General features: G+C 55.2%; 60 protein-coding genes, 4 tRNA genes, 2 rRNA genes and 1 pseudogene (1 of these 67 running past the window's edge). 2 read left to right on the forward strand and 65 right to left on the reverse strand.

What is annotated here, in order from left to right:
* The 11 genes and pseudogenes from BFP99_RS02830 to BFP99_RS02880 form a co-directional block, all read right to left on the reverse strand.
* Window positions 1–205: the 5' portion of a TIM barrel protein gene (locus BFP99_RS02830; protein ID WP_256097719.1), read on the reverse strand. The gene continues 164 nt to the left of window position 1, outside the view; only the first 205 of its 369 coding nucleotides appear in the window; the start codon lies at window positions 203–205; its stop codon lies off the left edge, out of view.
* Window positions 184–507, reverse strand: a complete 324-nt coding sequence (tnpB, locus tag BFP99_RS31660; RefSeq protein ID WP_065925102.1) for an IS66 family insertion sequence element accessory protein TnpB — start codon at window positions 505–507, stop codon at window positions 184–186. The genes BFP99_RS02830 and tnpB overlap by 22 nt, the downstream gene beginning before the upstream one ends.
* Window positions 504–836: an IS66-like element accessory protein TnpA gene (locus tag BFP99_RS02840; protein ID WP_065925101.1), complete on the reverse strand. Its 333-nt coding sequence runs from the start codon at window positions 834–836 to the stop codon at window positions 504–506. The genes tnpB and BFP99_RS02840 overlap by 4 nt, the downstream gene beginning before the upstream one ends.
* A gap of 244 nt (window positions 837–1080) precedes the next feature.
* Complete coding sequence (locus BFP99_RS02845) at window positions 1081–1827, reverse strand: hypothetical protein (RefSeq protein ID WP_065925100.1); 747 nt, start codon at window positions 1825–1827, stop codon at window positions 1081–1083.
* A gap of 97 nt (window positions 1828–1924) precedes the next feature.
* Window positions 1925–2758 (reverse strand): thymidylate synthase, encoded by an 834-nt coding sequence (locus BFP99_RS02850; protein WP_065925138.1) that lies wholly within the window; start codon window positions 2756–2758, stop codon window positions 1925–1927.
* A 216-nt stretch (window positions 2759–2974) separates the two neighbouring features.
* A complete protein-coding gene (locus BFP99_RS02855; protein ID WP_065925099.1) occupies window positions 2975–3475 on the reverse strand; it encodes a hypothetical protein in 501 nt (166 codons plus the stop codon).
* A gap of 2 nt (window positions 3476–3477) precedes the next feature.
* Window positions 3478–5625, reverse strand: coding sequence for a site-specific integrase (locus tag BFP99_RS02860; protein WP_065946600.1), 2148 nt, complete (start codon window positions 5623–5625; stop codon window positions 3478–3480).
* 2 nt (window positions 5626–5627) lie between these two features.
* Window positions 5628–8000 (reverse strand): tyrosine-type recombinase/integrase, encoded by a 2373-nt coding sequence (locus BFP99_RS02865; RefSeq protein WP_065946601.1) that lies wholly within the window; start codon window positions 7998–8000, stop codon window positions 5628–5630.
* Window positions 7997–9226, reverse strand: coding sequence for a tyrosine-type recombinase/integrase (locus tag BFP99_RS02870; RefSeq protein ID WP_065946602.1), 1230 nt, complete (start codon window positions 9224–9226; stop codon window positions 7997–7999). Before BFP99_RS02870 ends, BFP99_RS02865 begins: the two co-directional genes overlap by 4 nt.
* A gap of 135 nt (window positions 9227–9361) precedes the next feature.
* Window positions 9362–9733: pseudogene (locus BFP99_RS02875) on the reverse strand (DUF3182 family protein); the annotation flags it as partial.
* Between the two features lie 171 nt (window positions 9734–9904).
* Window positions 9905–10864, reverse strand: a complete 960-nt coding sequence (locus BFP99_RS02880; protein ID WP_065925359.1) for a GlxA family transcriptional regulator — start codon at window positions 10862–10864, stop codon at window positions 9905–9907.
* 96 nt (window positions 10865–10960) lie between these two features.
* On the opposite strand from BFP99_RS02880, the gene BFP99_RS02885 reads away from it, so the two are divergent.
* Entirely contained in the window at window positions 10961–11524 is a 564-nt protein-coding gene (locus tag BFP99_RS02885; protein ID WP_065925358.1) for a cysteine hydrolase family protein, read from the forward strand.
* Between the two features lie 21 nt (window positions 11525–11545).
* Here the strand turns inward: BFP99_RS02885 and tam are convergent, their stop codons facing one another.
* The 3 genes from tam to BFP99_RS02900 form a co-directional block, all read right to left on the reverse strand.
* Window positions 11546–12307 carry a trans-aconitate 2-methyltransferase gene (gene tam / locus BFP99_RS02890; RefSeq protein ID WP_065925357.1) on the reverse strand — a complete coding sequence of 254 codons (762 nt, stop codon included), beginning with the start codon at window positions 12305–12307 and terminating at the stop codon, window positions 11546–11548.
* A gap of 205 nt (window positions 12308–12512) precedes the next feature.
* A complete protein-coding gene (locus BFP99_RS02895) occupies window positions 12513–13028 on the reverse strand; it encodes a single-stranded DNA-binding protein (RefSeq protein WP_065925356.1) in 516 nt (171 codons plus the stop codon).
* Between the two features lie 9 nt (window positions 13029–13037).
* Complete coding sequence (locus BFP99_RS02900; protein WP_015886131.1) at window positions 13038–14432, reverse strand: MFS transporter; 1395 nt, start codon at window positions 14430–14432, stop codon at window positions 13038–13040.
* Window positions 14433–14610: 178 nt separating this feature from the next.
* Between BFP99_RS02900 and uvrA the strand changes: the two genes are divergently transcribed.
* Complete coding sequence (gene uvrA, locus BFP99_RS02905; protein WP_065925355.1) at window positions 14611–17445, forward strand: excinuclease ABC subunit UvrA; 2835 nt, start codon at window positions 14611–14613, stop codon at window positions 17443–17445.
* Between the two features lie 63 nt (window positions 17446–17508).
* On the opposite strand, the gene bfr is transcribed toward uvrA, so the two are convergent.
* From bfr to BFP99_RS03150, 51 genes are all read right to left on the reverse strand, one after another.
* Window positions 17509–17973, reverse strand: a complete 465-nt coding sequence (gene bfr / locus BFP99_RS02910) for a bacterioferritin (protein WP_017525959.1) — start codon at window positions 17971–17973, stop codon at window positions 17509–17511.
* Window positions 17974–18128: 155 nt separating this feature from the next.
* On the reverse strand, window positions 18129–19577 hold the full coding sequence (locus BFP99_RS02915; protein WP_065946603.1) for a catalase: 1449 nt from the start codon (window positions 19575–19577) through the stop codon (window positions 18129–18131).
* Window positions 19578–19814: 237 nt separating this feature from the next.
* Window positions 19815–20201, reverse strand: coding sequence for a 50S ribosomal protein L17 (gene rplQ, locus BFP99_RS02920; RefSeq protein ID WP_003176402.1), 387 nt, complete (start codon window positions 20199–20201; stop codon window positions 19815–19817).
* Between the two features lie 41 nt (window positions 20202–20242).
* Window positions 20243–21244, reverse strand: a complete 1002-nt coding sequence (gene rpoA, locus BFP99_RS02925; RefSeq protein ID WP_003176403.1) for a DNA-directed RNA polymerase subunit alpha — start codon at window positions 21242–21244, stop codon at window positions 20243–20245.
* A 22-nt stretch (window positions 21245–21266) separates the two neighbouring features.
* Window positions 21267–21887 carry a 30S ribosomal protein S4 gene (rpsD, locus tag BFP99_RS02930; RefSeq protein WP_003176404.1) on the reverse strand — a complete coding sequence of 207 codons (621 nt, stop codon included), beginning with the start codon at window positions 21885–21887 and terminating at the stop codon, window positions 21267–21269.
* An 18-nt stretch (window positions 21888–21905) separates the two neighbouring features.
* Complete coding sequence (gene rpsK / locus BFP99_RS02935) at window positions 21906–22295, reverse strand: 30S ribosomal protein S11 (protein ID WP_002555466.1); 390 nt, start codon at window positions 22293–22295, stop codon at window positions 21906–21908.
* 30 nt (window positions 22296–22325) lie between these two features.
* Window positions 22326–22682 (reverse strand): 30S ribosomal protein S13, encoded by a 357-nt coding sequence (gene rpsM / locus BFP99_RS02940; protein ID WP_024077676.1) that lies wholly within the window; start codon window positions 22680–22682, stop codon window positions 22326–22328.
* Window positions 22683–22811: 129 nt separating this feature from the next.
* Complete coding sequence (gene rpmJ / locus BFP99_RS31665) at window positions 22812–22928, reverse strand: 50S ribosomal protein L36 (RefSeq protein ID WP_002555468.1); 117 nt, start codon at window positions 22926–22928, stop codon at window positions 22812–22814.
* A gap of 27 nt (window positions 22929–22955) precedes the next feature.
* Window positions 22956–24284, reverse strand: a complete 1329-nt coding sequence (gene secY, locus BFP99_RS02945; RefSeq protein WP_003176406.1) for a preprotein translocase subunit SecY — start codon at window positions 24282–24284, stop codon at window positions 22956–22958.
* Window positions 24285–24722: a 50S ribosomal protein L15 gene (gene rplO, locus BFP99_RS02950; protein ID WP_003176407.1), complete on the reverse strand. Its 438-nt coding sequence runs from the start codon at window positions 24720–24722 to the stop codon at window positions 24285–24287. It abuts the gene before it with no gap.
* Window positions 24723–24725: 3 nt separating this feature from the next.
* Window positions 24726–24902: a 50S ribosomal protein L30 gene (rpmD, locus tag BFP99_RS02955; RefSeq protein WP_003176408.1), complete on the reverse strand. Its 177-nt coding sequence runs from the start codon at window positions 24900–24902 to the stop codon at window positions 24726–24728.
* Between the two features lie 2 nt (window positions 24903–24904).
* Window positions 24905–25405 (reverse strand): 30S ribosomal protein S5, encoded by a 501-nt coding sequence (gene rpsE, locus BFP99_RS02960; protein WP_003186035.1) that lies wholly within the window; start codon window positions 25403–25405, stop codon window positions 24905–24907.
* Window positions 25406–25408: 3 nt separating this feature from the next.
* Window positions 25409–25759: a 50S ribosomal protein L18 gene (gene rplR, locus BFP99_RS02965; protein ID WP_003186037.1), complete on the reverse strand. Its 351-nt coding sequence runs from the start codon at window positions 25757–25759 to the stop codon at window positions 25409–25411.
* Between the two features lie 10 nt (window positions 25760–25769).
* Window positions 25770–26303, reverse strand: a complete 534-nt coding sequence (gene rplF / locus BFP99_RS02970) for a 50S ribosomal protein L6 (protein WP_003176412.1) — start codon at window positions 26301–26303, stop codon at window positions 25770–25772.
* A gap of 12 nt (window positions 26304–26315) precedes the next feature.
* Entirely contained in the window at window positions 26316–26708 is a 393-nt protein-coding gene (gene rpsH / locus BFP99_RS02975) for a 30S ribosomal protein S8 (protein ID WP_003176413.1), read from the reverse strand.
* Window positions 26709–26914: 206 nt separating this feature from the next.
* On the reverse strand, window positions 26915–27220 hold the full coding sequence (rpsN, locus tag BFP99_RS02980; protein WP_003176414.1) for a 30S ribosomal protein S14: 306 nt from the start codon (window positions 27218–27220) through the stop codon (window positions 26915–26917).
* Window positions 27221–27233: 13 nt separating this feature from the next.
* Window positions 27234–27773 carry a 50S ribosomal protein L5 gene (gene rplE, locus BFP99_RS02985; protein ID WP_003194642.1) on the reverse strand — a complete coding sequence of 180 codons (540 nt, stop codon included), beginning with the start codon at window positions 27771–27773 and terminating at the stop codon, window positions 27234–27236.
* A 22-nt stretch (window positions 27774–27795) separates the two neighbouring features.
* Window positions 27796–28110 carry a 50S ribosomal protein L24 gene (gene rplX / locus BFP99_RS02990; RefSeq protein WP_003176416.1) on the reverse strand — a complete coding sequence of 105 codons (315 nt, stop codon included), beginning with the start codon at window positions 28108–28110 and terminating at the stop codon, window positions 27796–27798.
* Window positions 28111–28121: 11 nt separating this feature from the next.
* Window positions 28122–28490 carry a 50S ribosomal protein L14 gene (gene rplN / locus BFP99_RS02995; protein ID WP_002555479.1) on the reverse strand — a complete coding sequence of 123 codons (369 nt, stop codon included), beginning with the start codon at window positions 28488–28490 and terminating at the stop codon, window positions 28122–28124.
* A gap of 23 nt (window positions 28491–28513) precedes the next feature.
* Complete coding sequence (rpsQ, locus tag BFP99_RS03000; RefSeq protein ID WP_003176419.1) at window positions 28514–28780, reverse strand: 30S ribosomal protein S17; 267 nt, start codon at window positions 28778–28780, stop codon at window positions 28514–28516.
* A 2-nt stretch (window positions 28781–28782) separates the two neighbouring features.
* A complete protein-coding gene (rpmC, locus tag BFP99_RS03005; protein ID WP_002555481.1) occupies window positions 28783–28974 on the reverse strand; it encodes a 50S ribosomal protein L29 in 192 nt (63 codons plus the stop codon).
* A complete protein-coding gene (gene rplP / locus BFP99_RS03010; RefSeq protein ID WP_003232424.1) occupies window positions 28974–29387 on the reverse strand; it encodes a 50S ribosomal protein L16 in 414 nt (137 codons plus the stop codon). The genes rpmC and rplP overlap by 1 nt, the downstream gene beginning before the upstream one ends.
* A 12-nt stretch (window positions 29388–29399) precedes the next feature.
* Complete coding sequence (rpsC, locus tag BFP99_RS03015) at window positions 29400–30086, reverse strand: 30S ribosomal protein S3 (protein ID WP_003176422.1); 687 nt, start codon at window positions 30084–30086, stop codon at window positions 29400–29402.
* A 13-nt stretch (window positions 30087–30099) separates the two neighbouring features.
* Window positions 30100–30432, reverse strand: coding sequence for a 50S ribosomal protein L22 (rplV, locus tag BFP99_RS03020; protein ID WP_003103908.1), 333 nt, complete (start codon window positions 30430–30432; stop codon window positions 30100–30102).
* 11 nt (window positions 30433–30443) lie between these two features.
* Window positions 30444–30719 (reverse strand): 30S ribosomal protein S19, encoded by a 276-nt coding sequence (rpsS, locus tag BFP99_RS03025; protein ID WP_003232420.1) that lies wholly within the window; start codon window positions 30717–30719, stop codon window positions 30444–30446.
* A 16-nt stretch (window positions 30720–30735) separates the two neighbouring features.
* Complete coding sequence (gene rplB, locus BFP99_RS03030; RefSeq protein ID WP_003210080.1) at window positions 30736–31560, reverse strand: 50S ribosomal protein L2; 825 nt, start codon at window positions 31558–31560, stop codon at window positions 30736–30738.
* 14 nt (window positions 31561–31574) lie between these two features.
* The gene (gene rplW / locus BFP99_RS03035) at window positions 31575–31874 is read right to left on the reverse strand and encodes a 50S ribosomal protein L23 (protein ID WP_002555488.1); all 300 of its coding nucleotides are present in this window, start codon (window positions 31872–31874) and stop codon (window positions 31575–31577) included.
* Window positions 31871–32473, reverse strand: coding sequence for a 50S ribosomal protein L4 (gene rplD / locus BFP99_RS03040; RefSeq protein ID WP_003176424.1), 603 nt, complete (start codon window positions 32471–32473; stop codon window positions 31871–31873). Before rplD ends, rplW begins: the two co-directional genes overlap by 4 nt.
* Window positions 32474–32485: 12 nt before the next feature.
* Window positions 32486–33121, reverse strand: coding sequence for a 50S ribosomal protein L3 (rplC, locus tag BFP99_RS03045; protein ID WP_007253310.1), 636 nt, complete (start codon window positions 33119–33121; stop codon window positions 32486–32488).
* A gap of 81 nt (window positions 33122–33202) precedes the next feature.
* Complete coding sequence (gene rpsJ, locus BFP99_RS31670) at window positions 33203–33514, reverse strand: 30S ribosomal protein S10 (RefSeq protein ID WP_003186070.1); 312 nt, start codon at window positions 33512–33514, stop codon at window positions 33203–33205.
* A gap of 157 nt (window positions 33515–33671) precedes the next feature.
* Window positions 33672–34865, reverse strand: coding sequence for an elongation factor Tu (gene tuf / locus BFP99_RS03050; protein WP_027605166.1), 1194 nt, complete (start codon window positions 34863–34865; stop codon window positions 33672–33674).
* Window positions 34866–34895: 30 nt separating this feature from the next.
* Complete coding sequence (gene fusA, locus BFP99_RS03055; protein ID WP_003210087.1) at window positions 34896–37001, reverse strand: elongation factor G; 2106 nt, start codon at window positions 36999–37001, stop codon at window positions 34896–34898.
* A 30-nt stretch (window positions 37002–37031) separates the two neighbouring features.
* Complete coding sequence (gene rpsG / locus BFP99_RS03060; protein WP_002555493.1) at window positions 37032–37502, reverse strand: 30S ribosomal protein S7; 471 nt, start codon at window positions 37500–37502, stop codon at window positions 37032–37034.
* A 118-nt stretch (window positions 37503–37620) separates the two neighbouring features.
* The gene (rpsL, locus tag BFP99_RS03065; RefSeq protein WP_002555494.1) at window positions 37621–37992 is read right to left on the reverse strand and encodes a 30S ribosomal protein S12; all 372 of its coding nucleotides are present in this window, start codon (window positions 37990–37992) and stop codon (window positions 37621–37623) included.
* Between the two features lie 217 nt (window positions 37993–38209).
* A complete protein-coding gene (rpoC, locus tag BFP99_RS03070; RefSeq protein ID WP_065924112.1) occupies window positions 38210–42409 on the reverse strand; it encodes a DNA-directed RNA polymerase subunit beta' in 4200 nt (1399 codons plus the stop codon).
* A gap of 64 nt (window positions 42410–42473) precedes the next feature.
* Window positions 42474–46547 carry a DNA-directed RNA polymerase subunit beta gene (gene rpoB, locus BFP99_RS03075; protein WP_027605164.1) on the reverse strand — a complete coding sequence of 1358 codons (4074 nt, stop codon included), beginning with the start codon at window positions 46545–46547 and terminating at the stop codon, window positions 42474–42476.
* 219 nt (window positions 46548–46766) lie between these two features.
* Window positions 46767–47132, reverse strand: coding sequence for a 50S ribosomal protein L7/L12 (rplL, locus tag BFP99_RS03080; RefSeq protein ID WP_053138313.1), 366 nt, complete (start codon window positions 47130–47132; stop codon window positions 46767–46769).
* Window positions 47133–47210: 78 nt separating this feature from the next.
* The gene (gene rplJ, locus BFP99_RS03085) at window positions 47211–47711 is read right to left on the reverse strand and encodes a 50S ribosomal protein L10 (protein WP_003176433.1); all 501 of its coding nucleotides are present in this window, start codon (window positions 47709–47711) and stop codon (window positions 47211–47213) included.
* 199 nt (window positions 47712–47910) lie between these two features.
* Window positions 47911–48606, reverse strand: coding sequence for a 50S ribosomal protein L1 (gene rplA / locus BFP99_RS03090; protein WP_003176434.1), 696 nt, complete (start codon window positions 48604–48606; stop codon window positions 47911–47913).
* Window positions 48606–49037 (reverse strand): 50S ribosomal protein L11, encoded by a 432-nt coding sequence (gene rplK, locus BFP99_RS03095; protein ID WP_003176435.1) that lies wholly within the window; start codon window positions 49035–49037, stop codon window positions 48606–48608. Before rplK ends, rplA begins: the two co-directional genes overlap by 1 nt.
* Before the next feature lie 117 nt (window positions 49038–49154).
* A complete protein-coding gene (gene nusG, locus BFP99_RS03100) occupies window positions 49155–49688 on the reverse strand; it encodes a transcription termination/antitermination protein NusG (RefSeq protein WP_003176436.1) in 534 nt (177 codons plus the stop codon).
* 9 nt (window positions 49689–49697) lie between these two features.
* The gene (secE, locus tag BFP99_RS03105; protein WP_027605162.1) at window positions 49698–50066 is read right to left on the reverse strand and encodes a preprotein translocase subunit SecE; all 369 of its coding nucleotides are present in this window, start codon (window positions 50064–50066) and stop codon (window positions 49698–49700) included.
* A 45-nt stretch (window positions 50067–50111) separates the two neighbouring features.
* Window positions 50112–50187 (reverse strand) — tRNA-Trp (locus tag BFP99_RS03110).
* A gap of 159 nt (window positions 50188–50346) precedes the next feature.
* A tRNA-Thr gene (locus BFP99_RS03115) sits at window positions 50347–50422 on the reverse strand.
* A gap of 26 nt (window positions 50423–50448) precedes the next feature.
* A tRNA-Gly gene (locus tag BFP99_RS03120) sits at window positions 50449–50522 on the reverse strand.
* Between the two features lie 23 nt (window positions 50523–50545).
* A tRNA-Tyr gene (locus BFP99_RS03125) sits at window positions 50546–50630 on the reverse strand.
* 142 nt (window positions 50631–50772) lie between these two features.
* The gene (locus BFP99_RS03130; RefSeq protein ID WP_065946604.1) at window positions 50773–51219 is read right to left on the reverse strand and encodes a hypothetical protein; all 447 of its coding nucleotides are present in this window, start codon (window positions 51217–51219) and stop codon (window positions 50773–50775) included.
* 7 nt (window positions 51220–51226) lie between these two features.
* Complete coding sequence (locus BFP99_RS03135) at window positions 51227–51976, reverse strand: pantothenate kinase (RefSeq protein WP_065924111.1); 750 nt, start codon at window positions 51974–51976, stop codon at window positions 51227–51229.
* Window positions 51966–52925: a bifunctional biotin--[acetyl-CoA-carboxylase] ligase/biotin operon repressor BirA gene (birA, locus tag BFP99_RS03140; protein WP_065924110.1), complete on the reverse strand. Its 960-nt coding sequence runs from the start codon at window positions 52923–52925 to the stop codon at window positions 51966–51968. The genes BFP99_RS03135 and birA overlap by 11 nt, the downstream gene beginning before the upstream one ends.
* A 166-nt stretch (window positions 52926–53091) precedes the next feature.
* Window positions 53092–53207, reverse strand: a 5S ribosomal RNA gene (gene rrf / locus BFP99_RS03145).
* 152 nt (window positions 53208–53359) lie between these two features.
* Window positions 53360–56251 (reverse strand): 23S ribosomal RNA (locus tag BFP99_RS03150).
* Window positions 56252–56279 lie beyond the last annotated feature (28 nt).

The raw sequence follows: 56279 nt of genomic DNA on the forward strand, positions 1-56279 counted from the left end.
AGTCTGCAATCTGTACATGCTCAGTTCGATGATGATAGGCCCGAAGTATGCCTATCGCATCCTGCGTCAGGATCTGAGCATGGTAGAGATCCAGAATCAGACGAAGGTCTGGGAAACGCTCAAGGGCGTCCTGCGCCTTGTGGAAATCCGAGAAGAAGTAACCCGGCGCGGCTTCTGTGCAGATCACTTCAACCAGCGGTACCAAGCCATGATCACGTAGGTACTTACCAGGGCCTGAAGTTGCTCGGCATCCAACTCAACTTCGGAGCCGTGTCGCACACCAGGCCAGAAGAAGCGTCCTTGATTCAAACGCCGGGCGGCAAGCCAAATTCCTACACCGTCATGCACCAACACTTTTATACGATTGGCGCGGCGGTTGGCGAACAGATAAGCACAGTGCGGCTTCGCCGCACCGAACACCGCTACGACCCGCGCCAGCGCGGTTTCAGTGCCGGCCCGCATGTCCATGGGCTCGGTGGCGAGCCAGATGGAGTCGATGCGAATCATCGCAGCAGGTCTCGCAAGAAAGCGGAGCATGCCGCTGCATTTTCTGCCGGCCAGCTCACCACGACTACGCCTTTTGAATGAGGCACTTCGATTCGAATCGTGGCAGGAAGAACTTGAGGTACCGCTGTCGACGACAATGCCTTGACCGGAACAAAGGCGGTTTGCAGTGCCAGGTTTTTCTGCGCATGCACCCGAATCCATTTATGGACAAGGTTGGCGTTGAGGTTATGGGTCAAGGCGACATTGGCAATCGAGGTGTCAGCCTGTGCGCACTCGGCAATGACCTGGGCCTTGAAGGACTTGGAATAGGAACGGCGTTCTTGTGGCATGGGCGTCCGCTTAAAAGGCTAAAAATGGTGTCCACTTAAATTTAGGTGGACACCATCGCCTCATGCGACGGCGTCAGGAAGGTGTGTTGGCCGGACGGTTACTGCAAATCCTAGGAAGCCTGGTGTCCACCGGCATGGACACCATGGCCTGCTATGGCAAATCATAGGTTTGTATTGCCCGGACGGAGGACTATCCCTGGGGCGGTGGGGACATTGAGTGTTCGATGACCCGCAGTGCTATTGCTCAGTTAGGTGCTGAGCCCTCAGGAATGTGATATCGCTTGGCCAACGCAGCAATCTCCTCAACAGTGATTGTGCCTGCATGCTGGGCACGAGCCACAGTGTCAAAGATTGCGTGAATGACCGCCTCAACATCGGGAATCTCGGTGCGGGTGTCGCGGCAAAATGCTGAGCGAACACGCTGACCTTTCTTGATTTGCCGCACAAGGATTTCCCAGCGATGACCTTCAGGGATGGCAGCATCCTTTATCTCGGGCGGAAGTGTCTCCTCCTCACCCGGATGCATTGGCCGCAACCGATGAGAGCGACCGGGATGGCTCTCGAACCATTGAGCGTCATCGGTTTTCCATGGTGTGTCAGTCAGTGAAATCCGTTGGACGGGCCCTGTAACACCCGCACGCTGCTTTGCGCGCTCGACAAAATCCTCCAAGCCTCCAATACCCTTCTGGAGGCGCTTGGAAGCTTCCAAAGCGTCAGACACAGGCTCCCCACCTGAACGACCTTTCATTTGGCCCAGGGCATCCATGATGGCATCAGTGTTCTGGTTAATATAAATCCCAGACCCCATGACGACATCAAGCTGGTTCTGGCAGCACTCCCCTGCCAGCGCAGCCTGCCCATCAGCCAGCACCCCGCCAAAGGTACGGGAGTTGTGTTGCAGTGGCTTGCGGCAGATCCCGCAATTGTCACCCGCCTTTTTGAGGGCTTTTGGAAACTCTTTCTCGTACCTGCGGCGCTCTGATCGGTTCATTCCTTGGAGACCTCGTGTGTGGACGAAGGAAGCGCTTGCGCCGCACGATCACGGCGCTCTGAATGCATCTGCAGTTGATCGCTGGTCAAGCTAGGGGTTAAACGGCCACCGGGGCTTTGATACTCGGGTAGGCGTCGTATCCAACAATCTCGAAGTCCTCAAAGCGATAGTCATAGATTGATTCTGGACGGCGCAAGATCTTGAGCTGAGGAAGCTGACGAGGCGTGCGGCTGAGCTGTTCCTGGATCTGCTCCATATGATTGGCATACGCATGCGTGTCTCCGGTGGTGACAATGATCTCGTGAGGGATCAGATCGCATTGCTGAGCCAGCATATGTGTCAGTAGGGCAAGAGCAGCCGTGTTGTATGGCAGCCCGAGGAACACGTCAGAGCTGCGAATGTACAGCTGCATCGACAGGTGCCCTTCATGGACGAAGGCCTGATACAGGAGGTGGCAGGGCGGCAGAGCTTGAAGGCCATTCTTGGCATTCTCCTGAGGACTCTGGCGCTCATCTGGGAGGTACTCAACATTCCACCCATGGAAGAGAATGCGGCGGCTATTTGGGTTAGTCTTGAGCGTCTCAACCATGTAATCGATTTGATTGATGGTTCGACCATCCTTCGTTGGCCACGCAGTCCACTGTTGTCCATAAACCGGCCCGAGATCCCCCTCCTCCGTGGCCCACTCATCCCAAATGCTGACACCATTTTCGTTGAGCCATTTCACGTTCGTATTGCCACTGAGCATCCAGATCAGCTCATTGGCAATGCTTTTGAAATGCAGATTTTTGGTGGTTAACAGCGGAAAACCATGTGCGAGGTTGTGCCGGAATTGGCGGGCGAACACCGCTTTGGTGCCAGTGCCCGTCCGATCACCTTTGACCAATCCATTGGTGATGACATCGGTCAGGAGGTCTAGGTACGCTTTCATGATGGCCTCTAGTCTGTCGAGCGTCGGACGCACGCGTCTAAAAATTAGGATGATACCGAAATTGGAGAGACAGGGTCTGTCCCAGGCGAGCAACGGAGGTAGCCTCCCGATCCACGTTGATTTCAAAATGACAGGAAGGTAGCGGAGCCTGGCCATTTACCTCTGCTCGCCGCCTACACACTGGCTGACGTTGACCAAGCTCTCTAGTCATGAAAGTCATTCCGCCCGAGCCGACTCTAGAACTTGGATGACGCCTCGTAGTTTTTCGATCTCGGCCTCTTTCTCCCAGACTTCTTGCCGTGCTTTCCGCGAAGACTCCATGTAAGTGTCACGGGATGATTTCATCAACGCCAACTGACCCTCAGTAGTCCGATTGTTTTTCTCGGCGGCAAGGTACTTATTGAACCAATGAATGACTTCTACACGCGAAGCTTCAAGACGGTCAGACAGGACAGATAGTGGATCAACTGACTCCTCTTTCTCCATCTTCTGACGGTAAACATCGAGCTTGCGGCTCTTTTTGATGGCATTGATCCGCTCCACCGGCCATCCTCGATCTCGAATGGTATTGCGATGGAGCCCACTCAATCGCGAGAGCTCGCAGATAGTGGCCTTGATTTTAGAATCCCCAGCCATTTTCATGAGCGCATCCGTGAGAATGGCGGTATTCCGATCTAGGTCTTCCTTGTTCTTCTTATCAAACTCTCTGGCCGTCATGATTAAACTTCGACCTCTTCTTCAGATTCCAAAACGAAGTCCTGGGGTAGATCAAGATCAACCTCAACCACCTCACCGAGATGTTCCAATACACCTTTCGCCTCTTCCATAGCCTCAAGCATCTGGGCCCGATTGTGGGCAAACTCAGGCTTTTCGAGGTTCATTTTGTTCTGGTGATAAACGTCACGCCAACGTGGGGCATTGGACGCACTTACGACGGAGTTCTTGCAACGGTTAGGATTGCAACGCAGGCCGCCGATGCAAGGCAACTGGTCATCAAGCTCCGACCCGCCATTACCGTAGCAATAGCCACGCCCTACACTAACAATTGCAATCTTTTGAGAGGCCATCACTTCAAAGATGTCCTCTCTGCTATAGCCGGCTGCCATATACCCCTGGAAGAGATTCTGGAGATTAGCCTTATGCGCCTCGGCGTTCACGCCAGCGTAGTTGGCATCAGGGTCGTACAGGCTCTTGACTGACTCCAGTTCCGCCTGATGACGGAGCTGGGTGGGCTGCCCTTTTTTGGCTCCTCCCTTGGCCAGCATGTCTCCAATCTCACCATAGGCGAGGGTTGTCTTACTGAAGCCCTTGGTCGGATCAGGACTGCCAGTGATCTCACCAAAATGCTTGAGCTGGTGAGAAATGAACGGCAATCCCAAGTCGGCTCTGTACAAGTGATATGCAAGCGTATGTCGAAGCATGTAGGGATAGAAGTGCCCCGCCTTCTGCCCCTCTGGAGTGATCCGACCAAAAAACTTGGTCATCATCGGTAGAATGGTGAGTGCTGGCTTAGCCACCTTACCCGGCTCCGTAGTAAACGCACCGGAGAACAGGTAGGGATTATTTTTGTACTTGCTAATCAGTGCCCCTACACGCATCGCATCGCGCACGATGGGAATCGCTACCCACAGGTCATCGAACAACATCACAGAGTTTTCCTGATGTTTCATGACCTGACTTTGAATAGTCCACAAGTCTTTGCTGGTTTCTTTAGGCGGTCGATTCACATCGACCTCAGCGAGTTCAGATGGGCGCATACCTGTGTACTGAGCCACAATGTACTGGGTGCAATAACTTATGAAGTTTAAATAGTCCCGAAAATCATCGTCAAACGACAAGCCTTTAGCGGCGAGCTTTCTGAGCGTAGTAGTTCCCTCGTAGTCAAACAGGCTTTCGACCATCGGATTGGTGTAGCCAATTGCAGCCACAACCTCTTGCTTGGTGTAACCCTTATTCATTAGCCTTTTGTAAATATAGACATCAAACTTATCACGGCTTAGGGATTGGCCGGCGGATAGTCGATAACCCTTGGCATTGCGTCTTTCCAGTGAGGCCCGGTCAATGACCGGCTCTCCAAGGGTATCGAGAAAATCGACGATGGCTAGGGAGCTGATGAGTGAAGCCCGCTCAAACGTATTGTTCTCCAGCACCTTTTCTACGGATGTGTTGCGCGAGGGCTTGCCACCCATCCCCTTCCCAACTTTTTTCCATGGCAATTTGACCAAGGCAACATTGGGCAGTGGCGCATCAAAAATGGCATCCGCATACTCCGGCGAGCGAACCAGATTGAAAAACTGATTCATGACTGGCTCATACGCATAGTCATACTCGCGCGCCGCCTGCTCGTAGTAGCGAGAGGGGATATGCGAGATCGAGCTGTGATGCAGCGCAACGTGCTCGGCGCCCAAATCGGCGCTAATAAGCTCGAAGAGCTTGTCGAAAAACCGAAGTCCGTCAGTGAAGATCCCAATAAGCGTTCTGGGCTTCATGGGCCGCTCAGTAGAGCCCCCGCTGACCCTCCCAACCTGCGCCAAGCCAGGTGCCATCAAGCGCAGGATGAACACAGCTTTGAGCTCCCAGCACGCACAGAGAGGGAGGTGAGTGAATTTCGAGAAATGGAGCTGCTGGGGCCTGCCTTTGGCCGAGAAGGCTACATTGGGAAAATCGGCATTGAAGTCCCACATCTCGTCTATGAACGACGATAGCTGAGAGACCTTGAGGGCTCCTAGATAGGAAATGAACCCAAGCGCCTCCTCATCGAATACCTGGCGTACGGCTGTACGCTCATCAAAAGCCTGAAGACCCTGCAGCTGCTTTTGGATCGACGCAAGCGTCAGCAATGGCGAGAATCTCTTCATATCTTCCATGCTCACAGGCTCACCCCATCAACCAAAATTGTGGTTTCGACAAACTCGGACAGTCGCTTGGCATTCTCCAATTCTTCTGGGAAAAAATCGGATAGCGCTGGATTCAAAATGCCATCGAGCAGAGCCAGGTTTTCTCGCACCACTCGACCATATGGGGTATCCATGATGCGGGATACGGTGGTCAGCTTTAGATAGTCACGTTGCATCGCGAACAGCTCGGGCAGGTCGGAAACGGTCAGCAGGACGTTGTCGCAGCCAAGGCACATGTTGTATAGCGAGCACGGACGGCCCGGCACGTAAGAGCTCAGCTTTTTGACGAAATCCGGGGGATCGAAAACGTTGGCACAGGAAGCCAAAGGTGTCTTGAAAATCACCCCTTCATTCTTGGGCTGAGGCCTGACCTTCCGGCGTTGCTCTTCGAGCTCAGCTTCGGTGAGCTTCTCCTCCATTGCATCGCCGTGCAGATCCTTCAGGGCGACATCAAGCTTGCGCCTAGCGATGTGGTTGAAGTCCAGGCTGTCCAGATAGCCGATCGTTGTAGTGATCTGTGCATGGCCAAGGATCAACTGAATCTCCCGAATAGACACGCCCTGCTCGATCAGCTCACTGACAAAGCTCGGACGCAGCCTGGCCGAGGTAATGCTTAGACGCTCACCTTGGTCATCCAGAAGCCCCCGACGAGTGACATACGCCGCGAACATATTATTCAGGATTGCTGACTTGGCACTTTCCAAGGATTTGATCTCGCCATAACCCAGACCACCAGTGCCTTGGAAGATGAACAGCTTAGGGCGAATTTCAGGCTCGGCCTGCTCACGAATACCAGCAGTCAGTCGTTCTACCGCGTCAAAAATCTTCGCGACTTCGGATGCCTGGGATGTGGTCAGCCAGGTAATCTCCGCGTGGAACAGATCAAGATGGTAGAGCTTCTCCCCCGTTGAGCGCTCTTTCCAGTAACGCAGACACGGACGCCCGGTTGCTGGATGGGACTTCACGAAATCATCGAGATCCAGGGTCTTGACCGAGTCAGCGTTGAGGCCGGTCACCTGGGCCAGCTTGATGACATAGGGCGCAAGGATGGCAGTGTCGACACGCCACATCACACCCCAGCTTTCAATAGTGCCCCGCAACCCATCCTGCGATTGCCCCATGATCTTAAGAAAGGCTCGCTCGTAGTGGGAATCCGGGGTCAGCTCCGTGGCGGTAACCACCCGGCACCCAAGGCGATTCTCGAAAATCCATCGAGCGTTATCGATCTTCCCCCACCCATTTTTGATGGTGCCCTCTGGAGTAAGGGGATCCTCCCCCACACCTGACATCACGTAGGGTTTCATCAGGCCTTCGTTGTAGAGGATGTCCTTGTCGATGATTTCAGCGATTCGCGCCCGCTCAGTTTTGCTGTAGGGCCGGTAGTTGTTAGTGGCACGGTCAGGACTGAACCCTTGCACATCTACGTACCGAATGTGCTCCAGCCCAACGATGTCACGGGTCACTTTGAAAGTCTTACGCAAAGCGCTCAGCAGAGTATTGGCAGAGGCCGGTGAGCACTCCTTCGACAAGATCTTCTGCTGGAGATGGTTCCGAAATCGAGACAGGAGGTACTGATCTAGGATCTGCTCCAACGACTCGGTACCGGTCTTCCCTGCATTGGTGAGCATTCCCACAACCCACTGGAAGGAGAGCTGATGATTGCTCATGCCCGACTCACTGGAAGCAGTCAGTGAAGCGATCGCGAACAGGTGCAGCAGGTTGGCGAATGGCGATTCGGCGCTCGGCTCAACAATGTCGTCACGGGACTTAACTGGCACACCCTGTAGCTTCGCAAGCTCCAACAAACGGCCAACTGGACGTTTAGCCACAGCCTCCTGCTGAAGACGCTTCTTTTCCTTTTGAGTCAGGTAGGTATCGCCAATGCCCCCCAAACGCTTGAGCTCAGAATTGACATAATCCATGGCCAGCCGCGCACCATGATGATGCTCCATCGCACGATCAATGCTCTTCATACCTGGAATGGTCTTTACAGCGCGGCGATAATTCACACTGTTTTTAATGACCGGCAATGCCAGCTTCTGCTCATCTGTCAGGCGGTTGAACCAACCAAGAATCCTAAGGCGCCAGTTACAAGCAGCGGCGGTTTCACCTTTGATGATGATGTCGCGATCCAGCATTTCATGAATGACTGCAGCCTCAAACTCCTGAAAAGGCTCAGCCCCCATATCCAGGCCCTTCTCTTCGCAAAACGAGGGGCACAGTTGCAAATCGGACTTCATAGTCCTTACCGCGAACCTTACATCGTAGTAACCCATGGGCTCATTACGAAAGCCTTGAATAACCGCAACCAAGCTGTCTTTGGAAAAAGATTCAAAATTTGTCATTTCTTTGCCGCCAAATCGATTTTCAGCTTGGTTTGCGAGTACAGCTCAGCCATGAAAGTGGCGCGAGTGATTACTTCACCGGTCTCAGCCGAGAGAACCTTGTAAAGGTCATGGGGAACCTGGGTGTAGACCTCAGTAGTTTCCGTGCGGGCATGCCCCAGAGATTTCTGAGTGATCACAAGACGCTCAACGAAGTCGGATCCGAGATCTGGACTATTGAGAATGGCGTAAGCGTTACCATGCCGGAGTTTGTGAGGAGAAATGCTCTTGGAGATCAGCCGCTTCGCCACTGCCTTTTCAGACAGGCGCCTGAGGAGCTGACTAATTGCATCGGCTGTATACCTGCGCCCCTCTGCATTAAAGAAGCAGGGCGCCTCACCATGTACGTAACCACGCGCATATTTGCGATACAGCGGCGACGCCATGTATTTTTTGACCCGTTCCAGCGTAATGCGGCTCACCAGCGCCCAGCGCGGCTTCTCTTCATTGCCTGAGCCCTTGCTGCCATGGATATAGAGTGGGCAGTACTCGGGCTTGATGGGCATCTCATTGCCATCGCAAATGAAGTTGGACGTCGCAAATGCCAGCGCTGTATTGATCGCACCGGCAGTCACTCGACCAACCTCTGACCTCCGCACACCGCTATCAAAAATGAACTGCAGCAATAGCCTTTCACGCTCATAGCGCGACCGGAGCATCAGTACTTTGAGGTCACTCAGGGAGCAAGGATTCACCAGCCTCCGCTTGGGTTTTGGAGAGATGAATCCCAACGAATAGGGATCAGTCGTCCTGAGGGGAGGACTGTCATTCTGTGCGACACAGAGGAAGCCGCTTATGTACGTCCGCAGGCACGCGTCACGGTTGCGGATAGTCGTGGAGTCGAGACCCTCAACGTTGCGCAGGTGCTCAAGATACTGGGCGATGGTGAGTCGATTGACCGTTAGCAACGCCTCATCATGGCTGAGGTGCTGGTAGGCCCCCTGGCGTCGAATGTGGGTCAGGAAGTAGCCAATGTTGCGGCCATAGGTTCCGACGGACTGGAACGCTAGGGAGTGGTCTTTGGCTGCATTAGTCAGGAACTCCGAAACCAACGGGACTATGCACTCGTTCTCATCGAACAGCGCCGCACCTACGACGGACTCCTCACCAGAGACTACAGGGCCATCCTCGTTCAGGAGGGACTCCCCAAGGTCTAACCTTCGCTGATTGACCACCACCACTCTCATCCGACTACTCCTGTGCCATTCACTCTATGGCTATGCATTATGTGCAATTACTGCTGCTACATATAAAATGGCAGTAAGGGCAAATTTTTTTCACGCAGCTATTGCGTACTGTGCACAATCAGAATTGTCATATAAAAGCACAACGTCGCGCACGCGCTCGCAGAACAAGGGCGACCAGCCTTCGGGGGCTGCAGCGTCCGGGCCCAGCAGGCCGTGACTGATGGCTTTGGTGCCGATGAAATCATGCTCCACATAACCGCCCCACAGGTCTTCGGGGCCCTTGATATCAAGGGCCCGCGCCTGTGCAGGGCCAATCAGCGTTTGCGTGGGAAGCAGGTAGCGCTCACGGCCGGCGTGTTTGCGTGGATCGTAATCACCGCCGTACTTGAGCCCAAGGATTTGTGCCAGCCAGCGCGCAAGGGCTCGGTTGGTTTCGACTTCATGCCGGGGAGCGCCCTCTCGCGTGGAGTGAGCGACTACCCATTTCTTGCGTTGAGTCGGGGTCATGCATCCCCCTTGGCCATCCCGCCATGTGTGTGGGTGGAAGGTTGCAGGGATCAGGCCAAGGCAGGTTCAAAAGTGATGCCTTTGAAATCAATCGCTTGCGCAAAAAGCGATAGCAGTTGGCCTGTATTATTCTGCACGACACCACCTTGACCGTGGGGCGTTCTGCACGATTCACACGCCAAAACGGCTGCGGTAATCACTGGGTGCCAAACCGGTGATCTTCTTGAAGGTGGCGCGAAACGCACCAGGGTCCTGATACCCCACGGTCCAGGCGATGTGGTCGATGGTGGCGGTGGTGAACTCCAGCATTTGCCGCGCCTTGCCGACACGTAAATGCTGGCAGTATTCGGTGGGTTTCAATCCCGTGGCACTGCGAAAACGCCGTAGGAACGTGCGTTCTTCCAACCCCGCCTCTTGCGCCATGGCGGCCACGGACACATCCACCGCGCCACTGGCTTGCAACCAATGCTGGACCTTGAGGATGGCCGCATCGCCATGGCTGAGGATCGGCGCAAAGTTGCTGCCGCACTGGCTGGCACTGTCGCTGTGCTCGATCACCAGGAAACGCGCGGTATCGGCAGCGACGCTGGGGCCCATCAGGCGGTCGACCAGGCGCAGGCCCAGCTCGGACCAGGCCATCAGCCCGGCGGTGGTGATCAGGTCGCCGTCATCGACGATCGGTTTATCCGCCTCAAGGCGTACAGCCGGATAACGGGTCGCGAAGGATTTGGCTGAGGACCAATGGGTGGTGGCGCTGCGCCCGTCCAACAGACCGCTGCGCGCCAGCAGGATCGAACCGATGCACACGCCACCGAGCACGGTGCCTGCAGCGTGTTGCTGGCGAATCCACTCGAGCAGTGCGGGCGGCGCCTGGTCTTCGGTGAACTCGCCGATTGAAGGCGGCACCAGCACCGCCATCATCGGTTGCTCAGGCCCTGGGTAGCTGTCGAATACCCGCGTGGGTGTGCCATGGCCATCTACCTGCCAGTGGCTCACCCGCAGCAACGGCAGTTGTGCGGATTGATGCTCGGCGGCGATCCGGTTGGCGACACCGAACAGATCGGTCAGCCCATGCACCGCTGCCAACTGCGCCCCCTGGTAGATCAACACGCCCAGCTCAACAACCGCCATTGTCAGTTTTCCCCCTGTTATTGTCGGTGCAGCCAATCCCCCGCTCCGGCGCCAGCTAACATACTGGCCCCATCAACCCATCACGAGGCAATACCCATGGCCAAGCAAGCGCTCATCCTAATCGATATCCAGAACGACTACTTCCCTCAAGGCAAGTGGCCGCTCGATGGCGTGGACGCCGCCGCGGACAAGGCTGCGCAGGTGCTCCAGGCGTTTCGCCAGAACGGGGATGCAGTGATTCATGTGCGCCATGAGTTCACGTCCGAGGATGCACCGTTTTTCACGCCGAACTCTGAGGGTGCCTATTTGCACCCCAAGGTGCTGAACGAGGGCAGCGAGCCGGTGGTGCTTAAACATTTCGTGAATGCGTTCCGCGAAACCCCTCTACGCGCCCTTCTGGAACAGCGCAGCATCACCGAACTGGTGGTGGTCGGCAGCATGAGCCATATGTGCATCGATGCGGTGGTGCGGGCCGCAGCGGACCTGGGCTACAAGGTCACGGTGATTCATGACGCATGTGCCACCCGCGATCTGGAGTTCAATGGGCAGGTGATTCCGGCGGCGCAGGTGCATGGCGCGTATATGGCGTCGTTGGCATTTGGCTACGCGGGCGTAGTGTCAGCGGATGAGTATTTGAAGGCGCAGGCAGCAGCGGCGTAAGCGCTGCTTGCTTCTGTGCCGTCAGCGGGTCGCGATGATAAACAGGCGCGGGAAGGGCAGTAATACGGTGCCATCGCCTAGTGCTGGATAAGCCTGTGTAATCCGCGCCTGGTATTCCTGTAGGAAAGCGGCTTTTTCGCTATCGGTCAGTGGCGCGAGAAAGGGTCGCAAGCCCGAGCCCTTGAACCACTCCACCACAGCGGCATGATCCGCCAGCGGGTGCTGGTACGTGGTGCGCCACACATCCACGGTACTGCAGTGTTGGCTCAGCAACTCGTAGTAGTAGCTCACCGAGTGGCGCTCATTGTGTTGGAACGCGCCGATCTTTGCCGCCCATGGGCCATCTGCCGCCACTTCGCGTGCCAGCCGGTGGGCGGGTTCATTGAGGTTGTCTGGGGTTTGTACGGCGAGCGTGCCGCCAGGCGCCAACTGGTCGACCAGATGCGGATAGAGCGTGGCGTGGTTTGGCAGCCATTGCAGCGAGGCGTTGGCGAGGATCACGTCGAATGTCTGCGACGGACTCCAGGCACCGATGTCCGCCAGCTCAAAGTTCAGCGCGGGCAGGCGCTTGCGGGCGTCGACCAGCATGTCGTCGGAACTGTCCAGGCCCGTCACCTGCGCCTGCGGGAAACGCTCGGCCAATACCTGGGTGGAGTTGCCGGGGCCGCAACCCAGGTCCACCGCTGTGTGCACCACGGTATTCGGAATGGCCGCGACCAGGTCACGGACCGGACGAGTGCGTTGTTGTTCAAACATCGTGTATTGCTTGGCAGACCAGGTCATCGCGGCTCTCCTTGTTCTGTGGAAGTGGGTTACAGCCTAAATCGAGTGGCCCCCGGAGACAAATGCCAGGGCCGGCGATCGTTCCATCCCGTCATTTAATCCGTTGCGGGTGCAGCTTCATGCATCACGAAATTACAAAAAAGCCCCGAGAGCAGGGCTCACGGGGCTTTTTGGGAAAGCTATACGGATTGCGCCGAGCGATATCCTAGAACGGAATATCGTCATCAAAGCTGTCGAAATCCGGAGCCGGTTGCGGAGCGGCCTGTTGCGGTGCTGGACGCGACTCACGCTGTGGCTGCTGGCTTGGCTGCGGACGCGTCTGCTGTGGACGCGGTGCCGAGTTGGACATACCGCCCTGGCCTTGTTGGTCGCCCTGTGGACGGCCGCCCAGCAGTTGCATGGTGCCTTGCATGTCGACCACGATTTCAGTGGTGTAACGCTTGATGCCGTCTTTTTCCCACTCGCGGGTTTGCAGCTTGCCTTCGATGTAGACCTGCGAACCTTTGCGCAGGTATTCACCGGCGATCTCTGCGACCTTGCCGAACATCGACACACGGTGCCATTCGGTTTTCTCGACCTTCTGGCCGGTCTGCTTGTCGGTCCATTGTTCGCTGGTCGCCAGACTCAGGTTGGTCACGGCGTTACCGTTAGGCAAGTAGCGAACTTCGGGATCCTGGCCGCATGTACCGACCAATATGACTTTGTTAACCCCACGGGCCATAACGTTCTCCTATGCTGGGCGCGCTGTCGGCACTGGGTTGACCAGTTGCTCGAGCGTCGCGCGATCCAATAATTCGGTGTCCAATTTGATGTAAATGGCCGCCTCTTCAGCGACCACGACTGCATCTGTTACCCCTACGACTGCCTTCAGGCGCTCTACCAGACCGCTTTCACGGATCGCCTCAGGCGATAGCGGCAAACGCAGGCTTGTGACGTAGGGAGGTTCGCGCATGGTAACAGCAAAGGCCAACCAAAGTGCAGCCAGCCCGGCGCATCCGAGGAACACAACCGACAAACCGCCATGCTGGAACATCCAGCCGCCCATGATGCCGCCCAGCGCCGAGCCAAGGAACTGGCTGGTGGAATACACCCCCATCGCCGTGCCTTTGCCGCCGGCCGGTGAAACTTTACTGATCAGCGAAGGCAATGAAGCCTCCAGCAGGTTGAACGCGGTGAAGAACACCACCGTGCCAATAACCAGCGCCCGTAGGCTGTCGCCGAACTGCCAGAAGAATAGTTCAGTGAGCATTAATGTCGCGACGGCACCGAGCAAAACTCGTTTCATTTTGCGTTTCTTCTCGCCATAGATGATGAACGGGATCATGGCGAAGAACGAAATCAGCAGTGCGGTGAGGTAGACCCACCAGTGCTGTTCCTTGGGCAGCCCGGCTTTTTCCACCAGCGCCAGGGGCAAGGCGACGAAGCTGCACATCAGCATTGCGTGTAAGACGAAGATACCTAAATCCAGGCGCAACAGATCCGGGTGCTTGAGCGTCGGCAACAGGGCCTTGCGTGCGACGCCCGACTCACGGTGCTGCAACGTGCCAGTGGAGCGCGGCACCATGAAGGCCACGATCACGATCCCGAACAACGCCATGCCGCCGGTGGCAAGGAACAGGCCGTGCAAGCCAAAGGCACGCGTCAGCAATGGGCCCACGACCATGGCCACGGCGAACGACAGACCAATGGTCATACCGATCATGGCCATGGCCTTGGTCCGGTGTTGCTCGCGGGTGAGGTCGGAGAGCAGCGCCATGACGGCAGCGGAAATCGCCCCGGCGCCTTGCAGGATGCGCCCGGCGATCACGCCCCAGATCGAATCGGATTGCGCCGCGAGCACGCTGCCGAGGGCGAACACGATCAGCCCGAGGTAAATCACCGGGCGCCGGCCAATCCGGTCGGAAATGATTCCGAACGGGATCTGAAAAATCGCCTGGGTCAGGCCATAGGCGCCAATCGCCAGGCCGATCAGTGCGGGGGTCGCGCCTGCCAGATCCATTCCATAGGTCGCCAGTACCGGCAACACCATGAACATGCCAAGCATACGGAACGCGAACACCAGGGCCAGACCGCTTGCTGCTCGGGTCTCGCCGCTACTCATGCGTTCGCTGTGGGGATCGTGCATGGAAAAACCTCGTGTGAACCGGCGGCGATTCTACCAGTCCCATCGATTGAGAGGGTATATGCGGCGCTTTGCCGCGCAGCTTTCATGTAAGGCTGCACCCGGCACTTTGACAGTGTATATTCATCCAGTCTTTAGCCGTATACTCCTGCATTATTTACGCCCGCCGTGCGAGGCCATCTTGGACAAGATCCTGATTCGTGGGGCTAGAACCCACAACCTGAAGAACATCGACCTGACCCTGCCCCGGGACAAACTGATCGTCATCACCGGCTTGTCCGGCTCCGGCAAATCGTCCCTGGCGTTCGACACGCTGTATGCCGAAGGTCAGCGGCGCTATGTGGAATCGCTGTCGGCCTATGCCCGTCAGTTCCTGTCGATGATGGAAAAGCCGGACGTCGACACCATTGAAGGCCTGTCGCCGGCGATTTCCATTGAGCAGAAGTCGACCTCCCACAATCCGCGTTCCACCGTGGGCACCATCACCGAAATCTACGACTACCTGCGCCTGCTGTACGCGCGGGTGGGTATCCCCCGTTGCCCGGACCACGACATTCCGCTGGAAGCCCAGACCGTCAGCCAGATGGTCGACCTGGTACTGGCCCAACCGGAAGGTGCCAAGCTGATGCTGCTGGCGCCGGTGATTCGCGAGCGCAAGGGCGAACACCTCTCTGTATTCGAAGAGCTGCGTGCTCAAGGTTTCGTACGTGCGCGTATCAACGGCAAGCTCTATGAGCTGGACGAAGCGCCGAAACTCGACAAGCAGAAGAAGCACTCGATTGATGTCGTGGTCGATCGCTTCAAGGTGCGGGCCGACCTGCAACAGCGTCTGGCCGAATCGTTCGAGACCGCGTTGAAGCTGGCGGATGGCATTGCCCTGGTGGCACCGATGGATGATGAGCCGGGTGAAGAGATCATCTTCTCCGCGCGCTTTGCCTGCCCGATCTGTGGCCACGCCATCAGCGAGCTGGAGCCCAAGCTGTTCTCCTTCAACAACCCGGCCGGGGCCTGCCCGACCTGCGATGGCCTGGGCGTGAAGCAATTCTTCGACATCAAGCGCCTGGTCAACGGCGACCTGACATTGGCGGAGGGCGCGATACGCGGCTGGGACAGGCGTAACGTCTACTACTTCCAGATGCTCGGGTCGTTGGCGTCCCATTACAAGTTCAGCCTTGAAGTACCTTTCAACCAACTGCCGGCAGACCAGCAGAAAGTCATCCTCAATGGCAGCGGCTCGCAGAACGTCGACTTCAAGTACCTGAACGACCGTGGCGACATCGTCAAGCGCTCCCACCCGTTCGAAGGCATTGTCCCCAACCTGGAACGCCGCTACCGCGAGACCGAATCGGCGAGTGTGCGCGAAGAGCTGGCGAAATTCCTCAGCACCCAACCTTGCCCGGATTGCCGGGGCACTCGCCTGCGTCGTGAGGCGCGGCATGTATGGGTGGGTGAGAAGACGCTGCCGGCGGTGACCAACCTGCCGATCGGCGATGCCTGTGAATACTTTGGTGTGCTAAAGCTCACCGGGCGCCGTGGGGAAATTGCCGACAAGATCCTCAAGGAGATCCGCGAGCGCCTGCAGTTCCTGGTTAACGTTGGCCTGGACTATCTGTCGCTGGATCGCAGCGCAGATACGTTGTCCGGCGGTGAAGCGCAGCGAATTCGCCTGGCCAGCCAGATTGGTGCCGGCCTGGTGGGGGTGTTGTACATCCTCGATGAGCCTTCGATTGGTTTGCACCAGCGGGACAACGATCGCCTGCTGGGCACGCTGAAACACCTGCGGGATATCGGCAATACGGTGATCGTGGTCGAGCACGATGAAGATGCGATTCGCCTGGCGGACTACGTGGTCGATATTGGCCCAGGCGCCGGCGTACATGGAGGACATATTGTCGCCGAGGGCACGCCTGCCGAGGTAATGGCACATCCCGACTCGTTGACCGGCAAGTACCTGTCCGGCCGCGTGAAGATCGCAGTGCCAGCCAAGCGTACACCGCGCAACAAGAAGATGGCGTTGCACCTCAAGGGCGCGCGCGGCAACAACTTGCGCAATGTTGACCTGGAAATACCACTGGGCCTGCTGACCTGCGTGACCGGCGTTTCCGGCTCAGGTAAGTCGACGCTGATCAACAACACGCTGTTCCCCTTGAGTGCCACCGCCTTGAACGGCGCTACCACCCTGGAAGCCGCCGCGCACGACAGCATCAAGGGTCTGGAACACCTGGACAAGGTGGTCGATATCGACCAAAGCCCGATTGGCCGCACACCGCGCTCCAACCCCGCGACCTACACCGGGTTGTTCACGCCTATTCGTGAGCTGTTTGCTGGCGTGCCGGAATCCCGTTCACGGGGCTACGGGCCAGGCCGCTTCTCGTTCAACGTCAAGGGTGGTCGCTGTGAAGCGTGCCAGGGCGATGGTCTGATCAAGGTGGAGATGCACTTCCTCCCGGACATCTACGTGCCGTGCGATGTGTGCAAGAGCAAGCGTTATAACCGCGAAACCCTGGAAATCAAGTACAAGGGCAAGAGCATCCACGAGACCCTGGAGATGACCATCGAGGAAGCCCGTGTGTTCTTCGATGCCGTTCCGGCGTTGGCGCGCAAGCTGCAAACGCTGATGGATGTGGGCCTGTCGTATATCAAGTTGGGGCAGTCGGCGACGACGTTGTCCGGTGGTGAAGCGCAGCGGGTGAAGCTGTCTCGCGAGCTGTCCAAACGCGATACGGGCAAGACCTTGTATATCCTGGATGAGCCGACAACTGGCCTGCACTTTGCGGATATTCAGCAATTGCTGGATGTGTTGCACCGCTTGCGTGATCACGGCAACACCGTGGTGGTGATCGAGCACAACCTGGATGTGATCAAGACGGCCGACTGGCTGGTGGATCTAGGGCCGGAAGGCGGATCCAAGGGCGGCCAGATCATCGCGGTGGGTACGCCGGAGCAGGTCTCCGAGATGCCACAATCGCATACGGGTTACTACTTGAAGCCATTGCTGGCGCGCGACCGGGCCTGATTTATCAGGCCCAATAAAAAGCCCCTGTCACTGCTGAAGTGACAGGGGCTTTTTTGTAGGAAATCAGAACTGCGATTGCAGGTAGTTTTCCAGGCCAATCAGCTTGATCAAGCCCAACTGCTTTTCCAGCCAGTAGGTGTGATCTTCTTCGGTATCGTTCAACTGCACGCGCAGGATTTCCCGCGTGACGAAGTCGCTGTGCTGCTCGCAGAGCTCGATGCCCTTGCAGAGAGCGGCACGCACCTTGTATTCAAGACGAAGATCGGCTGCAAGCATGTCAGGTACGCTGGTACCCACATCCAGATCGTCGGGACGCATACGTGGCGTACCTTCGAGCATCAGGATACGACGCATCAGTGCATCGGCGTGCTGTGCCTCTTCTTCCATTTCGTGGTTGATACGCTCGTAGAGTTCGGTAAAACCCCAGTCTTCGTACATGCGCGAGTGGATGAAATATTGATCACGAGCTGCCAGTTCGCCCGTCAGCAACGTGTTGAGGTAATCGATTACGTCGGGGTGACCTTGCATCGCCCTACATCTCCCTGCTTGAAAGTCTGTAGTTTGAACCATGCTGACTCGGAGGTCACGGGACTAACGGCAGAAAAGTGAAGATTTCCGCAGAAAAGTAGCTGAAATAACGCAAAAACCGCCCAAATGAGGGCGGTTCTGCTTATCGTTTAGAGTCAGTTAAGCGATACACCCAGTGCCTTTGCGATTGCTTCTCCATAAGTAGGATCTGCCTTATAGAAGTGCCGCAGTTGACGCTGGACCACATCACTGGAGATACCGCTCATTGCGCCAGCGATGTTATTGGTGAGCAGTGCTTTCTGCTCATCATTCATCAGGCGGAACAGCGCACCTGCGTGGCTGTAGTAATCGGTGTCTTCGCGATGATCGTAACGATCAGCTGCACCGCTCAAAGCCAACGCTGGCTCGGCGTACTGAGGCGCTTGCTTGGGTGCTTCGGCGTAGCTGTTCGGTTCGTAGTTCGGAGTCGCACCACCATTGCTGCCAAATGCCATTGAGCCATCACGCTGGTAGCTGTTGACCGGGCTGCGCGGAGCATTCACCGGCAATTGCTGGTGGTTGGTACCCACACGGTAGCGGTGAGCATCTGCGTAAGCGAAAACCCGACCTTGGAGCATACGGTCTGGCGACAGGCCAACGCCTGGAACCATGTTGCTTGGGCCAAATGCAGCCTGCTCTACTTCAGCGAAGTAGTTCTGCGGGTTGCGGTTAAGTTCCAGCTCACCCACTTCAATCAACGGGAATTCTTTCTGCGACCAGGTTTTGGTCACATCAAACGGATTCTCGTAATGGGCGTTCGCCTGGGCCTCGGTCATGATCTGGATACAGACCCGCCATTTCGGGAAGTCACCGCGCTCGATCGCACCAAACAGATCCCGCTGGGCGTAATCAGGATCAGTACCGGCCAAACGGGCCGCTTCAGCCGGTGCCAGGTTCTTGATGCCTTGCTTGGTTTTGTAGTGCCACTTCACCCAGTGCCGCTCGCCGCTGGCGTTAATCAAGCTGTAGGTGTGGCTGCCAAAGCCGTGCATATGACGGTAGCCATCGGGAATACCACGGTCCGAAAACAGAATGGTGACCTGGTGCAGCGCCTCTGGAGAGTGCGACCAGAAGTCCCACATCATTTGCGCGCTTTTCAGGTTGCTTTGCGGCAACCGCTTCTGAGTGTGGATGAAATCTGGGAATTTCAGCGGATCGCGTATGAAGAACACCGGTGTGTTGTTACCCACGATGTCCCAATTACCTTCTTCGGTGTAGAACTTCAAGGCGAAACCACGAGGGTCGCGCTCTGTGTCCGCCGACCCACGCTCCCCCCCCACAGTGGAGAAACGCAGGAACGTTGGAGTTTGCTTACCAACGGATTCGAACAATTTGGCGCTGGTGTACTGGGTGATGTCCCGGGTGACCGTGAAGGTCCCGTAGGCACCCGACCCCTTGGCGTGTACGCGACGCTCAGGGATGTTTTCACGGTTGAAATGGGCAAGTTTCTCGATCAGGTGAAAATCGTCAAGAAGCAGCGGGCCGCGCGGGCCGGCTGAACGGGAATTCTGGTTATCCGCAACGGGAGCGCCGCTGGCGGTGGTAAGGATTTTATTCTGGCTCATGCTCAATTTTCCTCAGGTCGGACTTGGAACTGCCGGCTAATCGGCTTGGAGGGAGTATTGACCATCAACATGACACCTACAAATTCATTAAATTGTAAGCTTCAATAGAAAATAACTAACAATACCCCCGCGCACATAGTGCTGAGCGCTATCTGAGGAAGCTTGTACAAATCGCGCTTTTGTTACGCGCACAAAAAACCGGGCACTAGGCCCGGTTCTTCGTTACAGCTTGTCGTCTTACTCGGCGCTTACAGCTTCGCCGGCAGTAGCACGATCAACCAACTCGACGTACGCCATAGGCGCGTTGTCGCCAGCGCGGAAACCGCACTTGAGGATGCGCAGGTAGCCACCCTCACGGGTAGCGTAACGCTTGCCCAGGTCGTTGAAGAGCTTACCAACGATAGCTTTCGAACGAGTACGGTCGAAAGCCAGACGGCGGTTAGCCAGGCTGTCTGTCTTGGCCAAAGTGATCAGCGGCTCAGCAACGCGACGCAGTTCTTTAGCTTTCGGCAGTGTAGTTTTGATCAGCTCGTGCTCGAACAGCGACACCGCCATGTTTTGAAACATGGCCTTGCGGTGCGAGCTGGTACGGCTCAGGTGACGACCACTTTTACGATGACGCATGGTTCATTCCTTACCAAACTCACGTTCGGTGATTACGACGATCAGGCAGTCGCCTTGTCGTCCTTCTTAAGACTTGCAGGCGGCCAGTTGTCGAGGCGCATGCCGAGGGACAGACCGCGGGAGGCCAGAACGTCCTTGATTTCAGTCAAGGATTTCTTGCCCAGGTTCGGAGTCTTCAACAGTTCTACTTCGGTACGCTGAATCAGGTCGCCGATGTAGTAAATGTTTTCCGCCTTAAGGCAGTTAGCCGAACGTACAGTCAGTTCCAGATCGTCAACCGGGCGAAGCAGGATCGGATCGATCTCGTCTTCCTGCTCGATTACCACTGGTTCGCTGTCACCTTTGAGGTCGACGAACGCAGCCAACTGCTGTTGCAGAATGGTTGCAGCGCGGCGGATAGCCTCTTCAGGATCCAGAGTACCGTTGGTTTCCAGATCAATAACCAGCTTGTCCAGGTTAGTACGCTGCTCGACACGGGCGTTTTCCACCACGTATGCGATACGGCGAACCGGGCTGAACGAAGAGTCAAGCTGCAAGCGACCAATGCTGCGGCTTTCGTCTTCATCGCTCTGACGCGAGTCGGCCGGTTCATAACCACGACCACGAGCTACGGTGAGCTTCATGTTCAGGGCGCCGTTAGACGCCAGGTTAGCGATTACGTGATCGGGGTTAACGATCTCGACATCATGATCCAGCTGAATATCGGCAGCGGTAACCACCCCCGAACCCTTCTTCGACAAGGTCAGCGTAACTTCGTCACGGCCGTGCAGCTTGATAGCCAGACCTTTAAGGTTCAACAGGATTTCAATTACGTCTTCCTGTACACCTTCGATGGCGCTGTACTCGTGGAGCACACCGTCAATCTCGGCCTCGACTACTGCACAGCCGGGCATTGAGGACAACAGGATGCGGCGCAGCGCGTTGCCCAGGGTGTGGCCAAAACCACGCTCGAGAGGCTCGAGAGTGATCTTGGCGCGGGTTGGACTGACAACCTGCACATCAATGTGGCGGGGTGTCAGGAACTCATTTACCGAAATCTGCATGGATGCACCTATTTTCTAGCCCTTACTTGGAGTAGAGCTCGACAATCAGGCTTTCGTTGATGTCGGCGGACAGATCACTGCGAGCAGGAACGTTCTTGAAAACGCCCGACTTCTTCTCAGTGTCTACTTCTACCCATTCTACGCGGCCACGTTGGGCACACAGATCGAGAGCTTGGACAATGCGAAGTTGGTTTTTTGCTTTCTCGCGAACTGCGACCACGTCACCAGCACGAACCTGGTAGGACGGAACGTTTACGGTCTGACCGTTAACGCTGATCGACTTGTGCGATACCAGCTGACGGGATTCGGCACGAGTCGAACCAAAGCCCATACGGTATACAACGTTGTCCAGACGGCATTCGAGCAGTTGCAGCAGGTTTTCACCGGTTGCACCTTTCTTGCCAGCAGCTTCTTTGTAGTAGCCGCTGAACTGACGCTCGAGAACGCCGTAGATACGGCGGACCTTCTGCTTTTCACGCAGTTGGGTGCCGTAATCGGACTGGCGACCGCGGCGTTGGCCGTGGATACCAGGTGCTGCTTCAATGTTGCACTTCGATTCGATCGCGCGCACGCCGCTCTTCAGGAAGAGATCGGTGCCTTCGCGACGAGCGAGTTTGCATTTTGGACCAATGTAACGAGCCATTCTTTACAATCTCCTGGATTACACGCGGCGCTTCTTCGGCGGACGGCACCCGTTGTGCGGGATTGGCGTCACGTCGGTGATGCTGGCGATCTTATAGCCACAGCCGTTCAAAGCACGGACAGCAGACTCACGACCTGGACCTGGACCTTTGACGTTAACGTCGAGGTTTTTCAGGCCATATTCCAGCGCAGCTTGACCAGCACGTTCAGCAGCTACTTGAGCAGCAAACGGGGTGGACTTGCGGGAACCGCGGAAACCCGAACCACCGGAGGTAGCCCAAGAAAGCGCGTTACCTTGACGGTCGGTGATGGTCACGATGGTGTTGTTAAAAGATGCATGGATGTGGGCGATGCCATCAACCACTGTCTTTTTAACTTTTTTACGAGGACGAGCAGCAGGTTTTGCCATGATAATTTTCCTGTCGATTCGCTGGGGCGATTACTTGCGGATCGGCTTACGCGGACCTTTACGGGTACGCGCGTTAGTCTTGGTACGCTGACCGCGTACTGGAAGACCACGACGATGACGCAGACCGCGATAGCAACCGAGGTCCATCAAACGCTTGATTTTCATGTTGATTTCGCGACGCAGGTCACCTTCAGTGGTGAACTTCGCCACTTCGCCACGCAGCAATTCAATCTGCTCGTCGCTCAGATCCTTGATCTTAGCGGCTGGGTTTACCCCAGCAACTGCGCAAATTTTCTGCGCAGTAGTGCGACCAACACCATAGATGTAGGTCAGCGAGATAACAGTGTGCTTGTTATCTGGAATGTTAACGCCTGCAATACGGGCCATTCAGTGGGACTCCAATTGACAGCTACCTACGCCCCGGAAGCCAAGAAATAGGGCGCGAGATAATATCGCTGTAATAACAAATAATCAACCCGGCAGCGCACTAGCTGCCGGGCTTCAAGCGGATCACACTCAGCCTTGGCGCTGTTTGTGACGCGGTTCCGCGCTGCAAATTACTCGAACAACACCTTCGCGGCGAATAATCTTGCAGTTACGGCACAGCTTTTTCACCGATGCACGAACTTTCATCACCAACTCCTCGAACCTTATGGGTACTCAGCGCAACATGCCGCTGCCGTAACCCTTCAGGTTGGCTTTCTTCATCAGGGATTCGTACTGGTGCGAAACGAGGTGCGATTGTACTTGGGACATGAAGTCCATCACAACCACGACCACGATCAGCAACGAGGTCCCGCCAAGGTAGAACGGAACGTTTGCTGCAACCACCAGGAACTGGGGCAACAAGCACACGGCCGTCATATATAGAGCACCGAACAGGGTCAAACGAGTCAGAACGCCATCAATGTAGCGTGCAGACTGCTCACCTGGACGAATACCCGGAATAAAGGCACCGGACTTCTTCAGGTTTTCCGCTACGTCTTTCGGATTGAACATCAACGCCGTATAGAAGAAGCAGAAGAAAATAATCCCTGCACTAAACAGCAGAATATTCAACGGCTGACCAGGAGCGATCGACTGAGAGAGGTCCTGCAGCCAGCCCATATTTTCAGACTGACCAAACCAGGTACCCAACGAAGCCGGAAACAGCAAAATGCTGCTCGCGAAAATTGCCGGAATAACACCGGCCATATTCACTTTCAGCGGCAAGTGGCTGGTCTGCGCAGCAAAAACCTTACGGCCCTGCTGACGCTTGGCGTAGTGAACAGCAATACGACGCTGGCCACGCTCAATGAACACCACAAAACCGATAATCGCTACTGCCAGCAAACCGATGGCAACCAGGGCGAAGATATTGATATCACCCTGACGTGCAGACTCGAAAGACTGCCCGATTGCTCTCGGAAGACCGGCGACGATACCTGCGAAAATCAACATCGAGATACCGTTACCAACACCACGCTCAGTAATCTGCTCACCCAGCCACATCATGAACATCGCACCAGCCACAAACGTGGATACCGCGACGAAATGGAAGCCAAAGTCACCAGTGAACGCAACACCCTGCCCCGCCAGGCCAACGGACATGCCGATAGCCTGAACCAGGGCGAGGATGACAGTGCCGTAGCGGGTGTACTGGCTAATCTTGCGACGGCCAGCTTCACCTTCCTTCTTCAACTGCTCCAGCTGCGGGCTGACGGCGGTCATCAGCTGCATGATGATCGATGCCGAGATGTACGGCATGATCCCCAGTGCAAAAATGCTCATCCGTTCCAGCGCACCGCCAGAAAACATGTTGAACAAGCTAAGAATGGTCCCCTCATTCTGTCGAAACAGGTCTGCGAGTCGGTCCGGGTTGATACCTGGAACCGGGATGTGTGCGCCTATTCGGTAGACGATAATCGCCAGGAACAGAAAACGCAGACGAGCCCAAAGTTCAGACATACCGCCTTTGCCGAGCGCTGAGAGAGCACCTTGCTTAGCCATTTATTCCTCGAACTTGCCGCCAGCTGCTTCGATAGCCGAACGCGCACCTTTGGTGGCGCCGATTCCCTTGCCGATAGTGACAGCGCGAGTCACTTCACCGGACAGCATGATTTTCACACGCTGTACGTTGACGTTGATCACGTTGGCATCTTTCAGGGTCTGCACAGTAACGATGTCGCCTTCCACTTTAGCCAGCTCGGACAGACGCACTTCTGCGCGGTCCATGGCCTTCAGGGAAACGAAGCCGAACTTAGGCAGGCGACGATGCAGCGGCTGTTGACCGCCTTCAAAGCCTGGAGCAATGGTGCCACCGGAGCGGGAGGTTTGACCTTTGTGGCCGCGGCCACCAGTCTTACCCAAACCGCTACCGATACCACGGCCCGGACGATGCTTTTCGCGACGGGAACCCGGCGCTGGACTCAGATCATTGAGTTTCATCGATTAACCCTCGACACGCAGCATGTAGTAAGCCTTGTTGATCATCCCGCGATTCTCGGGAGTATCCTGGACTTCTACAGTGTGACCGATGCGACGCAGACCCAAACCCTTAACGCACAATTTGTGGTTAGGGATGCGGCCGGTCATGCTTTTGATCAGCGTTACTTTAACGGTAGCCATGATCAGAAGATCTCCTTGACGCTTTTGCCACGCTTGGCGGCAATGGATTCAGGAGATTGCATAGCTTTCAAACCCTTGAAAGTGGCGTGAACCACGTTTACCGGGTTAGTCGAGCCATAGCACTTGGCCAGAACGTTCTGAACACCAGCAACCTCGAGGACAGCACGCATAGCGCCGCCAGCGATGATACCGGTACCTTCAGAAGCAGGCTGCATGTACACCTTCGAAGCGCCGTGAGCGGACTTCATTGCGTACTGCAGCGTGGTGCCGTTCAGATCAACTTGGATCATGTTGCGACGAGCAGCTTCCATTGCCTTCTGGATCGCAGCAGGCACTTCACGTGACTTGCCACGGCCGAAGCCAACACGCCCTTTACCATCACCCACCACGGTCAACGCGGTGAAAGTGAAGATACGGCCGCCTTTAACGGTTTTGGCTACGCGGTTAACTTGAACCAGCTTCTCAATGTAGCCTTCGTCGCGCTTTTGGTCGTTATTTGACATAACTTAGAACTCCAGCCCAGCTTCACGAGCAGCATCAGCCAGCGCTTTAACGCGGCCGTGGTACTTGAAGCCAGAGCGGTCGAAAGCCACTTGCGAGACGCCAGCGGCCTTAGCACGCGTAGCGACCAGCTGGCCAACCTTTGTGGCCGCGTCGATGTTGCCAGTGGCACCATCACGCAGTTCTTTATCCAAAGTCGAGGCGCTGGCCAGGACTTTGTTGCCGTCGGCCGAGATGACCTGGGCGTAGATGTGCTGCGACGAGCGGAACACGCAGAGACGCACGACTTCGAGTTCGTGCATTTTCAGGCGTGCTTTGCGAGCGCGACGCAGTCGAGTAACTTTTTTGTCGGTCATTTGCTATGCCCTACTTCTTCTTGGCTTCTTTACGACGGACGACTTCGTCCGCGTAGCGCACACCTTTGCCTTTGTACGGCTCTGGTGGACGGAAGTCGCGGATCTCAGCAGCCACTTGACCTACCAGTTGCTTATCGATGCCCTTGATCAGGATATCGGTCTGGCTAGGAGTCTCAGCGGTGATGCCTTCCGGCAGTTCGTAATCCACTGGGTGCGAGAAGCCAAGGGCCAGGTTCAAAACCGTGCCTTTTGCTTGCGCTTTGTAACCAACACCGACCAGCTGGAGCTTACGCTCGAAGCCTTGGCTTACACCTTGGACCATGTTGTTTACCAACGCACGCGTGGTACCAGCCATTGCGCGAGTTTGTTGATCGCCATTGCGAGCAGCGAAACGCAGCTCACCAGCTTCTTCAACGATCTCAACGGACGAATGGATATTCAGTTCAAGAGTGCCCTTGGCACCCTTCACCGAAAGCTGTTGGCCTGCGAATTTGACTTCGACACCGGCTGGCAGCTTAACGGGGTTCTTAGCGACGCGAGACATGCTTATCCCCCCTTAGAACACAGTGCAAAGAACTTCGCCGCCGACACCGGCAGCGCGCGCAGCACGATCCGTCATCACACCTTTGTTGGTGGAGACGATAGACACGCCCAGACCGCCACGAACTTTCGGCAGATCTTCAGCGGACTTGTACTGACGCAGGCCTGGACGGCTAACGCGCTTCACTTCCTCGATGACCGAACGGCCTTCGAAGTACTTCAGCTCGATGGACAGCAGTGGTTTGATTTCGCTGCTGATCTGATAACCCGCAATGTAGCCTTCGTCTTTCAGGACTTTGGCAACAGCAACCTTCAACTTGGAAGATGGCATGCTTACGACGGACTTTTCAGCCATCTGGGCATTACGGATACGAGTTAGCATGTCCGCTAACGGGTCCTGCATACTCATGGGCTAGACGCTCCTAATACAAAAAAATTAGCCTTGCGGCTACATATGTCGCTGAGAATCTCCGGGTAAAAAACACGGGCTCAGGCGAGCCGCGTATTTTAGACACACTCCGGAAATGAAACAAGCCCCAAAAGGGGCTTGTTCCAGATTCAGGGTCACCGGCGGTCAGTATCTTTCGATTCGGACCACCTGGACGCTGAAAGTACTTACCAGCTGGCTTTAACCAGACCTGGTACGTCACCACGCATTGCCGCTTCACGCAGTTTGTTACGGCCGAGACCGAACTTGCGGTAAACGCCGTGTGGACGACCGGTCAGGCGGCAGCGGTTACGCATGCGCGAAGCGCTTGCGTCACGTGGCTGCTTCTGCAGGGCAACTGTAGCTTCCCAACGCGCTTCTGGACTTGCGTTCAGATCAACGATGATTGCTTTCAGTGCTGCACGCTTCTTGGCGTACTTGGCAACCGTGAGCTGACGCTTCAGCTCGCGGTTTTTCATGCTCATCTTGGCCATGGTCCTACTCCAATCAGTTGCGGAACGGGAATTTGAAAGCACGCAACAGGGCGCGACCTTCATCATCGTTCTTGGCAGTGGTGGTCAGGGTGATGTCCAGACCGCGGAGAGCATCGATCTTGTCGTAGTCGATTTCCGGGAAGATGATCTGCTCTTTCACGCCCATGCTGTAGTTACCACGACCATCGAAGGACTTGGCATTCAGGCCGCGGAAGTCGCGAACCCGAGGCAGGGAGATCGACAGCAGACGATCCAGGAATTCGTACATACGCTCACGGCGCAGAGTCACTTTGACGCCGATCGGCCAACCTTCACGGACTTTAAAGCCAGCGATGGATTTGCGAGCGTAGGTCACAACGACTTTCTGGCCGGTGATCTTTTCCAGGTCAGCAACAGCGTGCTCGATGACTTTTTTGTCACCGATCGCTTCGCCCAGACCCATGTTCAGGGTGATTTTGGTAACGCGCGGAACTTCCATCACGTTCCCAAGCTTAAGTTCTTCCTTAAGCTTAGGGGCGATTTCCTTCCGGTAAATCTCTTGTAGTCGTGCCATGGTCTAATCTACCTAGCAGTGTTCAAGCATCAACCGCTTTTTGGGTCGACTTGAAGACACGAATTTTCTTACCGTCTTCTACTTTGAAACCAACGCGGTCAGCCTTGTTGGTTTCGCCGTTGAAGATGGCGACGTTAGAAGCGTCCAGCGGAGCTTCTTTCTCGACGATACCGCCCTGCACGCCCGACATCGGGTTAGGCTTGGTATGACGCTTGACCAGGTTCAGACCACCGATAACCAGACGGTTATTAGCGAGAACCTTAAGCACCTTACCGCGCTTACCTTTGTCTTTGCCGGCGATCACGATGATCTCGTCGTCACGACGAATCTTTTGCATGTCGGATCTCCTTACAGCACTTCTGGGGCGAGCGAGACGATCTTCATGAACTTCTCAGTACGAAGTTCACGGGTCACTGGCCCAAAGATACGGGTGCCGATCGGCTCTTGCTTGTTGTTCAGAAGAACAGCAGCGTTGCCATCAAAGCGGATAATGGAGCCATCTGCACGACGTACGCCGTGACGAGTGCGGACTACAACAGCAGTCATCACTTGGCCTTTTTTCACTTTACCGCGAGGAATTGCTTCCTTGACGGTAACTTTGATGATGTCACCGATACCAGCGTAACGACGATGGGAGCCACCCAGCACCTTGATGCACATAACACGGCGAGCGCCGCTGTTATCGGCCACATCGAGCATGGATTGAGTCTGAATCATATAATTTCTCCGACCCCTAGTCCTTAGACTTCCACAGCGCGTTCGAGAACATCAACCAATGCCCAAGACTTGGTCTTGGCCAGCGGACGAGTTTCACGAATAGTGACTTTGTCGCCGATGTGGCACTGGTTGGTTTCGTCGTGCGCGTGCAGCTTAGTCGAACGCTTAACATATTTACCGTAGATCGGGTGCTTAACGCGACGCTCGATCAAAACGGTGATGGTTTTGTCCATCTTGTCGCTGACAACACGGCCAGTCAGCGTACGGACAGTCTTTTCGGCTTCAGCCATGATCACTTACCTGCCTGCTGGTTGAGCACAGTCTTCACGCGAGCGATGTCACGCTTAACTTGCGAGAGCAGATGAGACTGCCCCAACTGGCCAGTTGCTTTCTGCATGCGCAGATTGAACTGGTCGCGCAGCAGGCCGAGCAGTTGCTCGTTCAGCTGCTGTGCGGATTTTTCACGAAGTTCATTCGCTTTCATCACATCACCGTCCGTTTAACAAAGGCGGTGGCGAGCGGCAGCTTTGCAGCAGCCAGGGCAAAAGCCTCACGCGCCAGCTCTTCAGTTACACCCTCGATTTCATACAGGACTTTGCCTGGCTGAATCTGGGCTACCCAGTATTCCACGTTACCCTTACCTTTACCCATCCGAACCTCGAGAGGCTTTTTGGAGATCGGCTTGTCCGGGAATACACGGATCCAGATCTTGCCGCCACGTTTAACGTGACGGGTCAGTGCACGACGCGCTGACTCGATCTGACGAGCGGTGAGACGACCACGAGCTACAGACTTCAGCGCGAACTCGCCGAAGCTGACTTTGCTACCGCGCTGAGCCAGACCACGGTTGTGGCCTGTCATCTGCTTGCGGAACTTCGTACGCTTTGGTTGCAACATTTGGCGTACCCCTTACTTAGCAGCTTTTTTACGAGGCGCTGGTGCTTGTGGTTTCAGTTCTTCTTGGCGACCACCAATTACTTCGCCTTTGAAGATCCAAACCTTTACACCGATCACACCGTAAGTGGTGTGAGCTTCGTAGTTGGCATAGTCGATGTCGGCACGCAGGGTGTGCAGTGGCACACGACCTTCGCGATACCATTCAGTACGTGCGATTTCAGCACCGCCGAGACGACCGCTCACTTGGATTTTGATGCCTTTGGCACCAATGCGCATGGCGTTCTGTACGGCGCGCTTCATTGCGCGACGGAACATTACGCGACGCTCCAGCTGCTGAGCTACGCTCTGCGCAACCAGCATACCGTCGAGCTCCGGCTTGCGGATCTCTTCGATATTGATGTGCACAGGCACACCCATTTGCTTGGTCAGGTCCTGACGCAGTTTCTCAACATCTTCACCTTTCTTCCCGATAACGATACCTGGACGAGCGGTGTGGATGGTGATACGTGCAGTTTGCGCCGGACGATGGATATCGATACGGCTTACGGACGCGCTTTTTAGTTTGTCTTGGAGATACTCACGCACCTTCAGATCAGCGAACAAATAGTCCGCATAAGTCCGACCGTCTGCGTACCAGACGGAGGTGTGCTCCTTGACGATTCCCAGGCGAATGCCAATGGGATGTACTTTCTGACCCATCTCTTCGACTCCGTTACTTGTCAGCAACCTTGACAGTGATATGGCAAGACCGCTTGACGATGCGATCAGCACGGCCTTTGGCACGTGGCATGATGCGCTTCAGCGAACGCCCTTCGTTGACGAAAACGGTGCTGACCTTCAGGTCATCAACGTCTGCGCCTTCGTTATGCTCGGCGTTGGCTACGGCCGACTCCAGCACTTTCTTCATGATCTCGGCGGCTTTCTTACTGCTGAAAGCCAACAGGTTGAGCGCTTCGCCCACCTTCTTCCCGCGGATCTGGTCGGCGACCAAGCGGGCTTTCTGGGCGGAGATTCGAGCGCCCGACAACTTAGCGGCTACTTCCATTTCCTTACCCCTTAACGCTTGGCTTTCTTGTCTGCCACGTGCCCACGATAAGTGCGGGTACCGGCAAACTCGCCTAGTTTGTGGCCGACCATGTCTTCGTTAACGAGAACTGGGACGTGCAGACGACCGTTGTGTACAGCGATGGTCAGACCGACCATTTGTGGCAGGATCATCGAACGACGCGACCAGGTCTTAACTGGTTTGCGATCGTTCTTTTCCGCCGCCACTTCGATCTTCTTCAGTAGGTGAAGATCAATAAAAGGACCTTTTTTCAGAGAACGTGGCACTGTCGTATCCCTCTATTTACTTGCGACGACGGACGATCATTTTGTCGGTACGCTTATTACCACGAGTCTTCGCGCCCTTAGTCGGGAAGCCCCATGGCGATACCGGATGACGACCACCAGAGGTACGACCTTCACCACCACCGTGTGGGTGGTCAACCGGGTTCATGGCAACACCACGAACGGTTGGGCGAACGCCACGCCAGCGTTTGGCACCAGCTTTACCCAGCGAACGCAGGCTGTGCTCGGAGTTCGAGACTTCACCCAGGGTCGCACGGCATTCAGCCAGCACTTTACGCATCTCACCAGAACGCAGACGCAGGGTCACGTAGACACCTTCACGAGCGATCAGCTGAGCCGAAGCACCAGCGGAACGAGCGATTTGCGCGCCTTTACCTGGCTTCAATTCGATGCCGTGTACGGTGCTACCAACTGGAATGTTACGCAGTTGCAGAGCGTTGCCCGGCTTGATCGGTGCCAGGGCACCTGCGATCAGCTGGTCGCCAGCACTCACGCCTTTAGGCGCGATGATGTAGCGACGCTCGCCATCTGCGTACAGCAGCAGAGCGATGTGAGCAGTACGGTTTGGATCGTATTCGATACGCTCGACAGTGGCAGCGATGCCATCTTTGTCGTTGCGACGGAAGTCGACCAGACGATAATGCTGCTTATGGCCACCACCAATGTGACGAGTGGTAATACGACCATTGTTGTTACGACCACCAGTCTTCGATTTCTTCTCGAGCAGCGGTGCGTGAGGAGCGCCTTTATGCAGCTCCTGGTTGACCACCTTGACCACAAAACGGCGGCCAGGGGAAGTCGGTTTGCATTTAACGATTGCCATGATGCACCCCTTCCTTACTCAGCACTGCTGCTGAAATCGAGATCTTGGCCTGGCTGAAGGGAGATAACTGCCTTCTTCCAGTCATTACGCTTGCCCAGACCGCGAGCAGTGCGCTTGCTCTTACCCAGAACATTCAGGGTAGTAACACGCTCAACTTTCACGCTGAACAGGCTTTCGACGGCCTTCTTGATTTCCAGCTTGGTTGCGTCAGTTGCAACCTTGAAAACGAACTGGCCTTTCTTGTCAGCCAGAACCGTAGCCTTTTCGGAAACGTGCGGGCCAAGCAGAACTTTAAATACGCGTTCCTGGTTCATCCCAGCAGCTCCTCGAATTTCTTCACGGCCGACACGGTGATCAACACCTTGTCGTATGCGATCAGACTAACTGGATCGGAACCTTGCACGTCACGTACATCAACGTGTGGCAGGTTACGAGCAGCCAGGTACAGGTTCTGATCAACAGCTTCAGACACGATCAAAACGTCGGTCAGGCTCATGTTGTTCAGTTTGCCCAGCAGATCTTTGGTTTTTGGACTTTCAACAGCGAAGTCCTGAACCACGACCAGGCGGTCAGTACGCACGAGTTCAGCAAGGATGGAGCGCAGTGCTGCGCGATACATCTTCTTGTTGAGCTTCTGAGAGTGATCCTGCGGACGAGCTGCGAAAGTGGTACCGCCGCCGCGCCAGATTGGGCTACGGATAGTACCGGCACGAGCACGGCCAGTACCTTTCTGACGCCAAGGGCGCTTACCGCCACCACGAACGTCGGAACGGGTCTTTTGCTGCTTGCTACCTTGACGGCCGCCGGCCATGTAGGCCACGACTGCTTGGTGAACCAGCGTCTCGTTGAATTCGCCGCCAAATGTCAGTTCGGAAACTTCGATCGCTTGAGCGTCATTTACATTTAATTGCATGTCAGCTTCCCCTTAACCGCGAGCCTTGGCCGCTGGACGTACAACCAGGTTGCCGCCAGTAGCGCCAGGAACAGCACCCTTGACCAACAACAGATTGCGTTCAGCGTCGACGCGCACTACTTCGAGGGACTGCACGGTCACGCGCTCAGCGCCCATATGACCGGACATTTTTTTGCCCTTGAATACACGACCAGGAGTCTGGCACTGGCCAATAGAGCCCGGGACGCGGTGGGAAACGGAGTTACCGTGAGTGTTGTCTTGACCACGGAAATTCCAACGCTTGATCGTACCCTGGAAGCCTTTACCCTTGGACTGACCGGTTACATCAACCAGTTGACCAGCGGCGAAGATTTCAGCGTTGATCAGATCGCCAGCCTGGTAGTCGCCTTCTTCAAGACGGAACTCCATGACAGTACGACCAGCTGCAACGTTTGCTTTAGCGAAGTGACCTGCTTGAGCAGCAGTCACACGCGAAGCGCGACGCTCGCCGACAGTGACTTGCACTGCACGATAGCCATCGGTTTCTTCAGTTTTGAACTGGGTGACGCGATTCGGCTCGATCTCAATGACCGTAACCGGAATGGAGACACCTTCTTCGGTGAAAATACGGGTCATACCGCATTTACGACCGACTACACCAATAGTCATGTTGTAAACCTCATGAGTGTACGGGGCTTTCACCCGCTATGGCCGCCCATTTCAGAGCGTTACACGACTAAGACCCAAGTCTTAGCCGAGGCTGATCTGTACTTCCACACCGGCCGCCAGATCAAGCTTCATAAGAGCATCAACGGTTTTATCCGTTGGCTGGACGATGTCCAGTACGCGCTTATGAGTACGGATCTCGTACTGGTCACGCGCGTCTTTGTTGACGTGCGGGGAGACCAGAACGGTGAACCGCTCTTTACGGGTAGGCAGTGGAATTGGACCACGCACTTGAGCACCAGTACGTTTCGCGGTTTCCACGATTTCCTGGGTGGATTGGTCGATCAGGCGATGGTCAAAAGCCTTCAACCTGATACGGATTTGCTGATTTTGCATTGGATTTCAGACTCCGGCTGCTATTCCCAGCGAGCGCAATACGCCCGTTAAAAGGAGGCGCAATTCTATAGACGCCCTAGATAGGTGTCAACCCAATAAAAAAGCCCCCGCTGAGCGGGGGCTTTTCAAAGCATCGAAGCTATCTCAGAAGAGACGCTTACTCGATGATTTTAGCTACAACACCAGCACCAACGGTACGGCCGCCTTCACGGATAGCGAAGCGCAGACCGTCTTCCATTGCGATGGTCTTGATCAGGGTAACTTCCATTTGGATGTTATCGCCTGGCATTACCATTTCAACGCCTTCTGGCAGCTGGCAGTTACCAGTCACGTCAGTAGTACGGAAGTAGAACTGTGGACGGTAGCCTTTGAAGAACGGAGTGTGACGACCGCCTTCTTCCTTGCTCAGAACGTAAACTTCTGCGGTGAACTTGGTGTGCGGCTTAACCGAACCTGGCTTAACCAGAACCTGGCCACGCTCAACGTCGTCACGCTTGGTACCACGCAGCAGAACGCCGCAGTTCTCGCCAGCACGACCTTCGTCGAGCAGCTTGCGGAACATTTCAACACCAGTGCAAACAGTGTTGGTAGTGTCACGCAGACCAACGATTTCCAGCGCATCTTGAACGCGAACGATACCGCGCTCGATACGACCAGTCACAACAGTACCACGACCGGAGATCGAGAATACGTCTTCGATTGGCATCAGGAACGGCTTGTCGGTCAGACGAACTGGTTCTGGGATGTAGCTGTCCAGGGTTTCAACCAGTTTACGAACGGCAGTGGTGCCCATTTCGTTATCGTCTTTGCCTTCCAGCGCCATACGAGCAGAACCGATGATGATCGGAGTGTCGTCGCCCGGGAAGTCGTAAGTGCTCAGCAGATCGCGCACTTCCATCTCAACCAGTTCCAGCAGCTCAGCGTCGTCTACCAGGTCAGCCTTGTTCAGGAAAACCACGATGTACGGAACGCCTACCTGACGGGACAGCAGGATGTGCTCACGGGTTTGTGGCATCGGACCATCAGCGGCCGAGCAAACCAGGATCGCGCCGTCCATCTGGGCAGCACCAGTGATCATGTTCTTCACATAGTCAGCGTGACCTGGGCAGTCAACGTGAGCGTAGTGACGGATCTTCGAGTTGTACTCGACGTGCGCGGTGTTGATGGTGATACCACGAGCTTTTTCTTCTGGAGCGCTGTCGATTTTATCGAAATCAACGACTGCAGAACCGAAAACCTCGGAGCAGACGCGAGTCAGAGCTGCGGTCAGAGTGGTTTTACCGTGGTCAACGTGACCGATAGTGCCAACGTTGACGTGCGGTAGGGAACGATCAAATTTTTCTTTAGCCACGACAATTAACTCCTTGCCTAAAGGACTGAATCAGCCTTGTTTTTTGGATACAGTTTCAGCGATGTGCGCCGGAGCTGTGTTGTATTTTTTGAATTCCATAGAGTAGCTTGCGCGACCCTGGGACATGGAGCGAACGTCGGTCGCATAACCGAACATCTCACCCAACGGAACCTCGGCGCGAATCACCTTGCCGGAAACCGTGTCTTCCATACCCAAGATCATGCCGCGACGACGGTTAAGGTCGCCCATGACATCACCCATATAGTCTTCAGGTGTAACAACTTCTACCGCCATGATTGGCTCAAGCAACTCACCACCGCCCTTCTGGGCCAGTTGCTTGGTTGCCATGGAAGCAGCCACCTTAAACGCCATCTCGTTGGAGTCGACGTCGTGGTAAGAACCGTCAAAAACGGTTGCTTTCAGGCCGATCAGCGGATAGCCGGCAACAACACCGTTCTTCATCTGCTCTTCGATACCCTTCTGGATAGCAGGGATGTATTCCTTAGGAACAACACCACCCACTACTTCGTTCACGAATTGCAGACCTTCCTGACCTTCGTCAGCAGGAGCAAAACGGATCCAGCAGTGACCGAACTGACCACGACCGCCGGACTGACGAACGAACTTGCCTTCGATTTCGCAGTTCTTCGTGATGCGCTCACGATAGGAAACCTGAGGCTTACCGATGTTGGCTTCGACGTTGAACTCACGGCGCATCCGGTCAACCAGGATGTCCAGGTGCAACTCGCCCATGCCAGAGATGATCGTTTGACCAGTCTCTTCATCAGTTTTGACGCGGAAAGATGGATCTTCCTGAGCAAGCTTGCCCAGAGCGATACCCATTTTTTCCTGGTCATCCTTGGTCTTAGGCTCTACGGCAACCGAAATAACCGGCTCCGGGAAGTCCATGCGAACCAGGATGATTGGCTTGGCAGCGTCGCACAAAGTCTCACCAGTGGTGACGTCCTTCATGCCGATCAAGGCCGCGATGTCACCAGCGCGCACTTCCTTGATCTCTTCACGGGCGTTTGCGTGCATTTGCACCATACGACCCACACGCTCTTTCTTGCCTTTGACCGAGTTGATCACGCCGTCGCCGGAGGCCAACACGCCCGAGTAAACACGGACGAAGGTCAGAGTACCCACGAATGGGTCGGTAGCGATCTTGAACGCCAGAGCCGAGAACGGCTCGCTGTCGTCAGCATGACGCTCCATCTCTTCTTCCTCGTTATCAGGGTTGGTACCCTTGATAGCAGGAATGTCGGTTGGAGCAGGCAGATAGTCGATCACGGCGTCGAGAACCAGGGGAACACCCTTGTTCTTGAAGGAAGAACCGCAAACAGCCAAGACGATCTCACCAGCGATAGTACGCTGACGCAGAGCGGCCTTGATTTCCACGTTGGTGAGCTCTTCACCTTCGAGGTACTTGTTCATCAGCTCTTCGCTGGCTTCGGCGGCAGCCTCAACCATGTTGTTGCGCCACTCGTCAGCCAGTTCCTGCAATTCTGCAGGGATAGGCTTGCGAACAGGAACCATACCTTTGTCAGCGTCATTCCAGTAGACCGCTTCCATGTTGATCAGATCGATCTGACCCTGGAAGTTGTCTTCGGAACCGATAGCCAATTGGATTGGCACCGGAGTATGACCCAGACGCTGCTTGATCTGACCGATCACGCGCAGGAAGTTGGCACCAGCACGGTCCATCTTGTTTACATAAACAAGACGTGGAACGCCGTATTTGTTGGCTTGACGCCATACGGTTTCCGACTGAGGCTCGACACCTGAGGTACCGCAGAACACAACGACAGCGCCGTCGAGTACGCGCAGGGAACGTTCAACTTCAATAGTGAAGTCTACGTGGCCTGGGGTATCGATAACGTTGAAGCGGTGCTCATCTTTGTACTGCTTCTCGGAACCTTTCCAGAAGGCGGTAATAGCAGCAGAAGTAATGGTAATACCACGCTCCTGCTCCTGAACCATCCAGTCTGTGGTCGCGGCGCCATCATGCACCTCGCCCATTTTGTGACTTTTGCCGGTGTAAAACAGTACGCGCTCGGTCGTGGTGGTTTTACCAGCATCCACGTGAGCAACGATACCGATGTTACGGTAGCGGCTAATCGGAGTAGTACGAGCCATAAAGCCCTCGCAAAATTAGTGAAGCTAAGATTAGAAGCGGTAGTGCGAGAAAGCTTTGTTAGCTTCAGCCATACGGTGCACGTCTTCACGCTTCTTAACAGCAGCACCTTTACCTTCAGCAGCGTCCAACAGTTCGCCGGCCAAACGCAGAGCCATAGACTTCTCGCCGCGCTTACGGGCGAAGTCTACCAACCAGCGCATTGCCAGAGCGTTACGACGGGACGGACGAACTTCGACCGGAACCTGGTAAGTAGCACCGCCTACACGGCGCGACTTCACTTCGACCAGCGGAGCGATGGCGTCGAGAGCTTTCTCGAAGATTTCCAGGGGGTCGCTGTTCTTGCGTTCTTTAACCTTTTCCAGCGCGCCATAAACGATACGCTCGGCAACGGCTTTCTTGCCGCTTTCCATCACGTGGTTCATGAACTTGGCCAGAATTTGGCTTCCGTATTTTGGATCGTCAAGCACTTCGCGCTTGGCTGCTACGCGTCTTCTTGGCATGGATAAGCCCTCAAACGGTCTTCAGGTTCGCTCGGAATCGGTGCCCTTTCGGGACGCCTCCGACCTTACTCTTATCGACTCAGAAAATAAGATGATTCAGTTTTACAAAAAGCCGCTACTACTTAGGCTTCTTGGTACCGTACTTCGAACGACCCTGGTTACGACCTTTAACGCCGGAAGTATCCAAGGAGCCGCGTACGGTGTGATAACGAACACCTGGCAAGTCTTTTACACGACCGCCACGGATCAGTACCACGCTGTGCTCTTGCAGGTTGTGGCCTTCACCGCCGATGTACGAGGAAACCTCGAAACCGTTGGTCAGGCGCACACGGCATACTTTACGCAGTGCCGAGTTAGGTTTTTTCGGCGTGGTGGTATACACACGGGTGCATACGCCACGACGTTGCGGGCAGTTCTGCAGCGCAGGCACGTCGGATTTCTCGACGATACGCTTACGCGGCTGACGTACCAGCTGGTTGATAGTTGCCATCTACTAGCTCCACTGTTGTCTTGCGACGCTATTGTCTTGCAAGAAAAGCAAAATGGCAGGAACGAATTCCCGCCAAATTTAGGGGTACAAGAGTCTAAAGAGGATCTTGCCCCCAGTCAAGGCAAGGCCCCGACCTCCCCTCCCGTCGAAGCCGGGCAAATTTGCCTTGATCCGACGAATGGGGGCTGCCAGGGCCCAGACTTATTTACCGCAGAACTCAGTTACCGCTTGAGTTCAGCGCTTCGGTCAGTGCGGCTTCCACTTCACTGGCGCTTACGCGCAACGGCTTGTCAGCATCACGGCGACGCTTACGCTCGCTGTGATAGGCCAAACCGGTACCAGCCGGGATCAGACGACCCACGACCACGTTCTCTTTCAGGCCGCGCAGGTAATCGCGCTTGCCGGTTACCGCTGCTTCGGTCAGTACGCGAGTGGTCTCCTGGAAGGAGGCCGCCGAGATGAACGACTCAGTGGACAACGACGCCTTGGTGATACCCAGCAGTACGCGAGTGAACTTGGAAACGAATTTCTCGTCGCCAGCCAGACGCTCGTTTTCCACCAGCACGTGAGTCAGTTCCATCTGGTCGCCCTTGATGAAACTGGAATCGCCGGATTCAGCGATCTCAACTTTACGCAGCATCTGACGCAGGATGGTCTCGATGTGCTTATCGTTGATCTTCACGCCCTGCAGGCGGTAAACGTCCTGGATCTCGTTAACGATGTACTTGGCCAGCGCACTCACACCCAGCAGACGCAGGATGTCGTGTGGATCGCTCGGGCCGTCGGAGATCACTTCGCCGCGGTTTACCTGTTCGCCTTCGAACACGTTCAGGTGACGCCACTTTGGAATCAGCTCTTCGTACGGATCGGTACCGTCGTTCGGGGTAATAACCAGACGGCGCTTGCCCTTGGTTTCTTTACCGAACGCGATAGTGCCGCTGACTTCAGCCAGAATCGACGCTTCTTTCGGACGACGAGCTTCGAACAAGTCGGCAACACGCGGCAAACCACCGGTGATGTCACGGGTCTTCGAAGTTTCTTGCGGGATACGCGCGATAACATCACCGATCGCGATCTTCGCACCATCCGCTACACCGACCAGGGCGTTGGCTGGCAGGAAGTACTGAGCGATTACGTCAGTGCCTGGCAGCAACAGATCCTTGCCGTTGTCATCGACCATCTTCACGGCAGGACGGATGTCTTTACCGGCAGCTGGACGATCTTTCGCGTCGAGTACTTCAATGTTGGTCATACCGGTCAATTCGTCAGTCTGACGCTTGATCGTGATGCCTTCTTCCATGCCCACGTAGGTCACGGTACCTTTCATTTCGGTAACGATTGGGTGAGTGTGCGGATCCCACTTGGCCACGATTGCGCCAGCGTCGACCTTGTCACCTTCTTTAACCGAAATCACAGCACCGTACGGCAGCTTGTAGCGCTCACGCTCACGACCGTAGTCATCAGCGATTGCCAGCTCACCGGAACGCGACACAGCAACCAGGTGACCATCCACTCGCTCAACGTGCTTCAGGTTGTGCAGGCGGACAGTACCGCCATTCTTCACCTGAACGCTGTCGGCTGCGGAGGTCCGGCTTGCCGCACCACCAATGTGGAACGTACGCATGGTCAGCTGGGTACCCGGCTCACCGATGGACTGGGCAGCAATAACGCCGACCGCTTCACCGATGTTCACCTGGTGACCACGAGCCAAGTCACGGCCGTAGCACTTGGCGCAAATGCCGTAGCGGGTTTCGCAGCTGATCGGCGAGCGAACGATTACTTCGTCGATGCTGTTGAGTTCGATGAACTCGACCCACTTCTCGTCAACCAGAGTGCCGGCAGGAACGATAACTTCCTCGGTACCTGGCTTGAATACGTCACGGGCAATAACACGACCCAGTACGCGCTCACCCAGCGGCTCTACAACGTCACCGCCTTCAATGTGCGGAGTCATCAGCAGGCCGTGCTCGGTGCCGCAGTCGATCTCGGTGACAACCAGATCTTGCGCAACATCTACCAGACGACGCGTCAGGTAACCGGAGTTAGCGGTTTTCAACGCGGTATCCGCCAGACCTTTCCGAGCACCGTGAGTAGAGATGAAGTACTGGAGTACGCTCAAACCTTCACGGAAGTTCGCAGTAATCGGCGTTTCGATGATGGAGCCGTCCGGCTTGGCCATCAGGCCACGCATACCGGCGAGCTGACGGATCTGCGCAGCAGAACCCCGTGCGCCCGAGTCGGCCATCATGTACATCGAGTTGAAGGACTCTTGGTCAACTTCGTCGCCGTGACGGTCGATGACCTTCTCTTTCGAGAGGTTGGCCATCATCGCCTTGGACACTTCGTCGTTGGCCTTGGACCAAAGGTCGATCACTTTGTTGTACTTCTCGCCCTGTGTTACCAGGCCCGAGGCGTACTGGCTTTCGATCTCTTTCACTTCATCAGTAGCAGCACTGATGATGCGGGCTTTTTCATCAGGAATAACGAAGTCGTTAACACCGATGGAAACGCCGGAAATGGTCGAATAGGCAAAACCGGTGTACATCAACTGGTCAGCGAAGATCACGGTCTCTTTCAGACCAACCACGCGATAGCATTGGTTGATCAGCTTGGAGATCGCCTTTTTCTTCATCGGCAGGTTGACGACGTCGTACGACAGGCCTTTTGGCACAACCTGGTACAACAGCGCACGGCCAACGGTGGTGTCGACAATACGGGTGCCGCTCACGCTGCCGCCATCACGGTCGTTGACAGTTTCGTTGATGCGCACTTTGACCTTGGCGTGCAGTGCGGCTTCGCCGGCACGGAACACCCGGTCAACTTCCTGCAGGTCAGCGAACACACGACCTTCGCCTTTGGCGTTGATCGCCTCACGGGTCATGTAGTACAGACCCAATACAACGTCCTGCGACGGAACGATGATTGGCTCACCGTTGGCTGGCGACAGAATGTTGTTGGTCGACATCATCAACGCACGCGCTTCCAACTGGGCTTCCAGTGTCAGCGGTACGTGCACGGCCATTTGGTCGCCGTCGAAGTCGGCGTTGTACGCAGCACAGACCAGAGGGTGCAGCTGGATAGCCTTACCTTCGATAAGTACCGGTTCAAACGCCTGGATACCCAGACGGTGAAGGGTCGGTGCACGGTTGAGGAGAACCGGGTGTTCGCGAATCACTTCAGCGAGAACGTCCCAAACCTCTGGCAGCTCGCGCTCGACCATTTTCTTGGCCGCTTTGATGGTGGTCGCGAGACCGCGCATTTCCAGCTTGCCGAAGATGAATGGCTTGAACAGCTCAAGTGCCATCTTCTTAGGCAGACCGCACTGGTGCAGACGCAGGGTCGGGCCTACGGTAATTACCGAACGACCAGAGTAGTCAACACGCTTACCGAGCAAGTTCTGACGGAAACGACCTTGCTTACCCTTGATCATGTCAGCCAAGGATTTCAGAGGACGCTTGTTGGAACCGGTGATAGCGCGGCCACGACGACCGTTGTCGAGCAGGGCATCGACAGCTTCCTGCAACATACGCTTTTCGTTGCGCACGATGATGTCCGGAGCAGACAGATCGAGCAGGCGCTTCAAGCGGTTGTTACGGTTGATCACACGGCGGTACAGGTCGTTGAGGTCGGAAGTCGCGAAACGACCACCATCCAACGGCACCAGCGGACGCAGATCCGGCGGCAGAACCGGCAGAACGGTCAGCACCATCCACTCTGGCAGGTTGCCGGAACCCTGGAAGGCTTCCATCAACTTCAGACGCTTGGACAGCTTCTTGATCTTGGTTTCGGAGTTGGTTTGCGGAATCTCTTCGCGCAGACGACCAATCTCGTGCTCCAGGTCGATAGCGTGCAGCAGTTCGCGGACAGCTTCGGCACCCATGCGGGCATCGAAATCATCACCGAACTCTTCCAACGCCTCGAAGTACTGCTCGTCGTTCAGCAACTGACCTTTTTCAAGGGTAGTCATGCCTGGATCGATAACGACATAGCTCTCGAAGTAGAGAACGCGTTCGATATCACGCAGGGTCATGTCCATCAGCAAGCCGATACGGGACGGCAGCGATTTCAGGAACCAGATGTGGGCAACCGGCGAAGCCAGCTCGATGTGCGCCATGCGCTCACGACGAACCTTGGCCAGTGCAACTTCAACGCCACACTTCTCGCAGATCACACCACGGTGCTTCAAGCGCTTGTACTTACCGCACAGGCACTCGTAATCCTTTACCGGGCCAAAGATCTTGGCGCAGAACAGGCCGTCACGCTCAGGTTTGAACGTACGGTAGTTGATGGTTTCCGGCTTTTTAACTTCACCGAACGACCACGAACGGATCATCTCAGGCGATGCCAATCCAATACGGATGGCGTCGAACTCTTCGACTTGACCCTGGTTTTTCAGCAAATTCAGTAGGTCTTTCAAGGCCTTTCCTCCTGGCGGAGCAGAGAGCGGGCTAAACAGCCCCGCTCTCGATTCGCGTCACGTGTTATTCGGTTTCCAGATCGATATCGATGCCGAGGGAACGAATTTCTTTGATCAACACGTTGAAGGACTCGGGCATGCCCGGCTCCATACGGTGATCGCCATCCACGATGTTTTTGTACATCTTGGTACGACCGTTCACATCGTCCGACTTCACTGTGAGCATTTCTTGCAGAGTGTAAGCGGCACCGTATGCTTCCAGTGCCCAGACCTCCATCTCCCCGAAACGCTGACCACCGAACTGAGCCTTACCACCCAGCGGCTGCTGGGTAACCAGGCTGTACGAACCGGTAGAACGAGCGTGCATCTTGTCGTCTACCAAGTGGTTCAGCTTCAGCATGTACATGTAGCCAACAGTAACCGGACGCTCGAACTTGTTGCCGGTACGGCCGTCGAACAGCTGCATCTGGCCGCTTTCTGGCAGGTCTGCCAGTTTCAGCATGGCCTTGATTTCGCTTTCCTTGGCACCGTCGAACACCGGGGTAGCCATTGGAACGCCACCGCGCAGGTTCTTCGCCAGATCCAGGATTTCCTGGTCGGAGAAGGTATCCAGCTCTTCCTTGCGACCGCCGATCTCGTTGTAGATCTCGTGCAGGAACTTACGCAGGTCAGCAACCTTGCGCTGCTCTTCGATCATACGATTGATCTTCTCGCCCAGACCTTTAGCCGCTAGGCCCAGGTGGGTTTCAAGGATCTGACCAACGTTCATACGCGAAGGTACGCCCAACGGGTTGAGGACGACGTCGACCGGGGTGCCATTGGCATCGTGCGGCATGTCTTCAACCGGCATGATCACGGAGACCACACCTTTGTTACCGTGACGACCGGCCATCTTGTCGCCCGGCTGGATGCGGCGACGGATTGCCAGGTAAACCTTGACGATTTTCAGCACGCCTGGAGCCAGGTCATCGCCCTGCTGCAGTTTGCGCTTCTTGTCTTCGAACTTGTCGTCCAGCAGACGGCGACGATCAACGATATAGGCCTGGGCCTTCTCGAGCTGCTCGTTAAGAGCATCTTCAGCCATGCGCAGTTTGAACCACTGGCCGTGCTCAAGACCGTCGAGGATTTCGTCGGTGATGTCCTGACCTTTCTTCAGACCTGCGCCGCCTTCAGCCTTGTGGCCTACCAGGGCGGAACGCAGACGTTCGAAGGTCGCGCCTTCAACGATACGGAACTCTTCGTTGAGGTCCTTGCGGATCTCGTCGAGCTGGGTCTTCTCGATGGACAGTGCACGAGCATCACGCTCGACGCCGTCACGGGTGAAGACCTGCACGTCGATGACAGTACCCTTGGTACCGGTAGGTACACGCAGGGAGGTGTCTTTAACGTCGCTGGCTTTTTCACCGAAGATGGCACGCAGCAGCTTCTCTTCCGGAGTCAGTTGGGTCTCGCCTTTCGGAGTGACCTTACCAACCAGGATGTCGCCCGCACCCACTTCAGCACCTACGTAAACGATACCGGCTTCGTCCAGCTTGTTCAGTGCAGCTTCACCCACGTTCGGGATGTCTGCAGTGATTTCCTCTGGCCCAAGCTTGGTGTCACGCGCCACACAGGTCAGTTCCTGAATGTGGATCGTGGTGAAGCGATCTTCTTGAACCACACGCTCGGACAGGCAGATGGAGTCTTCGAAGTTGAAGCCGTTCCATGCCATGAACGCGATGCGCATGTTCTGACCCAGAGCCAATTCACCCATATCGGTGGACGGACCGTCAGCCATGATGTCGCTACGCTGAACGCGATCACCCTTGCGCACCAGCGGACGCTGGTTGATGCAAGTGTTCTGGTTCGAGCGGGTGTATTTGGTCAGGTTGTAGATGTCGACACCGGCTTCACCCGTTTCAACTTCGTCATCAGCAACACGAACCACGATACGGCTGGCATCAACGGAATCGATCACGCCGCCACGACGAGCCACGACACAAACGCCGGAGTCACGGGCTACGTTACGCTCCATGCCGGTACCTACCAGCGGCTTGTCGGCACGCAGGGTCGGTACAGCTTGACGCTGCATGTTGGAACCCATCAACGCACGGTTGGCGTCATCGTGTTCCAGGAACGGGATCAGCGACGCTGCGACCGAAACTACCTGCTTCGGCGATACGTCCATCAAGGTGACGTCTTCCGGCGCCTTGACGGTGAACTCGTTCAGGTGACGAACAGCTACCAGCTCGTCGATCAGGACCTTCTTGTCGTTCATCGTGGCCGAAGCCTGAGCGATCACGTGATCAGCTTCTTCGATGGCGGACAGGAACACGATCTCGTCGGTGACCAGGGCGTCTTTCACCACACGGTACGGGCTCTCAAGGAAGCCGTACTGGTTGGTGCGCGCATAGGCGGCCAGGGAGTTGATCAGACCGATGTTCGGGCCTTCCGGCGTTTCGATTGGGCATACACGACCGTAGTGAGTCGGGTGTACGTCACGCACTTCAAAGCCAGCACGCTCACGGGTCAGACCGCCCGGGCCCAGTGCGGAAACACGGCGCTTGTGGGTGATCTCGGAAAGCGGGTTGTTCTGGTCCATGAACTGCGAGAGCTGGCTGGAACCGAAGAACTCTTTCACCGCCGCAGCCACTGGCTTGGCGTTGATCAGGTCTTGCGGCATCAGGCCTTCGCTTTCAGCCATCGACAGACGCTCTTTGACCGCACGCTCAACACGCACCAGGCCAACGCGGAACTGGTTCTCGGCCATTTCGCCTACGCAGCGAACACGACGGTTACCCAGGTGGTCGATGTCATCGACGATGCCTTTGCCGTTACGGATGTCGACCAGAGTCTTCAAGACCGCAACGATGTCTTCCTTGCACAGCACACCCGAACCTTCGATCTCGGTGCGACCGATACGACGGTTGAACTTCATCCGGCCGACCGCAGACAGGTCGTAGCGCTCAGGGCTGAAGAACAGGTTGTTGAACAGGGTTTCTGCGGCGTCTTTGGTTGGTGGCTCGCCAGGACGCATCATGCGATAGATTTCTACCAGCGCTTCCAATTGGTTGCTGGTGGAGTCGATCTTCAGGGTGTCGGAGACGAACGGACCACAGTCGATATCGTTGGTGTACAGGGTCTCGATGCGAACAACCTGCGCCTTGGCAATTTTGGCCAGGATCTCGGTGTTCAGCTCGGTGTTGCACTCAGCCAGGATTTCGCCTGTAGCCGGGTGAACGATGACCTTCGCGGTAGTACGGCCCAGGACATAGTCCAGGGGAACTTCCAGCTCTTTGATACCCGCTTTTTCGATCTGGTTGATGTGGCGCGCAGTGATACGACGGCCAGCCTCAACGATGACTTTGCCCTTTTCATCCTGAATGTCCAGGACAGCAATTTCACCACGCAGACGCGAAGCGATCAGCTCCAGCTTGAGGGTTTCATCCTTCAGGCTGAATACGTTGGTGGTGTAGAACGCATCCAGGACTTGCTCAGTGGTGTAACCGAGCGCGCGCAGCAGTACCGAGGCCGGCAGCTTGCGACGACGGTCGATACGCACGAACACGCAGTCTTTCGGATCGAACTCGAAGTCCAACCACGAACCGCGGTACGGAATGATCCGCGCGGAGTACAGGAGCTTGCCGGAGCTGTGCGTCTTGCCGCGGTCGTGATCGAAGAACACGCCCGGGGAACGGTGCAGCTGGGAAACGATAACACGCTCGGTACCATTGATAACGAAGGTACCGTTCTCAGTCATCAATGGGATTTCGCCCATGTAGACTTCTTGCTCTTTGATGTCCTTGATCGCTTTGTTCGACGACTCTTTGTCGAAAATGATCAGACGGACTTTTACCCGCAAAGGTACGGCGTACGTAACACCGCGCAACACGCATTCTTTGACATCAAATGCCGGTTCGCCCAGGCGATAACCGACGTACTCCAGCGCAGCATTGCCGGAGTAGCTGATGATCGGGAAAACGGATTTGAAGGCCGCATGCAGGCCCACGTCGCGGAACTGATCTTTGGTCGCTCCCGCCTGCAAGAATTCACGATACGAATCCAGCTGGATAGCCAGAAGGTACGGGACATCCATGACGTCCGGCAACTTGCTAAAGTCCTTGCGGATACGTTTTTTCTCAGTATATGAGTAAGCCATCAGCGTTCCCCAGCTTGGTCACCTGCTTGTTTGGCCCTCCCGACGGGAGCAGCCAGAAAATCTTGCAAACCCCATGGTTTGCACCACCGCATCGGGTGGCTACAGCACGTTAATGGCGGCGACCGAGTCGACAGCCAAGAACGGAAAAAGGCCGGTGGCAAGAGCCACCAGCCATCAGCCTTCAGCTTAACGCTTGGGCTGGAGACGCAAGGTCGATGCTTACTTCAGCTCGACTTTAGCGCCTGCTTCTTCCAGAGTTGCTTTAGCTTTGTCGCCTGCGTCTTTGGTCACTGCTTCCAGAACCATAGCAGGAGCGCCGTCAACTACAGCCTTGGCTTCTTTCAGGCCCAGGCCGGTCAGTTCACGTACTGCCTTGATGACGTTAACTTTCTTCTCGCCAGCTTCCAGCAGCATGACGTTGAATTCGGTTTGCTCTTCAACAACGGCAGCAGCAGCAGCTGGGCCAGCGGAAGCAGCGGCAGCGGAAACGCCGAATTTTTCTTCGAAAGCTTTGATCAGCTCAACAACCTGCAGAACCGACATTTCAGCTACGGCGTTGAGGATATCGTCTTGGGAGATAGACATTGCTGTATTTCCTGAATTGGGGGACGGCCTACGCGGCCATCGAAATAAACAAAAATACGCGAGAGAAGTTGCTCAGCCTTAGGCTGCGGCAGCTTCTTTTTGCTCGCGAACTGCAGCCAGAGTACGAGCCAGCTTGCTGGTAGCGCCTTGAATCACGCTCATCAGCTGCGAAATGGCTTCGTTACGGGTCGGCAGTGTTGCCAGTACGTCGATTTGGTTAGCTGCGAGGAACTTGCCCTCGAACGCAGCTGCCTTGATCTCGAACTTATCCTGACTCTTAGCGAACTCTTTGAACAAACGGGCAGCAGCGCCTGGATGATCCTTGGAGAACGCAATCAGAGTCGGGCCGGTGAACACGTCATTGAGGACACTGTATTCAGTGTCAGCAACAGCGCGCTTGAGCAGGGTGTTACGTACAACACGTACGTACACGCCAGCTTCACGAGCCTCTTTACGGAGTCCGGTCATAGCGCCTACTGTCACACCACGGGCATCAGCCACGACAGCGGACAGAGCAGCTTTGGCAGCCTCGTTGACTTCAGCGACGATGGCCTTCTTGTCTTCGAGATTAATTGCCACGGGTTTAACTCCTGCTTGTTACCGTTTCATCTGGCCGGAGCCGGATGTCGTTTTGGTGTCTGATTCGGTAAGGAACCGGGAGCACCATCTGCGTAGGCTTGTTGGTTTAAGACTTGCGTCGCCTACGGTCTTGGATAGCCCCCGCCAGGCAGGGACCCCAATCTTTCAATTGGCGCAATCGCTTACGCCAATTTGCGTCTTATACGTCCAGCGAGCCTTGGTCGATGACCAGACCTGGGCCCATGGTGGTGCTCAGGGTAACGCGCTTGACGTAGATACCTTTCGAGGAAGCTGGCTTGATACGCTTCAGATCGGCGATCAGGGCTTCAACGTTTTCCTTCAGCTTGACGGCGTCGAAGCCGACCTTGCCAACGGAGGTGTGAATGATGCCGTTTTTGTCGGTACGATAACGAACCTGACCAGCCTTGGCGTTTTTAACCGCGGTAGCTACGTCTGGCGTTACGGTGCCGACCTTAGGGTTAGGCATCAGGCCACGTGGACCCAGGATCTGACCCAATTGACCCACAACACGCATTGCGTCCGGGGAAGCAATAACTACGTCGTAGTTCAGGTCGCCGCCTTTCATTTCGGCAGCCAGGTCGTCCATACCAACGCGGTCAGCGCCGGCGGCCAGAGCAGCTTCAGCTGCAGGGCCTTGAGTAAAGACAGCTACACGAACAGTCTTACCAGTACCGTGTGGCAGCACAGTAGCGCTACGAACGACCTGGTCAGATTTACGTGGGTCTACACCCAGGTTTACAGCAACGTCAACGGACTCGCTGAACTTGACAGTCGACAGCTCGGTCAGCAGAGCAGCAGCGTCTACAAAATTGTAGGACTTGCCCGCTTCGATTTTGCCGGCGATAGCCTTTTGGCGCTTGGTCAGCTTAGCCATTACACACCCTCCACGTTAAGGCCCATGCTACGAGCAGAACCGGCGATGGTACGCACGGCTGCATCCATATCAGCTGCAGTCAGATCCGCGTTTTTGGTTTTCGCGATTTCTTCCAGCTGAGCACGAGTTACGGTGCCAACCTTAACGGTGTTAGGACGAGCGGAACCGCTAGTCAGACCAGCAGCCTTCTTCAGCAAAACCGAAGCCGGGGTCGACTTGGTTTCGAAAGTGAAGCTACGGTCGCTGTATACAGTGATGATCACTGGAGTCGGCAGACCTGGCTCAAGACCCTGAGTACGGGCGTTGAAAGCCTTGCAGAATTCCATGATGTTCACGCCATGCTGACCCAGGGCTGGACCAACAGGTGGGCTTGGGTTGGCCTGAGCGGCCTTCACTTGCAGCTTGATGTAAGCGGTAATCTTCTTGGCCATGAGGCACTCCAATTACGGGTTCAAGCGCCTCGAAAGGCTCCCCGGTTACTTGCGCGTTTATCCCAGTGACGACAAAACCCCACAGCCTAAGGCTGCGGGGTTGGGATGCTTACTCAGCTAGACCTTCTCGACCTGGCTGAATTCCAACTCTACCGGAGTAGAGCGACCGAAAATGAGCACCGCGACCTGGATCCGGCTCTTTTCGTAGTTAACCTCTTCGACAGTCCCGTTGAAATCAGCAAACGGACCATCCGTAACACGAACAACCTCACCCGGCTCGAACAACGTCTTCGGCTTGGGCTTGTCGCTACCGTCGGCGACACGACGCAGAATTGCTTCTGCCTCTTTGTCAGTGATCGGAGCAGGCTTATCAGCAGTACCGCCGATGAAGCCCATAACACGAGGAGTGTCCTTGACCAAGTGCCAAGTACCCTCATTCATGTCCATCTGCACCAGCACGTAGCCAGGAAAGAACTTGCGCTCACTCTTGCGCTTCTGACCATTCCGCATTTCAACCACTTCTTCAGTGGGAACCAGAATTTCGCCGAAGCCATCTTCCATGCCTGCCAGCTTTACGCGCTCCAGCAAAGAGCGCATAACATGCTTCTCGTAACCCGAGTAAGCATGCACAACGTACCAACGCTTAGCCACGGGACACCCTTAGCCAACAATCAAGGAAACAAGCCAGCCGAGCAGGGAATCAAGACCCCACAACAGCAACGCCATAACCAGAACAACAGCCACAACAATCAACGTGGTCTGCGTGGTTTCTTGGCGAGTTGGCCAAACGACTTTACGAATTTCGGTGCGAGCTTCCTTCACCAGGACCGCGAAAGACTTGCCTTTGGCAGTCTGCAGGCCTACAAAGGCAGCTACAGCAGCAAGGGCGAGCAAAACGAGAACGCGGTACAGGATCGGCGAAGCAGAATAGTACTGGTTGCCAACAACGCCCACGACCACCAAAGCGACCACAGCGAGCCACTTGACGAGATCGAAACGAGAGCTTTGAGCTTCAGCCTTAGGAGTCATCTATGAAGATCCTGTGAAAAGAAAGCCAGACACACCATGCGAATCTGGCAGGTCAGGAGGGAATCGAACCCCCAACCTACGGTTTTGGAGACCGTCGCTCTGCCAATTGAGCTACTGACCTAAAACAAAATCAGGCCGACCATTATGCAGACCCGAAAAAGACTTTACAACAACCAACCCCCAAAGACTTGAAATCACTCAACAACAAGCAATCTAAACACCATCAAGCCGAGCCAGCCGTTAAAACAAAGGCAGATATTTTCATATCTGCCTTGTTATATGGAGCTCTTGAGCGGATTTGAACCGCTGACCTCACCCTTACCAAGGGTGTGCTCTACCAACTGAGCTACAAGAGCGAAACACAATGCACAACCTGCAAACTTGGAGCGGGTAGCGGGAATCGAACCCGCATCATCAGCTTGGAAGGCTGAGGTTCTACCACTAAACTATACCCGCGGAGCTTGCAGCTCACGCTAAAATGGTGGAGGGGGAAGGATTCGAACCTTCGAAGTCGTAGACGTCAGATTTACAGTCTGATCCCTTTGGCCGCTCGGGAACCCCTCCTAAGCGAGCCGGCATTCTACATCACGCCGGCCTTCTGTCAAGCATTTTCTCATTAAAAATATGAGGTTAGCTGCATTGACCTTCGCTTCGCACCTTAGACCTTAAAGGTCTTCACTGCGAAGCGGGCGCCATTCTATGCAAACTATTCGAGAGTTGCAATGCCTTCGCACAGCATTATTTTATGTTTTAACTCATTGAATTCCTTAGCAAGGTTTTCAAAGGGTAGGTCGTCAGCCAGGCGTCGGCTTTCCGGGGCAACTCGAAGCCAGTAACCTTGCGCATCAGGAGCACTCAGCAGCTGTACCTTAACCTTTATATCCAGGCTAGTGAGGCGCTGCTCAAGGAATTGCGCCTGTCGCTGGTCGGCAAAGCCACCAATGTATAAGCAAGTATTTTGCGCATCAGATGCCTTAGCCCGATCCTTGCGCACCACAGCGTCGGAAGACTCGCTCAGCAGGCGAATATCCTGCTGCGTATTCCGATAGAGGCTCAGAGGGGTCACGTCTTTAGCACGCAACGGCGCCTCTTGCTGATGCCATATGTAGTAGAAGACGTTCAGGATCAATAAAAGCAAAAACAGCCAACGCATAAACACCTCAAGATAAAGGGCACGCCATTGCCAGACCTACGAAAATCAAATCAGGAACGAGTCGAGCCTGAGGCACGGCATCCCTCACCAAATCAGCATCGCCACCCGTCAGGAATACAGTGAAGTTATCACCCCAATAACTTCGGGCCAGCTCAAGCTGGGTCAGCACAAACCCTCTGAGCATCAACGTACAGCCACGCTCTACAGCCTCTACGGTCGTATGCCCTGGCGATAGACGCTCCAAGGCTCTTTCAGCAGCTGCATCGTCGTAACGTATCTTGCGCGTATGCGTGCGCAGCTGATTACGCATGAGGGGCATACCAGGACAGATGAAGCCACCTAAATGCTCACCATCGCCAGCAACAAAATCTGCAGTAGCAGCCGTACCGAAATCAAGCACCAGGCATGCGCCCGACGCCAATTTGAAGCCGCCCAGCATTGCTAACCAACGATCAAGGCCAAGACGCTCGAAATCTTCGTAACCGTTGCGCACCCCAGCCATTTCTCGGGCAGAAACAGCGCAGGAAACCGCAACGCCAAAGGCCTCCACCAGCGCCTCAACCAGATTTTTTGTTTCGTCCAGAGCACGAACACTTACCAACCGGCAATGTGTCAATAACACACCAGGCAGCACTGACAGGCTTTCAATCAATGCAACATCCGAACTAGCGACACCTTCTGCAGATGCCGTCGCCCGATCCGAATCAAGTACGCGCCACTTGATGAAGCTATTCCCACAGTCGAGCTCAAGAATCATCACGCAACCTCAGGCTTAACTCACCACCACTGTATGTTTTCTCAACACCACCGACACTTAAACGTAATGCCCCCTGACCGTCGATACCCAGCACCACCCCATCGACACGGTTGGCACCCGCTATGAGTGACACTGCCTTTCCCTGCCAGGCATGACCTTTTTCCCACTCATCCCGAAGCGATGAAAAACCTTGCGCCCTGTGTCGATCCAAGTAGCTTTGCAACTGCAAGCACAGGCGTGCCACCAGAGAGTTACGATCAACTGGAGACCCCGTCTCCAACTGCACTGACGTCCATTGCTGATCAACCTCTTCAGCCTTCTGCATATTCACGTTAATACCGATGCCGAGGACAACGTGGCAAATATCCGCAGGATCCCCTACGAGCTCCAGTAAAATCCCGGCAATCTTCTTCTGCCCCACCAGGACGTCGTTTGGCCACTTCAGAGCCGCCCCCCGCACTCCAGACTCACGCAGCGCCTGCATTACCGCCAAGCCAACCACAAGGCTCAGGCCTTCCAGCTGTCGCGGACCATTCTCGATACGCAATAAGAGGCTGTAATACACATTCTGAGCGAATGGGCTGACCCACTTTCGACCACGTCGCCCTCTTCCCGCCGTTTGCTGCTCCGCAAGCACCAGGTACGGCGTCGCACGCTCAACCTCAACAAGGCGCAGAGCCTCGGCATTTGTCGAGTCGATGGAGTCGTAGATATGGATAGGCCATGCGAGGGAAGACGTATGCAGTGCAATCTGCTCGGAACTCAAGAAAACCAGCGGCGAAGCTAATTGATATCCCCTCCCACGAACCTTGTGGACCGGCAGATTCAATTCGGCCTCAAGATGCTGGAGCTGCTTCCAGACTGCACTGCGACTAACGCCCAGGGCTGCGCCAAGTGCTTCTCCGGAATGGAATCGGCCATCTTTTAGAAGTTCTAACAACGTCAGCATGCAAGTATCGCCTCACAATGAGGCACGCATGATAGCCATGCGCAGGGTCATTGCATAGAAAGGCCGGACTTTAGCATTGAAGACCCTCCCGAGGCGCCTCTTCGCACTTTTCGACCGCCCAAAACAAAACCCCACCTGCTTTCGCAAATGGGGTTTCGGAATTTAATCTTGACGATGACCTACTCTCACATGGGGAAACCCCACACTACCATCGGCGATGCATCGTTTCACTGCTGAGTTCGGGATGGGATCAGGTGGTTCCAATGCTCTATGGTCGTCAAGAAATTCGGGTACTGAGTCGTGGCCGGCTGGCCTCGCTTCAGCAAATTGGGTATGTGACAGCTGTCGGTGTTTTGTGAAATCTCGAACTTTCGGTTCATTGCGTCTTCACACACCGCAATCTGGCCTTTCGACGCAAATTGCTTGGGTGTTATATGGTCAAGCCTCACGGGCAATTAGTATTGGTTAGCTCAACGCCTCACAGCGCTTACACACCCAACCTATCAACGTCGTAGTCTTCGACGGCCCTTCAGGGGACTCAAGGTCCCAGTGAGATCTCATCTTGAGGCTAGTTTCCCGCTTAGATGCTTTCAGCGGTTATCTATTCCGAACATAGCTACCCGGCAATGCCACTGGCGTGACAACCGGAACACCAGAGGTTCGTCCACTCCGGTCCTCTCGTACTAGGAGCAGCCCCTCTCAAATCTCAAACGTCCACGGCAGATAGGGACCGAACTGTCTCACGACGTTCTAAACCCAGCTCGCGTACCACTTTAAATGGCGAACAGCCATACCCTTGGGACCGGCTTCAGCCCCAGGATGTGATGAGCCGACATCGAGGTGCCAAACACCGCCGTCGATATGAACTCTTGGGCGGTATCAGCCTGTTATCCCCGGAGTACCTTTTATCCGTTGAGCGATGGCCCTTCCATACAGAACCACCGGATCACTAAGACCTACTTTCGTACCTGCTCGACGTGTCTGTCTCGCAGTCAAGCGCGCTTTTGCCTTTATACTCTACGACCGATTTCCGACCGGTCTGAGCGCACCTTCGTACTCCTCCGTTACTCTTTAGGAGGAGACCGCCCCAGTCAAACTACCCACCATACACTGTCCTCGATCCGGATAACGGACCTGAGTTAGAACCTCAAAGTTGCCAGGGTGGTATTTCAAGGTTGGCTCCACGCAGACTGGCGTCCACGCTTCAAAGCCTCCCACCTATCCTACACAAGCAAATTCAAAGTCCAGTGCAAAGCTATAGTAAAGGTTCACGGGGTCTTTCCGTCTAGCCGCGGATACACTGCATCTTCACAGCGATTTCAATTTCACTGAGTCTCGGGTGGAGACAGCGCCGCCATCGTTACGCCATTCGTGCAGGTCGGAACTTACCCGACAAGGAATTTCGCTACCTTAGGACCGTTATAGTTACGGCCGCCGTTTACCGGGGCTTCGATCAAGAGCTTCGCGTTAGCTAACCCCATCAATTAACCTTCCGGCACCGGGCAGGCGTCACACCCTATACGTCCACTTTCGTGTTTGCAGAGTGCTGTGTTTTTAATAAACAGTCGCAGCGGCCTGGTATCTTCGACCGGCATGAGCTTACGGAGCAAGTCCTTCACCCTCACCGGCGCACCTTCTCCCGAAGTTACGGTGCCATTTTGCCTAGTTCCTTCACCCGAGTTCTCTCAAGCGCCTTGGTATTCTCTACCCAACCACCTGTGTCGGTTTGGGGTACGGTTCCTGGTTACCTGAAGCTTAGAAGCTTTTCTTGGAAGCATGGCATCAACCACTTCGTTAACTAAAAGTTAACTCGTCATCAGCTCTCGGCCTTAGAATCCCGGATTTACCTAAGATTCCAGCCTACCACCTTAAACTTGGACAACCAACGCCAAGCTGGCCTAGCCTTCTCCGTCCCTCCATCGCAATAACCAGAAGTACAGGAATATTAACCTGTTTTCCATCGACTACGCTTTTCAGCCTCGCCTTAGGGACCGACTAACCCTGCGTCGATTAACGTTGCGCAGGAAACCTTGGTCTTTCGGCGTGGGTGTTTTTCACACCCATTATCGTTACTCATGTCAGCATTCGCACTTCTGATACCTCCAGCAAGCTTCTCAACTCACCTTCACAGGCTTACAGAACGCTCCTCTACCGCATCACTTACGTGATACCCGTAGCTTCGGTGTATGGTTTGAGCCCCGTTACATCTTCCGCGCAGGCCGACTCGACTAGTGAGCTATTACGCTTTCTTTAAAGGGTGGCTGCTTCTAAGCCAACCTCCTAGCTGTCTAAGCCTTCCCACATCGTTTCCCACTTAACCATAACTTTGGGACCTTAGCTGACGGTCTGGGTTGTTTCCCTTTTCACGACGGACGTTAGCACCCGCCGTGTGTCTCCCATGCTCGGCACTTGTAGGTATTCGGAGTTTGCATCGGTTTGGTAAGTCGGGATGACCCCCTAGCCGAAACAGTGCTCTACCCCCTACAGTGATACATGAGGCGCTACCTAAATAGCTTTCGAGGAGAACCAGCTATCTCCGAGCTTGATTAGCCTTTCACTCCGATCCACAGGTCATCCGCTAACTTTTCAACGGTAGTCGGTTCGGTCCTCCAGTTAGTGTTACCCAACCTTCAACCTGCCCATGGATAGATCGCCCGGTTTCGGGTCTATTCCCAGCGACTAGACGCCCTATTAAGACTCGCTTTCGCTACGCCTCCCCTATTCGGTTAAGCTCGCCACTGAAAATAAGTCGCTGACCCATTATACAAAAGGTACGCAGTCACCCAACAAAGTGGGCTCCCACTGCTTGTACGCATACGGTTTCAGGATCTATTTCACTCCCCTCTCCGGGGTTCTTTTCGCCTTTCCCTCACGGTACTAGTTCACTATCGGTCAGTCAGTAGTATTTAGCCTTGGAGGATGGTCCCCCCATATTCAGACAAAGTTTCTCGTGCTCCGTCCTACTCGATTTCATGACTAAGAGATTTTCGCGTACAGGGCTATCACCCACTATGGCCGCACTTTCCAGAGCGTTCCGCTAATCTCAAAGCCACTTAAGGGCTAGTCCCCGTTCGCTCGCCACTACTAAGGGAATCTCGGTTGATTTCTTTTCCTCAGGGTACTTAGATGTTTCAGTTCCCCTGGTTCGCCTCTTGCACCTATGTATTCAGTACAAGATAACCATCTTATGATGGCTGGGTTCCCCCATTCAGACATCTCCGGATCAAAGTCTGTTTGCCGACTCCCCGAAGCTTTTCGCAGGCTACCACGTCTTTCATCGCCTCTGACTGCCAAGGCATCCACCGTATGCGCTTCTTCACTTGACCATATAACCCCAAGCAATCTGGTTATACT

It is taken from the genome of Pseudomonas sp. 1 R 17 (genome assembly GCF_900067035.1).
GTDB classification, from domain to species: domain Bacteria; phylum Pseudomonadota; class Gammaproteobacteria; order Pseudomonadales; family Pseudomonadaceae; genus Aquipseudomonas; species Aquipseudomonas marginalis.

What these genes read in the sequence shown, in the direction of transcription:
- tnpB (WP_065925102.1), bottom strand. Translation starts at nt 507, where the DNA reads ATGATTCGCATCGACTCCATCTGGCTCGCCACCGAGCCCATGGACATG.
- BFP99_RS02840 (WP_065925101.1), bottom strand. Translation starts at nt 836, where the DNA reads ATGCCACAAGAACGCCGTTCCTATTCCAAGTCCTTCAAGGCCCAGGTC.
- BFP99_RS02845 (WP_065925100.1), bottom strand. Translation starts at nt 1,827, where the DNA reads ATGAACCGATCAGAGCGCCGCAGGTACGAGAAAGAGTTTCCAAAAGCC.
- BFP99_RS02850 (WP_065925138.1), bottom strand. Translation starts at nt 2,758, where the DNA reads ATGAAAGCGTACCTAGACCTCCTGACCGATGTCATCACCAATGGATTG.
- BFP99_RS02855 (WP_065925099.1), bottom strand. Translation starts at nt 3,475, where the DNA reads ATGACGGCCAGAGAGTTTGATAAGAAGAACAAGGAAGACCTAGATCGG.
- BFP99_RS02860 (WP_065946600.1), bottom strand. Translation starts at nt 5,625, where the DNA reads ATGGAAGATATGAAGAGATTCTCGCCATTGCTGACGCTTGCGTCGATC.
- BFP99_RS02865 (WP_065946601.1), bottom strand. Translation starts at nt 8,000, where the DNA reads ATGACAAATTTTGAATCTTTTTCCAAAGACAGCTTGGTTGCGGTTATT.
- BFP99_RS02870 (WP_065946602.1), bottom strand. Translation starts at nt 9,226, where the DNA reads ATGAGAGTGGTGGTGGTCAATCAGCGAAGGTTAGACCTTGGGGAGTCC.
- BFP99_RS02880 (WP_065925359.1), bottom strand. Translation starts at nt 10,864, where the DNA reads ATGGCGGTTGTTGAGCTGGGCGTGTTGATCTACCAGGGGGCGCAGTTG.
- BFP99_RS02885 (WP_065925358.1), top strand. Translation starts at nt 10,961, where the DNA reads ATGGCCAAGCAAGCGCTCATCCTAATCGATATCCAGAACGACTACTTC.
- tam (WP_065925357.1), bottom strand. Translation starts at nt 12,307, where the DNA reads ATGACCTGGTCTGCCAAGCAATACACGATGTTTGAACAACAACGCACT.
- BFP99_RS02895 (WP_065925356.1), bottom strand. Translation starts at nt 13,028, where the DNA reads ATGGCCCGTGGGGTTAACAAAGTCATATTGGTCGGTACATGCGGCCAG.
- BFP99_RS02900 (WP_015886131.1), bottom strand. Translation starts at nt 14,432, where the DNA reads ATGCACGATCCCCACAGCGAACGCATGAGTAGCGGCGAGACCCGAGCA.
- bfr (WP_017525959.1), bottom strand. Translation starts at nt 17,973, where the DNA reads ATGCAAGGTCACCCCGACGTAATCGATTACCTCAACACGTTGCTGACG.
- BFP99_RS02915 (WP_065946603.1), bottom strand. Translation starts at nt 19,577, where the DNA reads ATGAGCCAGAATAAAATCCTTACCACCGCCAGCGGCGCTCCCGTTGCG.
- rplQ (WP_003176402.1), bottom strand. Translation starts at nt 20,201, where the DNA reads ATGCGTCATCGTAAAAGTGGTCGTCACCTGAGCCGTACCAGCTCGCAC.
- rpoA (WP_003176403.1), bottom strand. Translation starts at nt 21,244, where the DNA reads ATGCAGATTTCGGTAAATGAGTTCCTGACACCCCGCCACATTGATGTG.
- rpsD (WP_003176404.1), bottom strand. Translation starts at nt 21,887, where the DNA reads ATGGCTCGTTACATTGGTCCAAAATGCAAACTCGCTCGTCGCGAAGGC.
- rpsK (WP_002555466.1), bottom strand. Translation starts at nt 22,295, where the DNA reads ATGGCAAAACCTGCTGCTCGTCCTCGTAAAAAAGTTAAAAAGACAGTG.
- rpsM (WP_024077676.1), bottom strand. Translation starts at nt 22,682, where the DNA reads ATGGCCCGTATTGCAGGCGTTAACATTCCAGATAACAAGCACACTGTT.
- rpmJ (WP_002555468.1), bottom strand. Translation starts at nt 22,928, where the DNA reads ATGAAAGTTCGTGCATCGGTGAAAAAGCTGTGCCGTAACTGCAAGATT.
- secY (WP_003176406.1), bottom strand. Translation starts at nt 24,284, where the DNA reads ATGGCTAAGCAAGGTGCTCTCTCAGCGCTCGGCAAAGGCGGTATGTCT.
- rplO (WP_003176407.1), bottom strand. Translation starts at nt 24,722, where the DNA reads ATGAAACTCAATGATCTGAGTCCAGCGCCGGGTTCCCGTCGCGAAAAG.
- rpmD (WP_003176408.1), bottom strand. Translation starts at nt 24,902, where the DNA reads ATGGCTACCGTTAAAGTAACGCTGATCAAAAGCATGACCGGCCGCATC.
- rpsE (WP_003186035.1), bottom strand. Translation starts at nt 25,405, where the DNA reads ATGTCAAATAACGACCAAAAGCGCGACGAAGGCTACATTGAGAAGCTG.
- rplR (WP_003186037.1), bottom strand. Translation starts at nt 25,759, where the DNA reads ATGACCGACAAAAAAGTTACTCGACTGCGTCGCGCTCGCAAAGCACGC.
- rplF (WP_003176412.1), bottom strand. Translation starts at nt 26,303, where the DNA reads ATGTCTCGCGTCGCTAAGAACCCCGTTAAGCTGCCAGCCGGTGTCGAA.
- rpsH (WP_003176413.1), bottom strand. Translation starts at nt 26,708, where the DNA reads ATGAGTATGCAGGACCCGTTAGCGGACATGCTAACTCGTATCCGTAAT.
- rpsN (WP_003176414.1), bottom strand. Translation starts at nt 27,220, where the DNA reads ATGGCCAAGATGAGCATGAAAAACCGCGAGCTGAAGCGTCAGCTCACG.
- rplE (WP_003194642.1), bottom strand. Translation starts at nt 27,773, where the DNA reads ATGGCACGACTACAAGAGATTTACCGGAAGGAAATCGCCCCTAAGCTT.
- rplX (WP_003176416.1), bottom strand. Translation starts at nt 28,110, where the DNA reads ATGCAAAAGATTCGTCGTGACGACGAGATCATCGTGATCGCCGGCAAA.
- rplN (WP_002555479.1), bottom strand. Translation starts at nt 28,490, where the DNA reads ATGATTCAGACTCAATCCATGCTCGATGTGGCCGATAACAGCGGCGCT.
- rpsQ (WP_003176419.1), bottom strand. Translation starts at nt 28,780, where the DNA reads ATGGCTGAAGCCGAAAAGACTGTCCGTACGCTGACTGGCCGTGTTGTC.
- rpmC (WP_002555481.1), bottom strand. Translation starts at nt 28,974, where the DNA reads ATGAAAGCGAATGAACTTCGTGAAAAATCCGCACAGCAGCTGAACGAG.
- rplP (WP_003232424.1), bottom strand. Translation starts at nt 29,387, where the DNA reads ATGTTGCAACCAAAGCGTACGAAGTTCCGCAAGCAGATGACAGGCCAC.
- rpsC (WP_003176422.1), bottom strand. Translation starts at nt 30,086, where the DNA reads ATGGGTCAGAAAGTACATCCCATTGGCATTCGCCTGGGAATCGTCAAG.
- rplV (WP_003103908.1), bottom strand. Translation starts at nt 30,432, where the DNA reads ATGGAAGTAGCCGCTAAGTTGTCGGGCGCTCGAATCTCCGCCCAGAAA.
- rplB (WP_003210080.1), bottom strand. Translation starts at nt 31,560, where the DNA reads ATGGCAATCGTTAAATGCAAACCGACTTCCCCTGGCCGCCGTTTTGTG.
- rplW (WP_002555488.1), bottom strand. Translation starts at nt 31,874, where the DNA reads ATGAACCAGGAACGCGTATTTAAAGTTCTGCTTGGCCCGCACGTTTCC.
- rplD (WP_003176424.1), bottom strand. Translation starts at nt 32,473, where the DNA reads ATGCAATTAAATGTAAATGACGCTCAAGCGATCGAAGTTTCCGAACTG.
- rplC (WP_007253310.1), bottom strand. Translation starts at nt 33,121, where the DNA reads ATGACTATTGGTGTAGTCGGTCGTAAATGCGGTATGACCCGTATTTTC.
- rpsJ (WP_003186070.1), bottom strand. Translation starts at nt 33,514, where the DNA reads ATGCAAAATCAGCAAATCCGTATCAGGTTGAAGGCTTTTGACCATCGC.
- fusA (WP_003210087.1), bottom strand. Translation starts at nt 37,001, where the DNA reads ATGGCTCGTACTACTCCGATTAGCCGCTACCGTAACATCGGTATCGTT.
- rpsG (WP_002555493.1), bottom strand. Translation starts at nt 37,502, where the DNA reads ATGCCAAGAAGACGCGTAGCAGCCAAGCGCGAAGTGCTTGACGATCCA.
- rpsL (WP_002555494.1), bottom strand. Translation starts at nt 37,992, where the DNA reads ATGGCAACTATCAACCAGCTGGTACGTCAGCCGCGTAAGCGTATCGTC.
- rpoB (WP_027605164.1), bottom strand. Translation starts at nt 46,547, where the DNA reads ATGGCTTACTCATATACTGAGAAAAAACGTATCCGCAAGGACTTTAGC.
- rplL (WP_053138313.1), bottom strand. Translation starts at nt 47,132, where the DNA reads ATGTCTATCTCCCAAGACGATATCCTCAACGCCGTAGCTGAAATGTCG.
- rplA (WP_003176434.1), bottom strand. Translation starts at nt 48,606, where the DNA reads ATGGCTAAGCTGACCAAGCGCCAAAAGGCTATCGCCGGCAAAATCGAA.
- rplK (WP_003176435.1), bottom strand. Translation starts at nt 49,037, where the DNA reads ATGGCCAAGAAGATTACCGCTTACATCAAGCTGCAAGTGAAGGCCGCT.
- secE (WP_027605162.1), bottom strand. Translation starts at nt 50,066, where the DNA reads ATGACTCCTAAGGCTGAAGCTCAAAGCTCTCGTTTCGATCTCGTCAAG.
- BFP99_RS03130 (WP_065946604.1), bottom strand. Translation starts at nt 51,219, where the DNA reads ATGCGTTGGCTGTTTTTGCTTTTATTGATCCTGAACGTCTTCTACTAC.
- BFP99_RS03135 (WP_065924111.1), bottom strand. Translation starts at nt 51,976, where the DNA reads ATGATTCTTGAGCTCGACTGTGGGAATAGCTTCATCAAGTGGCGCGTA.
- birA (WP_065924110.1), bottom strand. Translation starts at nt 52,925, where the DNA reads ATGCTGACGTTGTTAGAACTTCTAAAAGATGGCCGATTCCATTCCGGA.